The organism is Campylobacter sp. CNRCH_2014_0184h (assembly GCF_025772985.1).
GTDB lineage: Bacteria > Campylobacterota > Campylobacteria > Campylobacterales > Campylobacteraceae > Campylobacter_D.
On sequence record NZ_JAKMTB010000003.1, the window covers coordinates 1 to 56128 of the forward strand.

Here is a 56128-nt window from a genome sequence, read left to right on the forward strand (position 1 = left end):
GGTTTTAGTGCAAACGGTGATGGTTCAAGCCAGTTTGCTGCATTTATTGCAACTGGAGCTAATAGTCAAATAGCAGCTAAAGATCAAGCGCCTGGTGTTACTACACTTAAAGGTGCAATGGCTATGATGGATATAGTTGAAACTGCTACAGCAAATCTTGATGCTATCAGAGCTGATATCGGTGCAGTGCAAAATCAAATCACAGCTACACTTAATAATATCAGTGTAACTCAAGTAAATATCAAATCAGCTGAATCAAATATCAGAGATGTAGACTTTGCAGCAGAAAGTGCAAACTTTTCTAAGTATAACATCCTAGCTCAAAGTGGATCTTATGCTATGAGTCAGGCTAATGCCGTACAGCAAAATGTTCTAAAACTTTTACAATAAATCCAAAGTGGGTTTTTTACCCACTTTATATTAAATTTCTTTTTTCTAAGATATCTTGCAAAGGCATGATAGCAATTTTTAAAGCTTTTTCTTGTACCAAGGTTAATTCTGCTATATCTTCAAGCCAAGTTTTGTGCGCTAATATCCAAGCTGTAAGTTTGTTTTGTTTATCACTTTCATTGTGTATAGGAGAAACATAAATTTTAGAAATAGTGCTTTCTAGATGAAATAAAGAAGGAGAGATAACTTCTCTTAAAAAAATATATTTTTGACTCTCTAGTGTTGTCTTAAGAGTGTCTATCTGAGCATTTAATTCTTGAGGGGTATAACGGACTTTACTTTGATTATTGAGTGCCTTATGTAATCTTTTACATTCTTTAAAAAATTTATCACTTGCTTTGATGTGTTGTTTGATTTTCTTATAAGCTTGTAACATAAGCTCGTTGCTATCTTTAAGTTTTGGTTTTTGCAATTTTGGAAAAGGCTTTTTGATTTCATTAGTAAGTAAATTTTTGCAAAGTTCTTTAAAAGGTTTTTCTATGGTTCCTTCTATTCTAGCTCCACCTTCTGTAGCATTGTAAATTTTTACTTTTGTTTGCTTGTGAAATAAATTTTCAAAAATTTGTTTAAAAATAAGCCATATTTCAGAACTTTGCACAAGACCTTTTCCGCCATATGCTAGGGCTTCATATTTACCATTATCGCGCTCAAAATCTCCTTTATGATAACTTTCATGTAAAAAGCCATCGCTGTGTGTTTTACCATCATTAGCATAGGCTAAGTCTTGTCCTATTAAAATAATGTTTTTATGCCCTAATAGTTGGGCTAATTCGTAATTTAAATGAGCAACGCTCATACCTCCACTAACATAACCAAAATCATGCAATCCCAAAGAATAGGCAAATGCATAAGCCCTAGAAACTAAAATATACTTTCTTTTATTTTTCTCTAAAAATTTAATACTATCTTGATAGACCAAAGAAACTAAAATAAATGTTATATCTTTATCAAAATCACCAAAATCATTATCAAAACATTTGGCTACTATATCATCTCTTTCTAGCATACAAACATAATCAGGTTTTATACCTGCTTTTGCCAAGATAGGATAAGCGCTATCAGCACAAAAGATAGTTGCTTTGTTTGCGTATTTTTTAAGTAAAGGAAGTTGTTTTTGTAGAGATGGTCCAGTTGCTACTAATATAGCATTTTTACTTTTATTGCTTCTTTTTTGTTTTAACTCTTTAAAGCTTGGATGTGTGAGCATTTTGGGTAAATTTAGAATAAATTGCTCTACCCCTTGCATAGCATCTACTGGGTCATTTCCTTTTCGCAAAGCAATATTTTTAATCACTTTGGAATTTAAGGTATTGATGTGTTGAATTTCTTTTTTTTGTTCTTCATAAAAATGTGAATGAATGTGTAAATCATAAGTTCTTAAAAATAAACCCAACAAGCCGCAGATTAATTCTGCTTTAACGGGGTTCACTTCTTTGGTATGAACGACAATTAATCTTCCTTCTGAAAGTTCTTTAGAAAAATCAATCATGTTAAAAACTAAAAATATAAGTTCTATGTCTTTTTCATAAACAACAACCCTTTCATGTGTTTTATTAGCTAATAAATTTTTATAAAAAATTCCATTACCTAAACCATAAAAAAATAACACAGGATATCTTAGATATTTTTTATTAAAAATTTCTATTTGTTCTCGCAATTCCTTTAGCGGGTCTTTATATATATTTTTTAGATTTTTATAACAAATATTGCAGTTTAAAGGATCTTTATCAAAAACATAAGTGTAATCTTTTGCTTCTTTGATTTTTCCTAATTTTCTTTTTAAGTTTTGGTGCTCACTTCCTTTTAAAGCTTTGATATTTTTTTTAAAAATTTCTGTTTTCATATTACCCTTTCACTTAAGGAAAATCGTCATTTTTTCAAATAAAAATAGTGTAGTTTTTTGTTTAGAAAATAAAAATTTAAATATGTTGGTTATTTATCAAGATTTTCCTTAATAGTCTCATTATATTTTTCTAGGTATAAAATGATCTCTTCAAAAAAGTCAATTTGCTGAGCTAGGAAAAATTCTAAATCTTTGACTTTCGTAACTTTGTGTTTTAAAACTTCACATTCGTTTTGAAAACACCTAGCTTGTACGATATCTGAAAAAAAATCACTTTTTGGTAGCTTTAATCTCAGTTTTTCCAGTTTTTCTAAGTTTTTTTCTTTAATAGCTTTTTTACATTCATTAATAAATATTTCACATTGTTTTGTTTGCTTGATAAGTTTTTCTTTGCATTGTTTGATTTTTTTTTGAGGGTTTTTTGGTTTTGTTAAGGCGATGTTTTTGTTGATTTTTTCTTTTAGTATTTCTTCGCAAAGTTCTTTAAAAGGTTTTTCTATGGTTCCTTCTATCCTAGCTCCACCCTCTGTAGCATTGTATGTTTTTATATTTAGGATATTTTTTGCAAGAGCAATATCTTTTTCAAAACTTTTTAAAAATAAATACCAAGTAAGTTGTGTTTTTACTTTTCCATTGCCTCCATAAGCAGTGATTTCTTTGTAAATTACTTCCTTATCTCCTTGCTCACCATATAAGTGTTCTTTTGGATGTGATTTGCCATCATTGCTATAAGCTAGATCTTGTCCTATTAAAATGATATTTTCAAATCTTAAAGCACCAGCAAGTTCATAAGCCATATTAGCAACACTCATGGCATTTCCCAAAAAACCATATTCGTTCAATCCAAGTTTGCTTTCAAAAAATAAAGGTCTTAAAACAAGCATATAATTTCTATTATTTTTTTCTAAATACTCTATGGTTTTAGGATGAGTTAAAGAAGCAATGATAAATAATATATCTTTATCAAAATCTCCAAAATCATTATTAAAAAATTCACTTGTAAGATTTATTCTTTCTAGTGAAAAAACATAATCAGGCTTGATTCCTTCTTTTGCTAGGATAACATAAGAGCTATCAGCGCTAAAAATAACAGCATTTTCTTGGTGTTTTTTTAAAAGAGGGAGTTGTTTGATTAAAGAAGGACCTGTTGAAACTATTATAGCATTTTTTGCTTTTGCTTTCCTGTCTTTTATTAGGCTTTTAAAAGGAGTATGAGTGATGATTTTTTCCAGGTTTATAACATTATGTTTTATTCCTATTAAAGCATCTTTTGGATCATTTCCTCTAGTGAGCATGAGTGTTTTGATTGTATTTAGCATAGTTTGCATTATATCTTGGGCATTAGATGAGTAAAAATTGGTATAAAATTCATTGTAAAAGTGAAAATTAAAAATTTTTAATGTATGTTTGATATTTGGATAATCAAATAAAACTTTGATTTGAGCAGTGTTGATATTTGGTGTAAAAAACAAAATAAGTTTTTCTTTTCTAAGAAGTGTGGTAAAGTCAATCATATGAAAAGCTAAATATAAAATTTCTAACTCTTCTTCAAAAATAATAATATGTTTTAAATGCTGATTTTTTAAAAGTTCTAAGAAAAATTTCCCATCACCAAAGCCGTAAAAAAACAATACTGGATATAATTCAAATTTATCATAATCAAAAGAGTGATTTTCGTCTAAAAACATCTGATTGTGTGTATCAAAAATTTTGTTTTCTATAAGTTGAAATCTTTGAGTATCAGTTAATTTTCTTAATTCATAAGCTAATATTTGATCAACTTCAAAAAGAGCTTGAGTGTTTTTTAAAAATAATTCTTTATTCATTGTAAAATCCAAATTTTTGTTTTATTATAGCAAAAAGTATGGTTTAATTAACAAAATATCTAAAATTGCTTATTTTAAGATCCATATGAGTTAAAAACTGTATTTAAATTATTGAAAATACTGTTCCTTTAATGCTGCGCCAAATTCTATATCACAGCTTGCTTTTTTGCCAAGTATGATAGGTAAAAATTTAGGATGTAAGCCCAGGTTTGGTCTTATGCTTTTTACATTTTCTTGTGTAAAAATTTCACCTTTTTTTATATCTTTACTAGCGTATAAGCTTCTTGCAAAATGGCGATTTTTTAAAGTTTTTTCATCTATTGTTAAGCTAGATTTGCCTAGCGCCTGCTCGCTTAAACGTACCATAGAACACATTTGCTTAAACTCGTCAAAATCAAGACTAAATTTAGCATCAGCACTATTTAAAGTTTTATCTAATATAAAATGTTTTTCTATGACTCTTGCGCCAAGAGCTACTGCTAAAGTAGGTGCTAAAAATCCCTCGCTATGATCGCTTAAGCCTACCATGGTTTTGAATTTTTCTTGTAAAGTTTTGATAGCATTTAAATTTAAATCACAAATTTGTGAAGGATAAGCTGAAGTACATTTAAGCAAAATTAGATTTGGGTTGTTTTCTTCTTGGAAAATTTTAACAACCATTTCAAGTTCTTCTTCATAAGCTATGCCTGTAGAAACCAAAGTAGGTTTATTTTCTTTTGCCACATAACGCACAAAATCATAATCATTTACCTCAAAAGAAGCAATTTTATAAGCTGGGGGATTAAATTGTCTTAAAAAATTTACATCTTCTTTAGAGAAAGGACTAGAAAAACAAATTAAACCTTCGTTGTTGGCACATTCAAAAAGTTTTTCATGCCATTCATAAGGCGTTTTAGCTTCTTTGTATAGTTCATATAATTTGCGTCCATGCCACAAACCACCTTCGATAATAAAATCTTTTTTATTAGAATTTAGTGTTAAGCTATCTGGGGTGTAGGTTTGAATTTTTATAGCATCAGCTCCTGCTTTTTTAGCTGCTTGTATGGTTTTTAAAGCCACTTCAAGGCTGTTTGCGTGATTTGCTGAAAGCTCGGCAATGATGAAAACTTTTTCATTTAAATTGAAATTTTCTATAAACATTAAAAACCTTTTTTTAATTTAAATAAAAATTTACTATATTTTATATTTTAATTATTAATTATGATTAAAGGTTTATTTAGTAAAATAAATTTAATTAAGTTATCTAAGGAAAAAGCTATGACTAAAACACTTGAATATTCGATTTATCATTTTTGTGAACACATTTTAAAACTTAAAATTGCACCAACAAGTGTAATCAGAGGTGAGCTTTATGGAGCTTCTATACCTTTATATTTTAAAGATGAGGAATATAGCTTTTATTTATTTTTTCAAAAAAAAGCTTTAAATGAAATTGCGTTGTTTTTATTGCATGAAGAATTAAAAGAAGATGGTTTGGCAGATCTAGTTAAAGAAGTGGCTAATCAAATCATAGGTTATGCTAAAAAATTACTTAATGATACTAATGGAAAAGATGAATACCGTTTAGGGGTTCCTGAGTATTTAGGGCGTATTGATGGATTTTCAAAAATCAAGCTCAAAGAAAAATTTACCTATGAGATGAAAAATGCTCGTTTTAGAATAGGTTATAAAAAATTATGATAGAAGATCATTTAGGATTGTTGCAATCTTATGAAGATATTTTAGATATTAGTGTTGATTTTGTTAGTGAGCTTGGCACAACTAATATGAGCGTGAGAGATCTTTTAAAATTAGAAGTTGGTTCTGTGATAGATCTTGAAAAGCCAGCAGGTGAGAGTGTGGAGCTTTACTTAAATAAAAGAATTTTTGGCAAAGGTGAGGTAATGGTGTATGAAAAAAACCTTGCCATAAGAATTAATGAGATTTTAGATTCTAAATCAGTATTGCAGTATTTTAAAAAAGAATTGCAATGAAATTTATTTGGATTTTACTACTTGCTTTGCCTCTTTTTGGGGCAAAAATTCTTGATTATAATATCTATCCAAGAGAAGATAGGGTGGATATTACTTTTTCATTTGATGTTCCTTATAAAGAAGGTATTAGTCAAAAGAGAAAAGATAATATTATAATTTTTACTTTAAATGCTCAAAGTGTTAAAGAAGAAGATAAGACATTAAATTCTAATATTGTTAAAAAAATAAAAATCTTTTCAGAAGGTAAAAAAACTTTCATAGCTTTAAGTACTGGCGATAAGATACAAATTAATGCAGATACAATTGGTGAGTATGGTTTAAGACTACGTGCGCAAAAAGAGGGTGTAAATTTAACTACAAAAAAAAGCTTAAATGAAAAAGATAAGGAAATAAAAATGCAAGAGTATGATTTTACAAATTATATTTTAGTTGTAAGTGTTTTGATACTTTTGCTTATTGGACTTTGGTTTTTAAAAATGTATTTAAGGCAAAAACATCCTTTAGATAGAAATTTTACTTTGATTTTTCAAAGACCGCTTGATAGACATAATCAACTTGTAGTTTTTGAGTATGGTTTAAAACGTTATACTATGATCATAGGAAATTCTAATGCGGTATTAGAAACAAGTGAAGCTATGATGAAAAATGAGGAACAAAACAAAACATCCCAAAAATCAAAAGAAAAAGACTTTGATTCTTATTTTGAAGAAAATAAACAAAGATTGCAAAATTTACTTTTAAAACAAAATGCTTAATTAGATTGATTAAAAGCTAAAACAATAAGTTTTGGCTTTGAAATTTTTTTGATTTCTTCTCTTGAAAAATAAATTTGTTTTTTTGTTGAATAAATATATAAGGTATGATTTTTTAATGTAAAATCAAGATTTTCATCACTATCTTTAGCAAGTTTTTTTGCTAGTGCTAGAATAAAATTAAGCCAAGCTAATATATGGTTATTTGGTAATAATTCTTTAACATGTTCTATGGCAAGGGGGTTTATTTTTTTACCATTGGCTTTTAAAAGAGTTGCAATAAGCAAAATTTCTTTGTGTGAAAAGCCAAAGTTTAAGCCACTCATTGCCATATAGGCGCTATGTTCATTAGCAAAATAAAAATTAATTTTTTCACCTATATGGGCTAATTTAGCAGCGCTTAAAAGATCTTTTTTAAAATCTGAACTTATTTTGTGAATAGGTGAAAGCACATCAAATAATTTACTTGCAAAATAAGCACTTTTATCTTTATAATCAACACCAAAGCGATCTTGTAAGGATTTTAAACTTGGGTTGAAATTTGGCGGAAATTTGGCATTAAATTGCGAAAAGTCATTAGTGTCGTTTTTTATTTTGGCGTATTTTTGAAAAAGATTAGATAAAAACACGCCTTCTCTGACACCTACTGCTGAAGTGATGATATTTTTAGCTTTGAGTTTTTTAGCTAAGGCTAAAAATATGACACAACCTTCTTTTATAGTATCAAAACGATCTTTTTTGATATCAAAATCTGTTAAATTTTTTGCATTTTGAATTTTTTCTATATAATTTTTTTCTTTTTCAAAGATATAGCTGAAATTATGGATTATTTTTAAAGGATAGGAATTTTTTTTCATTATAGAATTTGACAATGCTCTTAAGCTTCCACCTATAGCAATAATATTTTCACTTTGAAAATGTTTTGGAACTTGCATTAGAGCTTCTTGTATGAATTGATCTAGAGCATTTAATCTTTTAGTATCATAAAAAATTTCTTTTAATCTTACAGTTCCTAGATCAAGCGAAATACAATCTATAATTTTACCCTCTTTAATCAAGCAAAGCTCGGTTGATCCTCCACCTATGTCTATGGTGGTGGCATTTTGAATATTTGATAGTAAATTTAACGCAGCAAGACCACCTAAAAATGATTCTGTTTTACCATTAATGCATTTTATATTTAAACCCACATTCTTTGATATTCTAGTAATAAATTCTTTTGCATTTGGTGCATCTCTTAGCGCAGAAGTTCCAACAGCAATAATTTTCCTGCATTTTTCTTTTACAGCTTTTTCTTTAAAATAAGCTAGTGCCTTCTCGGCCTTAAACATGGCTTCTTCTTGAAGGATTTTATTGTTATTATAAGCATTTTCTCCAAGTCTTACTTTCTTTTTGTGTTCACTGCAAATAAAAAAACCATATCTTGAGGTTCTTTCAAAAACAACCATACGAACGGAGTTAGAGCCAAGATCAATTACTGCTGTTTTTTTAGCCATTAAATATCTTTATTTTTATGTTTTAAGCGAAGCTCATCAATACTTTCTACATTATCAGGATCAGGTATGATACAATCTACTGGACAGGCCACTATACAGGCTGGTTCTGAAAATTCATTCACACATTCAGTACATAAATCAGGATCTATGACATAGATTGGATCATTATCATAAATTGCTTCATCTGGACATTCTTCTCTGCATGCATCACAGGATATACATTCTCTAGTGATTAAAAGTGACATACTTTTCCTTTTATTGATAATAAAGCAAACTTATACTATATAAAAACTTATAGCTAATTTAAAAAGAGATAAAAATATTTAATTTTTAGAATGATCAAATCATTCTAAAAATTTTTTAGTTAGTTTTTTTAGGAAAACAAAAGCGATATCCTCTGCGGCGCACAGTTTCTATAGTGGAAATATTAAGAGGTTTATCCATTTTTTGTCTTATTTGATTGATCGCAACTTCTATAACATTTGGAGTTACAAGTTCAGGTTCTTCCCAAATAGCATCTAAAAGTTGTTCTTTTGATACGATTTGATCAGAGTGTCTAGCAAGGTGAGTTAAAACTTCAAAAGGCTTTCCTTTTAACTCTATGTCTTTTCCTTGATAAGTGATTTTTTCTTCATCAGGATCAATCACTAAATCATCAATCTTAATCACATTTGTCCCGCCAAATCTAAGTCTAGCTTCGATTCTTGCCATTAAAATTTCAAAATCCAAAGGTTTTTTTATATAATCATCTGCTCCAGCTTTTAAAGCTTTGATTTCATTTTCTTTATCTGCTTTTGTACACATTGTTACTATAGCAGTTCTTGGAGATTTTTGTTTGATAGCATTGATCAAATCGCTTGCATCATTATTGCCTATAGTCCAATTTGATAATACTAAATCATAATGTCTAATACCTATAAAATACTCAGCGTCTTTAAAATTTTCTGAAGTGTCACTTTGATAGCCAAACTCATTTAAAGTGTTTGATAAAGTTTTATTAAGCGATGCTTCATCTTCTACAACTAAAATACGCATTTTATTCCTTTGAAGATAGTTTTAGTGCAAAAGTATAACACAAATTAAGCAAATGTTCAAAATTCTTTAAAAAATTTTTAATATTTTTTGCTTAAACTAGCTCCAACGCACGCATTTTTGATGATATCGGGCTTATAACAAGTAATATTTATAAATTGGAGTTTTTTATGATGTTTTTTAATATCTTTGCATATATATTTTAAAGATTTTTCTATAGTCTTAAATTTTTTCTTTTTATAGATTTTTTCTATTCTAGTGCATAATTTTGCATAATCTAAAAATTTCTTACTTTTAGCTTCTAATTCTATTAGGACTTTTTGCTCTTGAATTCTTTCAAAATCCAAAAGCCCTATAATACATTTAAATTCTAAGCTAACTTTTATATGACTTTGCATTCTTGTTTTCCAATAAGCCTTAAAATATTTGGTATGTGTTTATAAACTACTATAAAAGCGATGATAAATATCGGCGCATGGGTATTAATCGCAGGCATATCATAATGAAATATAAAAGAAGTTGTAATTAAAACAATTAAAGCTCCAAGTGAGGCTAAGCTTGAAATTTTAAATACCTTACCTATAATAAACCAAGCCAAAAGTGCACATATAATCTCAAAAGGTAAAAATACTGCTAAAACCCCAGCTCCAGTAGCTACTCCTTTGCCACCTTCAAATTTTAAATAAGGAGAAAAACAATGGCCAAATACTGCTAAAACCGCCATAGTCCATAAGATATTTTCATCATAGCCTAAAATTTTTGCTACTAATATAGGTACAATTCCTTTAAGTGCATCTAAGACAATTGTTGCAACAGCAAGTGTTTTGGCAAGCTTAGGATCGCTTTCTTTTACTACTCTTAAAACATTGGTAGCACCTATGCTTTTACTGCCTGCATTTTTGATATTTGTTTTGGCAAAAATTTGAGCTAGCAAAAGACCAAAAGGTATAGCACCTATAAGATAAGCTAAAAGATAAATTATTAAATTTTCCATTTACTTTCTATCCTAATTCTATAAAGATTTATAATAATGATAGCAAAAAACTCTGAAATAAATATTTAAGAGATATTTTATCCTATAATAATTTTTATTTTTAAATAGAAATTTTTTATTTTATTTAAAGAAAATTATAGATATATTTTCAATAAGTTTATTTTAAATAGGCTTTATTTTATCTTATTTAGGAGTGAATAATGAAAAAAATTTCATTATTAGTTGCATCATCATTATTAGTTGCATCAACTGCTTTTGCTAACGATAAAGCTTTGCTTGATGAAGCAAAAGCAGCAGGTTTAGCACCTTTGCCAAAGGATCAAGCAGGCGTTGAAAAACTATTAAAAGAAATGGGCGTTAAAGCTAGCAAGTTTTCTAAAGAAAAAGCTAATCTTGGTAAAAAGCTGTATTTTGAACCAAGACTTTCTAAAAGTGGTTTGATTTCTTGTAATACCTGTCACAATTTAGGTATGGGTGGTGCTGATGGTATAGCAGCGGCTGTAGGACACAAATGGACTGCTAATCCTCATCATTTAAATTCGCCAACAGTTTATAATTCTGTTTTAAATTCAACTCAATTTTGGGATGGTAGAGCAGGTACTTTAGCAGATCAAGCAAAAGGACCAATCGAGGCAGAACCTGAAATGGCAACTCCTGCTAAGTTAGCAGTAGAAAAAATTTCTTCTATGCCAGAATATGTTAAAGAATTTAAAAAAATATATGGTAATGATGGGGTAACTTTTGATAATATAGCAGATGCTATTGCTACATTTGAAAGAACACTTTTAACTCCATCTAAATTTGATAAATTCTTAGAAGGTGATACAAAAGCTTTAAGCAAAAAAGAAAAAGAAGGTTTAAAAACTTTCATCGATAAAGGCTGTACAGCTTGTCATACAGGAGTAAATTTAGGTGGTAGTATGCAAGCTTTCCAAGTGGCAGCTAAATATAAATTTGCAAATGTAGGTGATTTTAAAGGTGATGCAAATGGTTTAGTTAAAACTCCAACTTTAAGAAATATTGCCGAAACAGCTCCATACTTCCATAATGGCGCTATTTGGTCTTTACAAGATGCGATTAAAGAAATGGGTAGTGTGCAACTTGGCATAGAAATTTCTGACAAAGAAGCAGCTTCTATAGAAACTTTCTTACATGCTCTAACAGGTAAAAAACCAAGCATTACTTATCCTCAACTTCCAAAAGCTACTGAAAAAACTCCAAAACCAGAGCTTTAATCAAATTTTCCCTAAAGATATTTCTTTAGGGAATGTTGTTTTTTGTTTATTTTTTATATATAATACATTCTTAATTTTTAATTAGGAATTGGCTTATGAAAAATAAAATTTTATTTAGTGTGATTGCATTAACAGCTATTTTATTTAGTGCGTGTGCTAATCATGCAAAAGTAAACAATGAATTAGAGCAAAAGTTAACCCAAAAGATATGTTCTGATGAATTTTTTACTCAAGAAATGACTAAGGTAGATAAAAAAGATGATCCAGTATATGTAGGATTAAATGCAGGTTTAATCGCAAAAAATTGTGGATATTTTAATCTTAGTAATGAATTTTTTGATAAGGTTGAGGAATCTTATCAAGTTGATGTGGATTTAAGAAGTGGCGCTCAAAAAATTGCTAAAACAGCTGTAACTACATTAATAAATGATTCTATATTAGACTATGATGGCTCTTTATATGAAAGAATAATGGTAAATACATATAAGGGTTTAAATTTTATGAGTGAGGGTGATTATAATAATGCAAGAGTGGAGTTTAAAAGAGCTTTATTGCGTCAAGATAGAGCAAAAGATTATTTTAAAGCTCAAATTGCTAAAAATAAAGCAGAATTAGAAAAGGCCAAAAAAGAAGATCCAAATTTTAATAAAAATTTTAGTGAATCAGCAAAACAAATAAATGCTCAATATGAAGTTTTGTTTGAAGAATTTTCAACAAGTAAAAATTTTACCAATCCTTATGCAACTTACTTAGCTTCGATTTTTTATTATATGAGCAAAGATTATACTTTGGCTAAAGATTTATTTAAAGAAATAAAGATTTTAAACCCAAAAAATAAAGAAATTAATAAAGAGTGGAAAGCAATTAGCAACGCTAAATCAAAAAATAAATATGTTTTTATTGTTTATGAGAATGGTTTTGGTGTGGTAAAGGATGAGTTTAAATTAACTCTGCCTTTGATTTTAAATGACACTCTTACGACAACTTCTATTGCTCTACCTAAGCTAAAAAAAAGAAGTCAGTCTTTTGAGTATTTAAGTGTAAATGATACTAATACTACAAAATTAGTTGATTTGGATAATGTTGTAGCAAGCGAGTTTAAGTTCGAGCAACCATCAATAGTTACAAAAGCAATAGTTTCAACTATCTTAAAAACTACTATCAATGCAGCAGTAGCTAATAATGACTCAACAGGAGGTTTTTTAAGCCTTGCTAGTGGTATCATGAATGCAGCAACTACTCAAGCTGATGTTAGATCTTGGAGAGGATTGCCACAAAGCATAGGAGTTGTTATGATTAAAAATACAGGTAAAATTATTATTAAAACTCCAAGTGATGATGTGCTATTTGAAAGACAGATTAATCCAAAGAAAAATGTATTGGTTGTAGTGCGTTCTTTTGTACCTAGTATTGCTCCAAGTATAAATATCATAGAAAAATGAAAAAGTTAATTTTTTTATTATTATTAAATTATATGTTTTTGGTTTCGCAAGATACTTTTGATGCAAATTTTAAACATACAAATGTAAAAAGTATAAAAGAAAGAATAAATAATGCAGGATTATTAGAAGTGCAGATTATTTTTTATAGTTCTGTTGATAAAAAGCTTTCTTATAAAATAGAATGGTTTGATAAGGATGGATTTGTTATAAAAAATACTATTGATAAAAACTATAAAAATATAAGATTATTAGCTAAACAAGAGTATATTATACAAAATATAGCTAGTAATAAGGAAGCAAAAAAATATAAAATATATATTAAATAAAAAAGGATAAATAATGAAAAAAATTAAAATTTTAACAAGTGTAGTGGCTATAGGTGTTTTATTTAGTGCGTGCATGCAACAACCTATTTATGTAGATGGAACTGCGGCAAAAGTAAAACAAGGCGATTCTTTAAGCATGGCTTTAACTGGTGAAGATTTTGACAATACAGCTAAAGAGATGTTAAATAGTTTGTTTAATTCAAGTTATGTTGTGAATAAAATAGGAAATTCAGGTAAGGCTATTGTGGCAGTTTATGATGTGGTAAATGATACGGCTTTAAGAATAGATACTAGAAATTTGACTGATTTGATGGTAGAAGAACTTATAAATTCAGGTAAATTTGCAGCTTCAGCTACTCAGGGCAATGATAGTGCTACTCAAAATAATATGGATGATGTAATGAGCGATAAAGATGATGATAGATATGATAAAGCTACAGTATCTAAAAACCATACGCAAATTAGTGCATCTTTGACTTTACAGGGAAGAATTGGTCAGCAAAATATAAAATTAAGTAATGGTAAAACCCAAGTTGAATACTTTTTTGTTATGAAATTAGCTGAAAAGGGCAGTGGTTTAGTAGTATGGCAAAAAACTAATAGAATCAATAAACTAGGATCTAGTAAAACTGTAAGCTGGTAATATAAAACAACAAGGAAAGATATGATGAAAAAAAGATTTGTTATTGGATCATTATTGGTAGCGAGTTTTCTTTATGCTCAAGCAACTCCACAAGTTGAAATTACTCAAGAAGATATTAAAATTCAAAATGAAATGTCAGATGCTAGCTCTAAAGATATTACTCCAAAATCTTTAGATGATTTTTTTGAAGAATTTGCAGATAATTTTGGTATAGAATATGGTATTACAAAAGATGGAAAAACCTTTTATACGGGTAGAAGTGTAGTTGCGCTAAGCGATAGCGATCCTCAATTTGCTCAAGCTTTGCAAAATGCTTACCAAAAAGCTATGCTTAATTTACAGTCTGATTTTATTGAAGATGCCTTTGGAAGAATGGCAGTGAGTAAAATTCAAAATTACGAAGCTGATAATTCTACTAATGCAAAAGAATTTGAAGAACTACCAAAAGGAAGTGTTGTAGGGCAAATTTTTGATAAACTGGTTCAATTAAGTGGTGCAAAATTAGATAAAGCTTTGAGAGATTTGGGCATTAATGTAGAAGGTTTAACAGAGGAAAGAAAAAAGATTTTATTAAAAGAAGAGTTTCTTAATAAAACAATTACTAGTGCAGTTGGTTCAATGAGCGGTTTAATTCCTGTGCAAACTATAGTTACGCAAAGAAGAGGGCAATATGATATTGGTGTAATTGCAGTTGTTTCTAAAAAAACTCGTCAACTTGCTAAAGATATGTCTTTAGCGCGTCAAAGTAACATCAAAGGTAAAGGAAAAAATATCAACAAGTATTTACCAAAAGACAATAAAGGCTTTCTTAATGAATATGGTATTCGCTTAGTTTATGATGAAAAAGGTTCACCGGTTATTTTAAGCTATGGAAATTGGGGTTATATTGCTGATGCAAATAATGCCAAGAAGACAAATATATTAGAAGATAGGGCTAAAGATACAGCTTCAACTATGGCTGATGCAGCTATAATTGAATTTATCAATACAAATTTAAGTTTAAAAGATGAAAAAACTACAGGTGAAAGTTATGAAGAAATCATCAAACAAAGCTTAAATATCAATGACAACACTACTCAAGAACAAATTCAAGATTTCACAAATATTGTAGAAAAAATCAATACAAAAATAAAAGCAAGTGCTGGCGGAAAAATCAAAGGCATAGGAACACTTAAAAGATGGAATTATACAAGCGAAAATGGTATAGAACATGTAGGTGTTGTAAGATTTTATTCTTATGATAATGTGGCAAATATTAACGAAGCTTTAAAATCAAATTCAAACACTAGTGTCCCAAAAACTGAACCTAAAAAGTCTTCTAATATACAAAGAAGTTCTAATGTTGTAAATGATATAGATGATTTTTAGGAAAAATTTATGAAGATATTACAAATTTGTATTTTGATTTTATGTTTTCATTTGAGTTTATATGCCAAAATAATCACCACAAGTACTACCAATTCAAGTACGGGCGAGGGTATAGGAGCTAGCAGAGAAGAGGCAATAAATAATGCCATAATAGAAGCTATTGGTAAATTAAATGGTGTTAATATTGACTCAACCAAGCAGTCTTTTGTCGGGGTAAATTCAAATAATAAAAAGACTAATATAGAAGATAGCTATAAAGAGCAAATCATAAAAGCTACAAAAGGCAGAGTTGATGCATATGAAATTGATAGTGTGGTTCAAGAAAACGATAAATACATAGCAAATGTAACCATTTTTAAAACTACTACTCATAAAAAATATCAAATACCAGGTTATAAGCCAGATAGTAGAAGAAGTATTACGGTATTTAATACCTCTTCTAAATACCAAGAGCTTGGAAATATTTTACAGCAAAAAATTATCACAGATTTACTTCAAAGTAGGAAATTTAATGTTTTAGATAGAGATTCTAAAGGTTATTATGAAATGGAGAAAGCTTTGATAAATTCATCTAATACGCATAAAGATGAAATTTACAAACTTAAGAATGTTTTAGCTACTGATTATATTTTGTTATTTCATGTAGGTGGAGTAGATCTTAAAACCAAAGGAAATAAAAATAAAATAGATGTTGTGGTGGATTATCGCGTGCTTTTATTTGCCACCAGACAAATTAAATTTTCAAATACTTTAACCATGTCAGCCTTTGTTAAAGGTGATTCTTTAGTAGCTAGTGAAAAGCTAAGTGAAAAAATTGCAAAGAAAATTTCAGATGATATTTTAAATGCTATTTATCCTTTAAAAGTTGCACAAGTTAGTAATAATGAAGTAGTCTTCTCGCAAACTTTGAGTAATGATGAAATCTATGAGTGTTATTCTTTGGGTGAAGTGATAAAGGATGCTTATACTAAAGAAAATACAGCAAGAATAGAAACAAAAAGTGGAAAGGTTCAAATTATCCGCTCAACACCAAAACTATCATATGCTAAAATTCTTGAAGGAAGTGTTAAAAAAGATGATATTTGTAGACCTTTAGATGATAGCGGTGTTGGAATGGAAAAACAACATAGTGTAAATCCAAATGGTACAGTAAATTTAGGTTGGTAATTAACCTAAATTTAAAATTATTTTGAGTATAATCTCAAGTTTCAACCACTAAAGCTTTTTAAATTTATGTTTTATACATAATGCTTTATGGTGCTACCAAAATATTTTAAGAAAGGATAGCTGTATGTATGCTATTATAAAACACAGTGGAAAACAATACAGAGTAAGCCAAGGTGATGAGCTTAAACTAGATCGTTTTGAAGCTGAAGCAAAATCAAGCGTAGAAGTAAGTGAAGTTCTTGCTGTATGCGATAAAGAATTAAAGGTAGGTGCGCCGTTTGTTGCGGGTGCAAAAGTTGTTTTAGAAGTGATTGCTCATGGAAAAGACAAAAAAGTTGTGATTTATAAAAAAAGACGTAGAAAAGACTCAAAATTAAAACGTGGTTTTAGAAGACAATTTACTCGCGTTAGAGTAGTAGATATTAAAGCTTAAGGAGTAAAGAATGGCACACAAGAAAGGTCAAGGTTCAACTCAGAATAATCGTGATTCTATAGGTCGTCGTCTAGGTGTTAAAAAATTTGGTGGAGAATTTGTTCGCGCTGGTAACATCATCATTCGCCAAAGAGGAACAGCAACTCATGCAGGTAATAACGTAGGCATGGGAAAAGATCATACAATTTTTGCTTTAATTGATGGTTTTGTAAAATTTGAAAGAAAAGATAAAAATAGAAAAAAAGTTTCTGTTTATCCTGCATAATTTAAAGGCTACTTTGTAGCCTTTTTCTTCTTTTTAATCTTAATATATTAAAAAAAATATAATATCATTTTAAAAATTTATACTTTGGTGATTGTATGTTTATAGATAATGTAAAATTAGTTTTAAGTTCAGGTAATGGTGGTAAAGGTGCTGTGAGTTTTCGCCGTGAAAAACATGTTCCACTTGGTGGACCTGATGGTGGCGATGGTGGAAATGGTGGCGATGTGTATTTTATATGTGATAACAATACCCATACCCTAGCGCACTTTAAAGGTAAAAAAGAACTTAAAGCACAAAATGGCCAGCCGGGTTTGGGCCGTAATAAAAATGGTAAAAGAGGGGAAAGTTTAGAGTTGATTGTCCCTCAAGGTACCCAAGTAATTGATGCACAAAGTGGGGAAGTTTTACTTGATATGCTAGTAGAAGGTCAAAAAGAACTCTTTTTAAAAGGTGGTAAAGGTGGTCTTGGCAATACTCACTTTAAAAACTCTACTAATCAGCGCCCAGATTATGCTCAACCAGGTGTGACAGGAAAAACCTTAAGTGTGTGCTTAGAGTTAAAACTCATAGCAGATGTTGGACTTGTAGGCTTTCCAAATGTAGGAAAATCCACTCTTATAAGCGTAGTATCTAATGCAAGACCTGAAATAGCTAATTATGAATTTACTACTTTAACTCCAAAACTTGGTATGGTTGAAGTAGATGATTATAATTCTTTTGTAATGGCAGACATTCCAGGTATTATAGAAGGTGCAAGCGATGGTAGGGGTTTGGGACTTGAGTTTTTAAGACATATAGAAAGAACTTCTTTTTTGCTTTTTGTGCTTGATCCATTAAGAGATATGAGTTTAAAAGAGCAATTTTGCATTTTAAGAAAAGAATTAGAAAAATTTTCAAGCAAACTTTATGCAAGAAATTTTGGCTTAATGCTTTCAAAAAGTGATAGTGTAAATTTGGGTGAGGAATTTGCACAAAAAATGGAAGATGATTATAATGAGTTAAAAGCTTATTTACAAAGTCAAAATAATCCACAAAGCTTTTTTGTTAAAGTATCAAGCCTTGAAAAAACAGGTTTAAAAGAGCTTAAATTTATGCTTTTAGAAGAAGTTAAAAAAATTAGAAGTCAAAATAATCTTTGATGAGTGAAAATTTAACTATAGATTTTATCCAAGAATATATCAAGTCCAATTTTAAAGGTTTGGTATATAAATTTACCTATAAAGAACATAGCTTTTTTTATAATCCCGATAAGGTTTTAAAAAACGGAGTTTATTTTTGTACTATTAAAGAAAATGATGGCATAAATGATAAAGCTTCGAATTTAAATAGAGAAGGTGTGTTTCGTCTAAGTTGTTCTCTTTGTGATCAAGATTACCAAAATCTTTTTGGTCAAAAACCTAAAAAAGCTTTAAAGGGTGAGATTGTTAGTTTAAATTATGATTTTTCTATGCTTGATCTTATCATGCCTCATCCAATTTATGCTTATATGGGATATATTTGTATTAACAATCCTTCAAGAAAAAATTTTGAAATTTTTAAAGATTATCTTGAGCTTTCATATCAAAAAGCTATAAAAACTTATCAAAAAAGGATAGCGGCACTATGAAAAATATCATTTTTATGGGAACTCCCTCTTATGCAACATGTATTTTAAAAGAGCTTGTCGATAAAGGATTTAATGTTCAAGTCTTATTTACCCAGCCTGATAAACCTGTGGGAAGAAAACAAATTTTAACTCCAAGTGATACTAAAAAATTTGTTTTGGAAAATAATTTAAATATAGAAATTTTCACTCCAAAAAGCTTAAAAGATGAAAACATAGTCAATGGAATAAAAAGCCTAAAACCTGATTTTATAGTTGTTGCTGCTTATGGGAAGATTTTACCAAAAGAAATTTTAGATATTGCTCCCTGTATCAATTTGCATGCTTCCTTACTTCCTAAATATCGTGGCGCTTCACCTATACAAAGCGCTATTTTAAATGGGGATAAAATAAGCGGGGTTTGCACTATGCTTATGGAAGAAGGGCTTGATAGTGGTGCTATTTTAGAAAACATAGAATGTGATATAGAAGGTAAAAATTCAGCTGAAGTTTTTATTATGCTTTCCAATTTAGCAGCTAAGCTTACTATTTCTACACTTTTGAATTTTGAAAAAATTGTCCCAAAAAAGCAAGATGAAAGTTTAGTTACACATTGTAAAAAAATTAAAAAAGAAGATGGCTTGATTGCTTTAAATAATGCAAGTGAAATTTATCAAAAATTTCTAGCTTTTGCACCTTGGCCTGGAATTTTTTTAGAAAATGGTTTGAAATTTTTAGACATAGAGCTAATTGATAGTGAAAAAACTCAAAAACCAGGTGTGATTTTACAAATAGAAAAGGAAAGCTTTTTGCTTTCATGTACAAAAGGTATTTTAAGGATTAAAACTTTACAAGAAAGTGGAAAAAAAGTTTTAGACGCTAAGACTTATTTAAATGGAAAAAGGTTAAAACTTGGAGATAGTTTATTTTGATGAACTTGAATCAACTCAAGTTTATTTAAGTGAAAAAATTCGCAGTGGAGAGATTACTAACAATACAGCCATTTGTGCTTTTATCCAAAGTGCTGGTATAGGTAGTAGAGATAATACTTGGCAAAGTAAGCAAGGAAATTTGCATGTATCTTTTTGCATAAAAACTCAAGAATTAACACAAGATCTTCCTTTGGCTTCTGCTAGTATATACTTTGCATTTTTAATGAAAGAAGTATTGCAAAGACAAAATTCAAAAGTATGGATTAAATGGCCTAATGATTTTTATATAGAAGATAAAAAAATAGGCGGATTGATGAGTTCTAAAATCAATGATTTTTTGGTTGTAGGAATGGGGATTAATCTTAAATACGCCCCATTTAATGCTGAAATTTTAGACATAGAAGTAGATATAGCAAAACTTTTAAATGAGTATTTTTTTTATGTAGATGAGAAAATTTTATGGAAGAATATTTTTAGCAAGTATATGCTAGAATTTGAAAAATCAAGAAATTTTTTTATACATAATGAAGGTAAGATTTTATCTTTAAAAGATGCTTTGTTGTATAAAGATGGTTCTATATTGTTAGATAATAAAAGGATATATAGTTTAAGATGAGTGAGATAATAACTATTGCAAATCAAAAAGGTGGGGTAGGTAAAACTACTACCGCTATTAATCTAGCGGCTTCTTTGGCAGTAGCTGAAAAAAAGGTTCTTTTAATAGATATTGATCCACAAGCTAATGCTACAACAGGACTTGGTTTTAATAGAAGTAATTATGAATATAATATTTACCATGTTTTTATAGGTAGGAAAAAACTTTCTGAAATCATTTTAAAAACTGAGCTTCCACAATTATATTTAGCTCCATCAAATATTTCTTTGGTTGGAATTGAGCAAGAAGTAGTAAAAGAAAGCGGAGAATATAGAACGATTTTAAGGGAAAAAATCAAAGAAATTGCTAAAGATTATGATTTTATTATCATTGACTCACCACCTGCACTTGGAAGCATTACGGTAAATGCTTTTGCAGCAAGTGATAGTGTTATTATCCCTATACAATGTGAGTTTTATGCGCTTGAGGGTGTTGCGATGGTTTTAAACACTATTAAATTTGTGAAAAAAACTATCAATCCAAAACTAAAAATAAAAGGCTTTTTGCCAACTATGTATAGCTCACAAAATAATCTTTCAAAAGATACTGTGGAAGATTTAAAGCAAAATTTCAAACAAAAGTTATTTAGAACAGGTGATAATGAAGATGATTTCATCATCATACCAAGAAATGTAAAACTTGCTGAAAGTCCAAGCTATGGAAAGCCTATTATACTTTATGATATAAAATCTCCAGGTTCAGTGGCATATCAAAATTTAGCACATTCTATATTAGGATAAAAAATGGCAAAAAAAAGTGCATTAGGAAGAGGTTTAAGTAGTATTTTGGCTGATATTGATGAGGTTTATGAAAAAGAATTAGGCTCTAATGAAGGCAGAATAGAAGAAATTGATATAGATTTAATTAGTCCAAACCCTTATCAGCCAAGAAAAAATTTTGATACCCAAGCTCTAGAAGAACTTGCAGGTTCTATCAAAGAATATGGTTTGATTCAGCCTGTTGTGGTTTTTAAAAAAGATGAATTTGATTATATTTTAATAGCAGGTGAGAGAAGATTTAGAGCATGTAAGCTTTTAGAAAAAGAACAAATTAAAGCTGTAGTTTTAAATGTAGATGATATAAAATTACGTGAGCTTGCTTTAATAGAAAATATTCAAAGAGAAAATTTAAACCCTATAGAATTAGCACATTCTTATAAAGAGTTATTAGAAATTCATGATATCACTCAAGAAAAATTAGCCGATCTTATTCACAAATCAAGACCTCAAATTGCTAATACTTTAAGACTTTTAAATTTAAACGAGCAAACGCAAAATTTCATTATAGAAGGTAAAATCTCACAAGGACATGCAAAAGTTTTAGTGGGACTTGAAAAAGAAGAAGAAAAAATGATAGTTGATACTATCATAGGGCAAAAACTCAATGTAAGAGATACCGAAAAGTTAATTAAAAATTTTAAAAACACAAACCAATTAGAAAAAAACGCAACTTCAAACAAACAATATCAATCTATAATAAATTTAAAAGAAAAAATTGAATCTTTAGGCTTAAAAGTAAATGCAAAAGATTTAAAAATTACTATAAATTTTGAAAATGAAGATGAGGTTAGGGAATTTCTAAAGATATTAAATTAAATATGTTTTTAGGTATGTTTTGCTATAATTTCGCGTTTTATTTAGATTTATTTAGGAGTATTAATGTTTAATGATGTACATTTTTCCATCATGATAGCCACCGGTGTCATTTTTTTGCTTATGATAGCGATTTTAAATTCTATGCTCTATAAACCTTTGATTAAATTTATGGATTCTAGGGATTTAACTATAAAAAATGATGAAGAAAAAATGAAAAAAAATTCTGATGATGTTTCAAATGTAGAAAGTGAATTAGAAAAAATTCATATCCAAACAAGAGATGAAATCAATCAAATCAAAGCAAAAGCAATAGAAGAAGCTAAAATAAAACAAGAAAAAGAATTATCAACAAGAAAAAGAGAATTAGAAGATCAAATGCTTGTTTTTCTTAAAAGTCTAAGAGAAAAAGAAAAAGAATTAAAAGAAGAAATGCGTTTAAAAATGCCAGAATTTAAACAAAGCTTTAAAAATAGCTTGAGTAAAATTTAAGGAAGATAAATGTTGAAAAAAATTACATTATTATCAATACTTCCTTTTTATGCTTTTGCAGCAGGTAATGGAAGTGGTGAGTATGATATTATTCCAAGAGCGGTTAATTTTGTTTTATTTGCTGCTATTTTGTATTATTTCATAGCAACACCTTTGAAAAATTTCTACAATGGTAGAATTGCAAAGATTGCATCTAGAATGAATGAAATTCAAGAAAAACTTATTGCAAGTAAAAATCATAAATTAGAAATGATGAAAAAATTAGATTTAGCCAAACAAGAAGCTGTTAATGCAGTTGCTCTTGCAAAAAAAGAGGCAGAAATTATTACTGAAAAAATCGAGAATGAAACAAAAATGGAAATTAAAGCTCTAGAAAAAACTTACGAAGAGCACAAAGAATATGAAATAAGAAAAATGGAAAAAGAAGTTGTGCAAGCAGTTTTAGAAGAAATTTTTGAAGATCAAAATTTACAGCTACAACAAAAAGAAATTTTAAATATCATGATGAAAAAGGTGTCTTGATGGAAAAAGTAATTGCTAAAACATATGCAAAGGCAATATTAGAAAGAAATGATTTTGAAAATTTTTATTCTAATTTGTTAGAGTTAAGCTCAGCTTTTGCATCTAATAAATTTATAGATATTTTAAATTCATACGAAATAAAACAAGACAAAAAACTAGAGTTAATACTTTCATTATTGAATAATCCAAGTGATGCTTTTAAAAATTTTATAAATTTGATTGTGGATAATAAAAGAGAAATGTTAATTCCAGAAATCACTAAAGAGTTAAGTGAACAAAAAGCATCAAAAGAAAATACATTTTTAGGACAAGTTTACTCAAAAGAAAAATTAAGCGAAGAAGAAATTAAAAATTTAGAGGAAAAACTTAGTCTTAAATTTAATGCAAAAATTAGATTAGATAGTAAAATAAGTGATAATGACAGTGTAAAAATTAGCTTAGACGGACTTGGGTATGAAATTTCATTTTCAATGCAAAGCTTAAAAGCTAAGATGAATGAATATATATTAAAAGCAATTTAAGGAGATTTGATGAAATTTAAAGCAGATGAAATTAGTTCTATTATAAAAGAAAGAATTGAAAAATTTGACTTTAATCTTGAAATAGAAGAAACCGGTAAAATTATTTCAGTTGCCGATGGTGTTGCTAAGGTATATGGCCTTAAAAATGCTATGGCTGGAGAGATGGTTGAATTTGAAAATGGCGAAAAAGGAATGGTTCTTAACCTTGAAGAATCAAGTGTTGGTATTGTTATCTTAGGTAAAGGACTTGGACTTAAAGAAGGAAGTTCTGTAAAAAGATTAAAAAAACTTTTAAAAGTTCCAGTTGGAGATGCATTAATAGGACGTGTTGTAAATGCTTTAGGAGAGCCAATTGATGCTAAAGGCGTAATTGAAGCGAGCGAATATCGTTTTGTAGAAGAAAAAGCAAAAGGTATTATGGCTAGAAAAAGCGTTCATGAACCATTACATACGGGTATTAAAGCTATTGATGCTTTAGTTCCAATTGGTAGAGGACAAAGAGAATTAATCATCGGTGATAGACAAACAGGTAAAACAACTGTAGCAATTGATACAATTATTAGTCAAAAAGGTAAAGATGTTATTTGTATTTATGTTGCAATTGGCCAAAAACAAAGTACTGTAGCTCAAGTAGTTAAAAAGCTTGAAGAATATGGCGCAATGGATTATACTATAGTGGTGAATGCGGGTGCATCAGATCCTGCTGCGTTACAGTATCTTGCGCCATATGCTGGGGTAACTATGGGTGAATATTTTAGAGATAATTCAAGACATGCATTGATCGTTTATGATGATTTAAGTAAACATGCTGTTGCATACCGTGAAATGTCTTTGATTTTACGTCGTCCTCCAGGTCGTGAGGCTTATCCTGGTGATGTGTTCTATCTACATTCAAGATTGCTTGAAAGAGCAAGTAAGTTAAGCGATGAGCTTGGCGCGGGAAGCTTGACTGCACTTCCTATTATTGAAACTCAAGCAGGGGATGTTTCAGCTTATATTCCAACCAATGTTATTTCAATTACAGATGGTCAAATTTTCTTAGAAACAGATTTATTTAACTCAGGTATTCGTCCTGCGATTAATGTTGGTTTATCTGTATCTCGTGTTGGTGGTGCTGCGCAAATTAAAGCAACAAAACAAGTTTCAGGTACATTAAGACTTGATTTAGCTCAGTATAGAGAATTGCAAGCTTTTGCACAATTTGCAAGTGATTTGGATGAAGCTAGTAGAAAACAACTTGAGCGTGGACAAAGAATGGTTGAAGTTTTAAAGCAACCTCCATATTCTCCACTTTCACCAGAAAATCAAGTTGTGATTATTTTTGCAGGCACTAAAGGTTATTTAGATGATGTTGCGGTTTCGAAAATTGGAGAATTTGAAGCAGCTTTATATCCATTTATTGAGGCTAAGTATCCAGAAATTTTTGAGCAAATTAGAACTAAAAAAGCTTTAGATAAAGATTTAGAAGAAAAACTAGCTAAAGCATTGAGTGAGTTTAAAGCAAACCATATATAAGGTTTTTAAATGTCTAATTTAAAAGAAATTAAAAGAAAAATAAAAAGTGTTCACAATACACAAAAGACAACCAATGCGATGAAGCTTGTCTCTACTGCTAAACTAAGAAAAGCAGAAGAGGCAGCTAAAAAATCAAAGGTTTTTGCTCAAAAAATCGATGAAGTTTTATCAGAAATTGCGTTCAAGATCAATCAATACGATGGGCTTGATGACAAACTTCCATTTTTTAGAAAAAAAGATAATATAGAAAAAATGGATATTATTTTTGTCACAGCCGATAAGGGTTTGTGTGGTGGATTTAATATTAAAACCATTAAAGCCGTAAATGAAATGCTTGAAGATTGCAAAACAAAAAAAATCAAGGTAAGATTAAGAGCTATTGGTAAAACAGGTATAGAATATTTTAATTTTCAAAATATAGAAATTTTGGAAAAATATTTAGATACAAGTTCAAGTCCAGATTATGATAAGGCTTGTGCTATTATCCAAAAAGCTGTTGATGATTTTGTAAATGGCGTGACAGATAAAATTGTAATCATTCACAATGGTTATAAAAATATGATTTCTCAAGAAATTCGTATTAATGAGTTGTTGCCAGTAGAAGCTATTGTTGGTAAAGAAGAACAAAAGTCTGAATCTTTAATGGACTTAGAACCAGAAGATGAAGAAATTTTAAACGATTTGTTAAAAACTTATTTTGAATATAACATGTACTTTTCTTTAGTTGATTCTTTGGCAGCTGAACATAGTGCTAGAATGCAAGCCATGGATAATGCAACCAATAATGCAAAAGCTAGAGTTAAGCAGCTTAATCTAGCTTATAATAAAGCAAGACAAGAATCTATTACCACCGAGTTGATAGAAATCATCAGCGGTGTTGAGTCAATGAAATAAATTTAGGAGTGATGATGCAAGGTTTTATTTCTCAAGTTTTAGGACCAGTGGTTGATGTTGAATTTAAAGACTATCTTCCACAAATTAATGAAGCTATTATTGTTAATTATGAATTAGAAGGAAAAGAATGCAAGCTAGTTCTTGAAGTAGCTGCGCATTTAGGCGATAATAAAGTAAGAACCATCGCTATGGATATGACGGATGGTCTTGTTAGAGGTTTAACAGCTGTCGCAACTGGAAATCCAATTAGCGTTCCAGTAGGCGAAAAAGTTCTTGGAAGAATTTTTAATGTAACGGGTGATTTGATTGATGAGGGTGAAGAAATCAATTTTGATAAACACTGGTCAATTCATAGAGATCCGCCTCCATTTGAAGAGCAAAGTACAAAAAGTGAAATCTTTGAAACAGGTATAAAGGTTGTTGATTTGCTAGCTCCTTATGCTAAGGGTGGTAAAGTTGGTCTTTTTGGTGGTGCAGGTGTTGGTAAAACCGTTATTATTATGGAATTAATTCACAACGTTGCATTTAAACACAGCGGATATTCGGTTTTTGCAGGTGTTGGCGAAAGAACTCGTGAGGGTAATGACCTTTATAATGAAATGAAAGAAAGTAACGTATTGGATAAAGTTGCATTGTGCTATGGTCAAATGAATGAACCACCAGGAGCAAGAAATCGTATTGCGTTAACAGGTCTTACTATGGCTGAGTATTTTAGAGATGAAATGGGACTTGATGTTTTAATGTTTATTGATAATATTTTTAGATTTTCTCAATCAGGTTCAGAAATGTCAGCGCTTTTAGGAAGAATTCCTTCAGCTGTTGGTTATCAACCAACCCTAGCTAGCGAAATGGGTAAGTTCCAAGAAAGAATTACTTCAACCAAAAAAGGATCTATTACTTCAGTTCAAGCAGTTTATGTACCAGCAGATGACTTAACAGACCCTGCGCCAGCAACAGTTTTTGCACACTTGGATGCAACAACAGTTTTAAATAGATCAATTGCTGAAAAAGGTATTTATCCAGCTGTTGATCCACTTGATTCTACTTCAAGAATGCTTGATCCGCAAATTATTGGTGAAGAGCACTATAAAGTAGCACGTGGAGTACAATCAGTATTACAAAAATATAAAGATTTGCAAGATATTATTGCTATTTTGGGTATGGATGAGTTAAGCGAAGAAGATAAATTGATTGTTGAAAGAGCAAGAAAAATTGAAAAATTCCTATCTCAACCATTCTTCGTTGCTGAAGTTTTCACAGGTAGCCCTGGAAAATATATCAGCTTAGAAGATACAATTGCAGGATTTAAAGGTATTTTAGAAGGTAAATATGATGATTTACCAGAAAATGCTTTTTATATGGTTGGTAATATAGATGAAGCTATAGCAAAAGCTGAAACACTTAAAGAAGTTAGCAGAAAAGACGTTTGTTTAGATAATTGTAAAGTGGATAAGGCTAAAAAAGGTTAATTTATGCAAGATTTAATATCTTTAGAAATCATTACACCTCTTGGTATGATTTATCAAGGGGATGCAAGATTGGTAGTTCTTCCTGGAAGCGAGGGTGAATTTGGTGTTTTAAAAGGACATGCATCTTTAATCTCTTCTTTAAAAGCAGGAATTATAGATATAGAAAAATCAGATTCAACTCATGAATTAGTTGCTATTGATTCAGGTCATGCAAAAGTTTCTGAAACTAAAGTGAGTGTTTTAGCAAAAGGCGCTGTATGGGTTGGAGGAAATAGTGATAGTGAAATAGCAAAAAGATTAGAAGAAGCAAAAGATTTAATTAAATCTATGAGCAGTGATAGTATTGCACTTGCTTCTACTTTTGCTAAAATGGATAATAATGTAAGGCAAAAATAGTGGATTTTCAAGCAATTTTTCATTTTTTTGAAAATACAAGCTTAATCACTTATATAGTATTAGCTTGGCTTTCGGTGTATTTTATACTTAGTTTTAGTATATTATTTTCAAGGTTGATGCTTATTAATAAATGGACTCAAAATGAAAGCCAGGCTTTAGAAGCTTTAATGAGAGGCGAAAAAGATTTAAGTCAAAGTGCATCAATTTTAAAAAAATGTGTTGAAGTTGATGAAACAAAGATGAATATTTATAAAAATTCTGTAGAAAAAAAAGCCACAATAGGATTAACTTGGCTTAGCATTATCGCTTCAACCTCTCCTTTTATAGGTCTTTTTGGTACGGTTATTTCTATACTTGAAACTTTTGGTGGCTTAGAGATGCAAAATTCTTTAAGCATTATAGCTCCTAAAATCAGTGAAGCTTTAGTGGCTACAGGTTGTGGAATTTTAGTAGCGATTCCTGCATACAGTTTTCATTTGATTATTAAACGTAAAGCCTATGAATTGATTAATATCTTAGATAGTGAAATCAAGGTGCTGGTAAGTTCTATAAAGGCTTAATTTATGTTTTTAGAAGAAAAACCTGAACTCAATATTACACCTTTGGTAGATATTATGCTTGTGTTGCTTGCTATTTTAATGGTAACAGCACCAAGCATCACATATGAAGAAAAAGTTCAACTTCCTCAAGGTTCGCAAAAAACTTCAAGTGCGCCAAATATTAAAAGTTTGATTATAACAATTAATGCAAAAAAAGAAATTTTTATAGGAAAAGATAAATTTGATTTTATAAGTTTTGCGGATAATATGAATGCTTTAAAAGTTCAGTATAATACTCAAGAGACAGTTTTTATCAGAGCGGATAAGAATCTAAAATATGATGATGTAATGAGTGTTTTAAGAACAATGAAACATTTAGGTTTCCAAAAAGTTGCTTTGCAAACTGAGTAAAAAATGGAAGAAAATTCTACACATAATCTTAAAGCTTTTATTTATGCAACTTTAGTTTATTTTTTTGTTGTTTTTTTGGTATTTTTTAAGTTGGTTGAGTATAAACCAAAAGCCATTGAATATACTGATGATCCTAATGGTTTTATCAATATAGAACTTGGAGATAGCATAAATCAAAATCAAGTAAATATGATACAAGAATTACAAAAAGAAAATCTACAAAGTTTATTTGAAGAAAATCTTTTACAAAAATACACTACCAATAAAAGCGTTAACACCCAAAATATAGAACAACAAGCAAGTGTTTTTAATGAGTTGTTTGGTAAAATAGAAGACTATCAAGAAGAAAAAACGACTAAAGTGCAATCTTCTATGCCTTCAAAAAAACCTACTTTTGCCCAAAGAGAAAAAATCAATGATTTTTCTAAGCAACTCAATGAAAATTTAAAAATAAATCAAGAATTAGGTCAATCTGTCATGGAGCAAAAAGTAGGGGTTTATGATCAATTCTTAGGCGCTGTTAGAAAATATCTTGAAGATAGATGGAGAATTTATAATCCTAGTGGTAATTTAAGTATAGAAGTAGAATTTGTAATTGATAATAATGGTTATTTTTACCTGTTAAACACTACTAGTGCACATAGTGATAATTTTGATAAAAAAGCAAAAGAATTTTTACAAAATTTAGAAGGAAAATACATAACTTTACCTCCAAATGGTAAAATAAGAAAAATTAAAATGCAACTTAGTGATATAATTGAGTTTAAAACGGAGAAACAATGAAAAAAATACTAGTATTTTTATTTTTTTGTTCAGTATTATTTGGACAAGATGCAACAATATCTGTTGTTAATAAAGGTATGCAATTGCCAAAAATTTATATTAAAGATCAGTCTAAATTGAATGATTTAGATCTTAAAAAAAGTTTTTATAACATGCTTGTTAATGATATAAAAGTAAGTTCAAATTTTGAGATAACTCAAGATGAAAAACAAGGTGATTATATTTTTTCTTATATATTAAATAAAAACGGTAAACTTTTAGATATTGATGTTGAAATTTTAGCTGCAAATGAAACTAAAACAAGATTTTACGAACAAATTCTTTCCATCGAAGAGTATCCATTTTTAGCACATAGAAGTGTTGCCCAAATGAATAAAAAGTTAGGTTTTGCTCCGGTTGATTGGATGGATCATAAAATTTTAATAGCTAGAACACAAGGTAGTAAGCAAAGTGATATTTTATTAGCAGATTATACTTTAACTTACCAAAAAGTATTGATTTCAAAAGGTTTAAATTTGTTTCCTAAATGGGCAAATAAAGAACAAAATGCATTTTATTTTACTGCCTATGAAGATGAGATTCCAACTCTTTATAAATATAATATGAAAAATAAAAATATAACAAAAATTATTGCTAGCAAAGGTATGATGGTTGCTTCTGATGTGAGTGATGATGGTAAAAAAATTTTACTTACCATGGCTCCAAAAGACCAACCTGATGTATACTTGTATGATGTAGATTCAAAAAATCTGACACAAATTACAAACTATATGGGTATTGATGTAAATGGCAATTTTGTTGATGGTGATAAAAAAATTGTATTTGTGTCTGATCGCTTAGGCTATCCAAATATTTTTATGCAAAATTTAGATTCAAATTTAACAGAACAAGTTGTTTTTCATGGTAAAAATAATTCTTCGGTTTCTACCTATAAACACTACATGGTTTATTCTAGCAGAGAAGTAAATCAAAGCGGAGTTTTTAATCTTTACTTGATGTCAACTCAAAGTGATTACATAAGACAACTCACCGCAAATGGTAAAAATCTTTTTCCAAGATTTTCAAGTGATGGAGAAAGTGTTGTGTTTATTAAGTACTTAGGCTCTCAAAGTGCTTTAGGTGTTATTCGAATTAATGCAAATAAAGCTTTTCATTATGGCTTAAAAGTGGGTAAAATTCAATCAATTGATTGGTAAAATACTAAAATCATATTTTTTTTGTTATAATTAAATTATGATTTTTAAATAAACAAAAGGGGAAATCAATGAAAAAAATCATTTTTGCTTCAATTACTGCATTTGCTGTTATTGTAAGTGGTTGTGCTACTAAAAACACTAGCGTTAGTAGTTCAAGTAGTGTAGATGGCTCAAAAGGTAGCGGTGGATCTGATAGATTTGAAAATCTTGAATCTTTAAATTCTGTAGCAAATGTATATTTTGATTTTGATAAATTTAATGTTAGATCAGATATGCAAAAGGTTATTGCAAATAATGCTGAAATCTTTAATAAAGAAGCTGCTAATGCTGCAATAGTAGTTGAAGGAAACTGCGATGAGTGGGGAACTGATGAGTATAATCAAGCTTTAGGTTTAAAAAGAGCTAAAGCGGTAAAAGAATCTTTAGTAGCTCAAGGTGTTAGCGCGGATAGAATTAGCGTTAAAAGCTATGGAGAAACTAATCCTGTATGTACTGAAAGAACAAAAACTTGCGATGCTCAAAATCGCCGTGCAGAATTTAAATTATCAAAATAAGTTTTAAATAAATGAAATTAAAATTATTATCAGTAGCTCTTTTAGGAGCTACTTTTTTACACGCTGAAATTTCAGCTTTTGATGCAGGAAAAGTAGATACAAAAACACCTTATGGTTTAACTCAAAATGAAAAATTACAATATGAAAATCAAGAACGCCTAAGGGCATTGAATGAATATTATACAAATTTAACAAGTAAAATAAATACAGCAGTAGAGAATATAGAAGGATTGCAAAGTGTAACAGAGGGTTTGAATGCTCAATATTCAAAAGCTAACACAAAATTGCTTTCATTAGAAGAAACTTATCAAAATTTTGACGCAAACATAACTCAAGAAATTCAAAATTTAAGAGCTTATGTGGAGGAAAATAGGCAAATTCAAGAAAAAAATCATCAAGAAATTCAAAAAGTTTTAAGTGAAATTACAACTTTGATTAATAAAATCAATGATGATTATATTTCAAAAGAAGATATGAATAAAACCATAACCTTTTTTCAGTCTGAAATAGCTAGAGTGCAAAATCAAACAAAAATTACTCCAGTTGTTCCTGTTGTAAGTGATGATAATAAAACCGAAGAAATCATTCAAGATGTAAATGAAACTCAAGATGAAGTGATTGAAGCAAAAGATGATAGTTGGAAAAAATTGCAATCTAGTGAAATTTTGAAAAAAGCGATAGAAGAAACTAATAAAAATCAATTTGAGGATGCAAAAGAAAAATTTGAACATCTAATAAGTATTCACTACAAACCTGCTAGATCTACTTTTTGGCTTGGAGAGATAAGATATAAACAGCAAGATTACGCAGGTGCTTTGGGATTTTATAAGAAAAGTTCTGCTATAAGCACTAAAGGCGATTATGTACCAAAATTACTTTATCATACAGCTATTAGCTTAGATAAGGTTGGGGATCCAAAAAGTGCAAATAAATTTTATAAAGCTTTAAAGACGGCTTATCCTGATAGTCCTGAAGCAAAAGTTTCACCAGATAGAAAATAACAAAGGAGATAAAATGGCTATAGAAAAAAATAGTGTAGTTTCAATGTTTTATGAATTAAAAGATGCAAATACTAATGAAGTTTTAGAATCAAATATTTATGCTGAACCTATTTCTTTTATTTTAGGTAAGGGTCAAATTTTAGAAGGATTAGAAGAAGAAATTCAAAAGCTTAATGCTCCTTGTAATGCTGATATTGTGATAAAAAAAGAAAATGCTTTGGGCGAATATGATGCCAATGCATTACAAACTTTACCAAAAGAGCAGTTTGCAGGGATTGATTTGCAAGTTGGTATGGAGCTTTTTGGCGAAGGTGAAGATGGTAATACGGTAAGAGTAATTGTTAGAGAAATTACCGAAAATGAAGTTACTATTGATTACAATCATGCTTATGCAGGAAAAGACCTGTTGTTTTCAATCAATATTGTAGATGTTAGAGCTGCAAGCGAAGATGAAATTTTAACAGGAATTATTGTAGGTAGTAGAAGTTGTGGATGTGGTGGTGGAGGACATCATCATGATCATCATCACGGACATGGCGGCGGTGGATGTTGTGGTGGCCACGGACATGGCGGTGGCGGTTGCTGCGGTGGCCATTAATGAATAGCGCATTTATTTTCCCAGGTCAAGGTTCTCAAAGTGTTGGCATGGGTTTGAGTTTTTATGATAATTCTAAAAAAGCAAAAGAATTATTAGATAATGCTAGTGATTTTTGTAAAATTGATTTTAAAAATTTGCTTTTTAAGGAAAATGAAAATTTAAATAAAAGCGAATTTACACAAATGGCCATAGTATTAAACTCACTAATGGCTTATGAAGCTTTAAAAGAGCAAGTTGATATAGAAGCTAAGTACAGCCTAGGTCATTCGCTAGGAGAATTTAGTGCTTTAGCAACCCAAAATGCATTTAGCTTTTTGGATGTTATAGCACTTGTTAATAAACGCGGTAAGTTTATGCAAGAAGATTGCTCTAAAATAGAAGCTGGTATGATGGTGATTTTAGGGCTTGAAGATAAAGTGGTAGAAGAACTTTGTCAAAAAGCATTGAGTGAGAAAAAAAACATTTTTGCGGCTAATTATAATTGTGATGGACAAATTGTAGTAGCAGGTTTAAAGCCTGATTTAGCTTCTTATGAGAGTGAGTTTAAAAATGCAGGAGCTAAAAGAGCTATGCTTTTGAACATGAGTGTTGCAAGCCATTGTCCATTATTAAAAAATGCGTCTTTGAAACTTACAAAAGAATTAGAACCTATTTTAAAAGAGAGCTTTAAAAGCGTAGTGTCAAATGTTAATGCAAAAGTGTATAATGATAAAAATCAAGCTCTAATGCTTTTAAGCGAGCAACTCATCAGGCCTGTTCTTTATAAACAAAGTATTAAAGTAATAGATGAAGAAGTAGATTTTTATATAGAATTTGGTGCAAGTGTGTTAAAGGGATTAAATAAAAAAATCACTCAAAAAGAAACTTATACTTTAAGTAAAATAGAAGACATTGATGAAATTTTAAAGGTAATTAAATGAAAATAGCTATTTTAGGAGCTATGCCTGAAGAGGTTACTCCTTTACTAGAAACATTAAAAGAGTATCAAACAATAGAATATGCAAATAATACTTATTATCTTGCAAAATATAAAAATCATGAATTAATTATTGCTTATTCTAAGATAGGGAAAGTAAATTCCACTCTTAGTGCGACTATTATGATAGAAAAATTTAAAGCTGAGCTTTTACTCTTTACAGGTGTGGCTGGTGCTTTTAATCCTAGTTTAGAAATAGGGGATTTAATTTATGCTACAAAATTAGCTCAATATGATTTAGATATCACAGCTTTTGGACATCCGCTTGGCTATGTTCCTGGTAATGAAATTTTTATAAAAACAGATGATAAGCTAAATAATCTTGCCATAGAAGTTGCTAAAGAACTTGGTGTTAAATTACAATCAGGCGTTATCGCTACGGGTGATGAGTTTATTTGTGATGAGAATAAAAAAGCAAAAATTAGAGAAATTTTTAATGCAGATGCTTGTGAAATGGAAGGAGCTAGTGTGGCTTTGGTGTGTGATGCTTTAAAAATTCCATGTTTGATTTTAAGATCTATGAGTGATAAAGCAGGTGAGAAAGCTGAATTTGACTTTGATGAGTTTGTAGAAAAATCAGCCAAAAATTCAGCTAATTTTGTTCTAAAAATTTGTGAGAAATTATGATAAATCTTAGTAAAAAACTAATCAGAGAAGTAGCTAAAGCTAATGCTAAATTTTCTTTAATAGGAGACAATGATAAAGTTTTATTAGGGCTTAGCGGTGGGAAAGATTCGCTTGCCTTAGCACATCTTTTAAAGCGTATGCAAGCACATGCGCCTTTTAAATTTGAACTTAAAGCAGTAACTTTAAGCTATGGCATGGGTGAAGATTATACCAAACTCCATAATCACTGCAAAGAACATGGTATTGATCATGAAGTGATTGATTCTAATATTTATGAAATTTCAGGTGATACGATTAGAAAAAATTCAAGTTTTTGTAGCTATTTTTCAAGAATGAGGCGTGGTGCTTTATATACTTATGCTTTGGAAAATGGTTTTAATAAATTAGCTATAGCTCACCATTTAGATGATGCGGTAGAGAGTTTTTTTATGAATTTTATTTATAATGGTTCTCTTAGGAGTCTAGTTCCCAAGTATAAAAGCAAAAGAGGTGTAGAGGTTATTCGTCCTTTGATTTTTGTAAGAGAAAGACAATTAAGAGAAAATGCTATTAATAATGAATTAGAAGTAATTGGTAATGAATTTTGTCCTGGCATGAAATTAAGTGAAAAAAATGTAAAATTTCCTCATGCAAGAGAAGAAGCTAAGCAGCTTTTAGCAAATTTAGAAAAAGAAAATCCAAAATTATTTACAAGTTTAAAAACTGCATTTGAAAATATCCACACAGATAGCTTTTTTATGGTCAAGGATAATGGCTAATCTTTTAGTTGTTGTTGATTATCAAAATGATTTTATCGATGGTAGCTTGGGTTTTGAAGAAGCTACCAAGATAAAAGATAATATTCTTGCTCTTTTAAAAAATCATCAAGGTGATATTGTTTTTACTTTTGATACGCATGATGAAAATTATTTAAAAACTCAAGAAGGAAAAAATTTACCTACTTATCATTGCATTAGAGATACTTTAGGTTGGCAAATGCCAGGTGATTTTGATGTGTATTTAAAAAATGCAAAAAAAATATTTTATAAGAATGCTTTTGGTAGCTTAGAATTAGCCAATTTTTTAAAACAAAATTATTATGAAAGTATAGAATTTTGTGGTCTTGTTTCACATATTTGTGTATTTAGTAATATTATTTTAGCTCAAAGCGCTAGCATTAACTCAAAAATTATATTACATAAAAATGCAACAGCGAGTTTTAGTAAGTCTTTGGAAAATAGTGCATATGAAATTTTGCAAGCTTATGGCATAGAACTTTTATAAAATGCAAGGGTATATTTTACACACTCAGAGTGTAAAAGATGAGGATTTAATCGTTTATCTTTTAAGTACTAAAAAAGTTATTAAAAGTTATAGATTTTATGGCATGCGTCATTCTAATATACTAAGTGGGTATAAGATTGATTTTGAGCTTGAAGAAAGTTCGAGATTTTTACCACGTTTAAAAGATGTTTTACATATTGGTTTTTCTTGGATTTTAGATAGAGAGAGAATGTTTTTTTGGCAGGAATTTATTAGACTTTTTTATTTACATTTAAAAGATGTTGAAGAAATTGATAGTTTTTACTTTGAACTTTTAGAAGACTGTGCTAAGCGTTTTGAAAAGCAAGATTGCAAACGTGTTATAGTGGATGCTTATTTAAAAATTTTAGATTTTGAAGGGCGTTTGCATAAAAGTTTTGTATGTTTTTATTGTGATGAGTATATTCAAAAAAATGTTGTACTAGTAAGAGCTTTTTTGCCCGCTCATAAAAAATGTGCTTTTGGTTATGAGTTTAATGCTAAAGATCTTGTAAAATTATATAGGAGTTTTAATTCATCGCATTTTAGCGATGAATATATTGATAATTTATATAAAATTATCAAAGAGGGTTTTTAAGGGTAATATCATACATCATAATGACTTCTTGTCTTAATCTTGCAATGATATTTGCACTATCTTTGTGTATATTTTTTGTGATAGTATCTTGGCTATTTTTAATATTTTCAAGCAAATTTTCAAGTTCTTTTTGAGAATTTTGTAAACAAGTTTTTATACATTTTGGTTGGGTTTGTTGTAAAACTTGCTCGAAATTTAAACTTTGATTATTAAGCTTTGAAGCATGTGCTGCTAAATTATTCGCACTTGTTCTAATGCCACCTAATGCTTTGTAAATCCCTTTTGAATTGATATGAGCTGCCATGAACCTTCCTTGTTTTATGGTATCTCTTCATTCATATTGCTTGATAATTTACAAGCAAAAATCATTCCTTATCGAAAAATTCTTGAATATATTTTCGCATAATTTCTGCATCATTAATGCGATTAACACAATCTCTAAAATTAGAAGCATCATCATAGCCCTTAGAATACTCATGTAAGTGTTTTCTAAAGATGCTTATACCTTGTTCTTTATAATGCTTTAACATTTCTTCAAAATGTGTACAAATGATTTTATTTTTCATAGCCTTTTCGATTTTTTTACCAGTTTTTATTTCATAAAATATCCAAGGTTTTCCTACGCTTGCACGCCCTATCATCAAAGCATCACAATTTGTTATTTTAAATACTTCTTTGGCATTATCTTCACTAATATCACCATTTGCAACTAAAGGAATTTTGATATTTTCTTTGGCTAAAGCTATGGCTTCATAATCAGCATTTCCACTATACATTTGTTTTCTAGTGCGACCATGCATACTGATAAAATCTACTCCAGCATTTTCACACGCTTTAGCGATGGCGACGGGATCTTTTTTATCAAATCCTAATCTTACTTTGACACTAGTTAATTTTTTGTTACTTGTTTTTTTGATAAGTTCTAAAATTCTTTGTAATTTATCAAGATCTTGTAAAAGAGCACTACCTGCACATTGTTTTATAACCTTATTTACAGGACAACCACAATTAAAATCAATCCCATCTATAAAATCAAAACGATTTAAAATTTCTACTGCTTTGCAAATTACACTTTCATCTGAGCCTGCAATTTGAACTATGTAAGGATTTTCAAGTTCGGCTTTTTCTAGCATTTTAAGAGTTTTTGAGCTCTCATAAACTAAGGCATTAGAACTTATCATTTCACTAATGGTTACATCAGCCCCAAATTGTTTAACTAAATTTCTCAAAGGCAAGTCTGAAAAACCTGCCATAGGAGCTAAAAATAAAGGCTTTTTACTAAAATCTATCATTGTATTAATTTTTCAAGTTCTATTTTTTTATTATGTTCTCTTAAAAAGAGTAAGAGTCTAAAGTCTTTATGTTCATTTTGATCATTTCCTAATTCATTAAGCAATTCATCATACATACCAAATTCTGCCAAAGTATAAAGATAAGCTCTTAAAGCTTGAGAATAATTATCTTTTAACTTTTTAAATAAAGTAATTAATACTTGAGGTTCTATTTTTTTACAAAGTATTTTAGCACAGCGTAAATATGACTTATCATCTAAAGTATTCATACTAAGTAAAACTTCGATTTCAGCGTGATTTAATTCTAAGTTTTCTTTTTCAAATCTATCCAAAAGCAATAAAATATCATCTTGGTTTTTTTGAACTTTTAGTGTTTTAATCTGACTATAAGGCGCATTTTCTAATACCATTTTATAAGCAAAAATTTCTAGCTCACTAGCTAAGGTATCTTTGTTTTTGATAAAAGAAAAAGCATAATTGCTATCATTTTGAAAGCGATTTTTTTCATTTAAAATGAAAATTTCATTATTTGAATCTAATTTATATTTTTTTAATTCCACAAATTCTTTTTTATCTAAGTGTTCAAAAATATCAATAATTTCATCTATTTTGGGATTTTGAATTTTTTCTTTAAAACAAAGAGCTTGCGTATCTTTTGCTATATTTTGAAATTCTTGAGTTTTAAATTTAACCTTGCTTGCTTTTTTTAAAAAAATATCAATAATAAAATTTTCATAATTTTTACTATCTTTAATTAGATTTTTATATTGTAAATGTTTTAAAAAGCCATAAAAACTCATATGTGCTAAAGCTAGTATCATCAAAAGTAAAGCAGGCAAAACAACCCATAAGCTAATAGGCAAATTTAATTCAAAAGTGGAAATTGTAAAAGTATAATTTCCTAAATTTAGATTATAAACTAAGGCTGCGATGATTAGAAGATAAACTAAACTTGCAAAGAAAAATAACCTAATTTTCATAGCTCTTTCCTTTTTTCTAAATTTTCACGACAATTTATGCAATATTTTGCGTGAGGTTTAACCTTAAGTCTTTCAGGATGAATATCATCTTCACAATACTCACAAATACCATAAGTATTGTTATCTATTTTGCTTAATGAATGTTTAATTTCTTCTAGCTCAGCTTTTAAATTTTCATTGATTTTAAGGTCGATATGAGAGCTATTGTCAATTTGTTGTAAATCAACTTCATCTCTAGGTTCACTATCTTGTAGATTATGGATATTGTCTATATTGCCTTGAAGTTCTTGTAAAATTTCTTTTTGTCTTTGAAGTAATATATTTTTAAATTCTTCAAGATTTAATTCTTGCATAAACGCTCCTATTTGTGATATGGGTGATTTGTATTAATGCAAAATGCACGATAAATTTGCTCTAAAAGCATAGTTTTAGCAAATTTATGTACCAAGGTCATTTTGCTAAGAGCTATACTTGTATGCATTTGTGCAATAAATTCTTGCTCAAATCCATAAGCACCGCCTATAAAAAATGTAATTTCATTTTTATCTTGCAATAATTTTGCAAATTCTACACTTGTAAATTCTTTACCCTTTTCGTCTAATGCTATGCAAAAACCTTTTTTGTAAGGACTTAGTGCATTTGTATAAGATTTTTTTGCTTCTATGGCGTTAGTATTTTGTGCTTGATTAATTTTGTTATTAAAAACACATATATCATTAAAACTACAAAATTTCTTAATAAGCTTAGTATAATGCTCATCTATCTTGTTAAATTCATCATTATTATTTTTTTGAATGCTTAAAAGATTAATTTGCATTTTTAGTTTTTAGAAAAAAATCTTAAAAAGTCTGCTATAAATTTTTTATGTTCATTTCTTTCTACAATCGCATCAATCAACCCATGTTCAAGTAAAAATTCAGCCTTTTGAAAGCCTTCTGGTAAATCAGCTCCTATGGTTTGTTTAATAACCCTAGCTCCTGCAAAGCCTACTAAAGCACCGGGTTCAGCTATGATGATATCTCCAAGCCAAGCAAAAGATGCGCTTACACCGCCCATAGTTGGATCAGTTAAGACTGAAATATAAGGAAGTTTTTCTTCTGCTAATAGTTTTAACGCTGCACTTGTTTTGCTCATTTGCATTAAAGAATAAGTGCTTTCTTGCATTCTAGCTCCACCGCTTGCACTCACTATAACAACAGGAGTTTTTTTCTCAATAGCTCTTTCAATAGCTCTAAGAATTTTTTCACCTTCTACTGAGCCTAAACTTCCACCCATGAAAGAAAAATCAAAAACAACTAATTGAGTTTTTATCCCATCTATGGTGCATTCCCCGCTTATTATGGCGCTTTTTCTACCTGTTTTTTCTTCATTTTCTGCTAATCTTTTTTTATACGATTTGCTATCTACAAATTTAAGTGGATCGATTGCATGTAAGTCTTTATCCATTTCCACAAAAGAGCCTTCATCGCTAAGTAATTCAATGCGTTTTAGAGGGTTTAATCTCATATGAAAATTACATTTAGGACAAACATTATAACAAGTTTCTATTTCTTTATAATACATTAACGCATGGCAAGAATTGCATTTTACCCAGTGATTTGGAGCTTCACTTGGAGTGGCTTGCTTGCGTCTTATACTAGAAAAAATATCTAAAAAATTCATTATCTCTACCTAAAATAAAATTTCAAAATTATAGCAAGATTTTATTGCTTTTAAAATCTTGCACCCAACATAAACTCAAATTTGCTCAAATCGTCTTTTGAGCTAGTATTAAATGGTTTAGCAAAAACTAAATTTAAAGCACCTAGTGGGGTTAACCACTCAAAGCCAACACCTGTGCTCCATCTTTGAATTTGACTTAAAGAACTCTCTCCGATAGCGCCATAATCAAAAAATACACTACCTCTAAGTTTGATTCTATCAAAGATTGGAAAGCTAAGTTCTACAGAATTTGCAAAAGCCACTGTACCACCTGTTTCATCACCCCATTCATTTTTAGGACTCACACTTCTTCTATCAAAACCTCTAATAGTTCCTATACCACCAAGATATAATTTTTCATTGATAGGTAAATAGCCTTGATCCCATACTTTATAAAAACTCGCTTTATAACGATAAATCAAATCCCAACCTATAAACTCTTCCAAGCCTTGATAATAATTAAATTTAGTAGTAGAACTTATGAATTCTTGATCCCCGCCTAAGCCTGCATATTCAAGCGAAGTTGAGGCGATAAAACCTGATCTTGGTAAATAATAATCATCTGTATTGTTAAACACTATCGAAGGAGTGATAGAACTTTTATAAGTTTTACCAAGTTTATATCCTTGAGCAATTAAGCGATCACTTAAATGATAAATATCACTTTGTTCAAGATTATAAGTTAAATCTATGCTTGTATATCTTCCTAAAGTTTTACCAACGCTTATGTCAAAACCATAGTTTCTCTCATCATAGCTATCCCATTCTAAACGATCTGAATATAATGATCCTCCAAGAGAATAATCACTATCATTTACTCTAGGATTTCTTAAAGATACTCTACCAGAAAGTGTATCATCGCCTTTGTCTATACTCACACTTCCTTTCATACCAGAGCCTAAGATATTTGCATCAGATAATGAAGCGCTAAGTAAAATTCCATCACTAGTTCCATAGCCAATACCACCTGAAATGGCTCCAGTTGAAGCTTCCTTGACTTCTACTATCAAATCAATATGCGTATCATCTACTCTTTGTTCTTTAATATCTACATTTTCAAAATACGCAGTTCTTCTTAAGGCATTTCTTGAGTCTATTAAATCAGTTCTATTGTAAAGATTACCTTCTGTTAGGTAAAGCTCTCTACGAATAACTCTATCAACTGTTTTGGTATTGCCTGAAATTTCAACATTTCTAACATATACTTTTTCATTAGGTATGACTTTAAAAATAATCATAGCTTCATGATTTTCTTTATCTTTTTGTATATCAGGTATAACTTGTACAAAAGCATAACCTAAATCTGCTGTTTTAGTTTCTATAGTCTTTATATCTTCTCTTAGTTTTTCTATATTAACTATTTTTCCAACACTTAATTTTAAATCATTTGCTAAAGCTTCATTTTCTTCATCACTAAAAATTGGATTAAAAATTTTAATCCCTTTAACTTTATAAACCTCACCCTCGTTGATAAAATAAGTCAAATCAGCTTGATAAGTATCTGTGTAAGTATTTAAAAAAGCAGGAGATACGCTTACATCAAGATAACCTTCTTTTAAATATACATCTGAAATTCTTGAGCTATCATTCGCTAAATCAAAGATTTTAAGCTTACCATCATTAAAGCCCCACATCCAGCCTAGGGCTTCTCTTTGTTTATTTGCTACCGCAGGTTCAATATCTGAATAGCTTAAATTTTTTGCACCACTTAAATGTACTTTTTCTATGATGATATTTTCCCCACGATTTACAACAAAAGTAAGTTTTAATGAGCTTGAATTACTTAATTTTTCATCTTTGATTTCTACAACAGTATCATAAAAACCTTTGGCTTGATAAAAAAGTTTGATTTTTTCGGCTGCATCTTTGGCTGAATTTTCATCATATAAAATTCCAGGTTTTAAGCCAACAAGGCTTTCTATTTGTTTTCTATCATTACTTGCTATACCTTGAATATCTATTTTTCCAATGGAAGGTTTTTCTACTACTTTAAAAATCAGCACTCCATTTTTTTCTTCTACTACTATGTCTTTAAAATAATTTCTATCAAAAAGATTTTTAATCGCTGTATCTATACTAGCAGGATCAATTTTTTGTCCTATTTTTAATTTAGAAATCGCAATAGCGCTTTCTTTAGAAAGTTGCGATAAGCCTTCAAATTTTATATCTTTAATCGTAGCTGCACATAAAGAACTTGAGAGTGCAAAGAAAACAAACCATTTTTTCATCAAATCTACCTAAATTTTTATATACAAAATCGTTATAATACCAAAATATTTTTAACTAATGCTTTTTAAGGAAAATTTATGAAAGTAGGTATAATCGGACTTGGCTTAATAGGTGGATCTTTGGGTCTTAGTTTAAGAGAGAATAAGTTAATAGATTTAGTTTGCGGATATGATATAAACAAAGAATTTGAACAAATTGCACTAGAGCGAAAATTAATAGATAAAATTGTTTCTTTTGAAGAATTAAAAAAATGTGATGTGATTTTTTTAGCTATTCCTGTAAGAGCTATTGTAAAAATCTTAAAAGAATTTCAAGGCATTTCTAAAGATTGTACTATCATCGAGCTTGGAAGCACAAAAGAAGAAATTATTAAAAATTTACCTTCTTATTTGAAAAGTCAATTTATCGCAGCTCATCCTATGGCAGGAACTGAAAATAGTGGTCCAAATGCAGCTATAAAAGATTTATATAAAAGTGCAGTTTGTGTTTTGTGTGATGTGCAAAATGCTGATCATATCCATCAAAAAAGGGCTATAGAAATTTTTTCAGATTTAGGAATGAAGCTTGTATTTATGGATAGTATTGCGCATGATCATCATGCTTCTATCATTTCACACTTACCGCATGTGATTAGTTTTTCTTTGGCAAATTTTGTGATGAAAGAAGAAAATAAAAAAAATATAGCTCACCTAGGAGGCCCTTCTTTTAAAGATATGTGCAGGATTGCTAAGTCAAACCCTCAAATGTGGAGTGGTATTTTTGAACAAAACAAACAAAATTTATTAAATTCTATTGATTTGTTTCAAAAAGAATTACAAGAATGTAAAAAAATGATAGAAAAATGTGATATAAATGAGCTTGAGACTTGGATTAAAAGTGCAAATAAATTAAGAGAAATTCTATAAAATTTTTTATAATTTACTCTTAATTTGCTAAAGAATAATATATTTTTAAAAAATATAGATTGAAAGTGAAAATATGGTTTTTGCGCGTAAAAGATCAAATAAAAAATGGATTTTTGTAGTTTTTTTAATACTTTTAGCCTTTGTGGTGTTTGTTTTAAATACAAAGTTGTTTGAAAAAAATCCTCCGTTGATTCAAACAAAATCAGATGTAATTTATAGTAATCTAACAGATCCTGTATCTATAGAAATAAGCGATGAAAGTGCTTTAAAAGATGTTAAAGTCACACTATTTAAGGCAAATGAGTTAAATGGTGAAATACTTGTTAATGAACATGTTAAAGGCAATAAAAAAAGCATTCATTTTGATTTAAAATTACCAAAACCAGCTTATAAAGAAAAAGTCGATTCATATAAACTTGCAATAGAAGCAAGTGATAGTAGTTTTTGGAATTTCTTTTTAGGAAATCAAGCGCTTAAAGAAGTAAAAGTTATCATTGATACCAAAAAACCACTTGTAGAAATTTTAGATAATTCTTACCAAATCGAACAAGGTGGAGTAGGTAGTGTGGTATTTAAAGCAAGTGATGAGAATTTACAAGAAGTTTATATCACAACCGATAAAGATAAAATTTTTAAAGCAACTCCTTATGTGAAAGAAGGATATTATGCTGCTTTGATTCCTTGGGAGGCGACTGATGAGCACTTTAGAGCTTATGTGGTGGCAGTAGATAAAGCAGGTAATGTAAACAAACAAAGAATTAGATATTATTTTACTAATAAAAAATACCGTGTATCAAATATAAAAGTAAGTGATAGATTTTTAGATGGCAAGATTGAATTTTTAGCACAAAAATATGCTCCAAAAGATAGAGAATTAAGCAGGCTTGAAAAATTTAAATTTGTGAATGAAGATTTAAGAGCTTCTAATGAAGTTATCATTCATGATATTACAAGTAAAGTTCCTGATACTATGATTAATAATTTTAAAGTTAATCTTTTCAAGCCTTTAAAAAATGGCCAAAAAGTAGCTGATTATGCTGATCATAGATTTTATTCTTATAATAATCAAGCATTTAGTAGCTCTTATCATATGGGGCTTGATTTAGCAAGTATAAAAGAAGCACCTATTGTTAGCAATAACGATGGTGAAGTGGTATTTGTGCAAGAAAATGGAATTTATGGATTAAATATTATCATCTATCATGGCTTTGGTATTTATACTCTTTATGGACACTGCACTAATGTGGATGTAAATGTAGGAGATAGAGTTAGAGCAGGTGATGTTATAGGTACTACAGGCACTACAGGTTTAGCACTTGGAGATCATGTGCATTTTGGTGTTTTAGTACAAGGAGTTGAAGTGCGTCCTGAGCAATGGCAAGATGCAAAATGGATAAAAGAAAATATCTATAATGTATTAGAATCAAGCAAAAAAAGAATTTTGAGTGAATAAAAATGAATCAAACAACAATAGCAAAAGAAGTTAAAGGTGTTGGCATAGGTTTACACAAGGGTGAGCCTATTAGTATAAAATTAGAGCCATTAGAAGCTGGCAGTGGTATAGTATTTTATAGAAGCGATCTGGGAATTTCTTATGAGGCAAGGCCTGAAAATGTCATCGATACGCAAATGGCTACTGTAATAGGCGATCATAGAGGTTATGTTTCTACTATAGAGCATTTAATGAGTGCGATTAATGCTTATGGTATTGACAATGTGCGCATAGTTTTAGATGCTAATGAAGCTCCTGTAATGGATGGTAGTAGCATAGGCTTTTGTATGATGCTTGAAGAAGCAGGCATAAAAGAGCTTGACGTGGCTAAAAAAATTTTAGTGATTAAAAAAAGTGTAGAGGTGAAAGAAGGTAATAAATTTGTGCGTTTAAGTCCTACGGATATGCCTATTATAAACTATACAATCGAATTTGATAATCCTATTATAGGTAAGCAAAATTATTGTTTTGAATTTAGTAAACAAAACTACATAGAGCAAATAGCAAGAGCAAGAACCTTTGGGTTTTTAAAGGATGTTCAAGCTTTAAGAGCTATGAATTTAGGTCTTGGTGGAAGCTTAGAAAATGCTGTTGTGATTGATGATAATCGTATTTTAAACCCTGAAGGTTTGCGTTTTAAAGACGAATTTGTGCGCCATAAAATTTTAGATGCTATCGGGGATTTAACCTTGCTTGGATGTAGAGTTTTTGGAGACTATACTTCTTATGCAGGTTCGCACAAACTTAATCATCTTCTAACCAAAGAACTTTTAAAAGATCCTAGTGTTTATGAAGTGGTAAGTTTAGAAAAAAGTGCATATAAAGTTTATGAAAAGGTTTTTGCATAAAAAAGGTTACTTTACTTTTAAATGCCATAGCAAAACCTTTAATGCTTGGTATTTATGAAAATGATGTATTGATAAAAACCATTGAGAATGATTTAAAAGTTAGTGAAGTTTTGCCAAAAATACTGCAAGATTTACTTTCACAATATGAGTTTGAAAAGCTTATTTATGTGCATGGACCAGGCTCTTACATGGGTATAAAAATTTCTTATGTTTCTTTTAAAACCCTAGCCATAGTTAAAAATATACCTTTAAAAACTATTAGCGCTTTTGAGCTAAATAATAACGCTCCTATAGCTGCTAATAAGCATTTGTGTTTTGTAAAAAAAGATGATGAGATTGTTTTAGAAAAGACACAAGCGGGAAGTTTTTTTATGCCCCAGAGTTTAAAAGGTTTAAATTTCAGTAAAGAAAATACACCTTTTTATGTTTTAGATGCGATTAATTAAGGTAAAAAATGAAGATTTTAGTTCCTGCTACAAGTGCAAATTTAGGTCCTGGTTTTGATTGTTTGGGTTTGAGTTTAAAATATTTTAATCAAACCATAGTTGAAAAATCTAAATTTTTTAGCATTAGCATACACGGAGAAGGTGAAAATAATATCTATCTTAAAAAAAACAATAGTTTTGTCAATATTTTTTATGAAATTTATCAAAGACTTAGTGGTAAAAAAGATAATTTCCGCTTTGTTTTCCAAAATAATATCCCTTTAGCTAGAGGCATGGGAAGTTCTTCTGCTGTAATAGTTGGAGCTATTGCTTGTGCTTATGAATTAAGTGGGTTTAAAGCGGATAAAAATACCATTTTAAATGAAGCTTTAAAATATGAAAACCATCCAGATAACATAGCTCCAGCAACACTTGGGGGTTTTGTGTGTGCATTAACTCATAATGAAAAAGTTTTAGCTATAAAAAAAGAAGTGGATAAAGACCTACAAGCTGTTATAACCATACCAAATGTAGCGATGAATACTCAAAAATTAAGAGCAGTTTTAGCCAAAAAAATCAACCTAGAAGATGGTGTTTTTAATCTTTGCCATGCTTCATTTTTAACCGCTTGCTTTTTAGAGAAAAAATATGATTTATTAAAATATGCAAGTTTGGATAAACTTCATCAAAATCAAAGAATGAAACTTTTGCCAGAACTTTTTGAAGTGCAAAAACTAGCTTTAGATAATAATGCTCTCATGAGTACGCTTTCAGGCTCAGGCTCGAGTTTTTTTACTCTAGCTTATAAAGATGATGCTAAACAAATCAAAGAAAAAATCAAAAATAAATTTGCTAAATTTAGAGTTGAGCTTTTAGAATTTGATGATGAGGGCTTTAAAATTTGCTAAAAATTCCAAAAAAAAGATATAATTTTGAAAAATCATATACCCATTAGAATGTGCATTGTTTGCAAAGGTCGTTATGAAAAGCAAAGTTTGCATCAATTCCAAATAAAAAATTCTCAAATTATCACTAAAGTGAAATTTGGTAGGAGTTTGTATATTTGTAATTCATGTTTTGATAAAGATGAAAAAACATTGCAAAGGGCTTTTATGAGAGCTTGCAAAGGCAATTTTCATGGTAATATAAATCAGCAGGATTTAAAGGAGATATTTTTTAATGGCAGATGTAAAGATTAGCGAGATCGCTCAAGAGTTAGGATATACAAGTAAAGAAATTATAGAAAAAGCCAATGAAATGGGCTTAGAAGATATCAAATCCCCTAACAAAAAAGTATCTTCTGAAATTGCAGAGGCGATTTATCAATACGTTCAATCTGGTGAAATACTAGATGTGGTAAAAAAAGTAGCCAAACCTAAAAAAGAAAGTGCAGCAAAAAAAACTACTAAAAAAGAAGAAAGCAAAAAAGAAGAGAAAAAAACTACTATTAAAAAAGAAAGTAAAAGCCCTACTAAAGCAGTAAGTGAAAAAAAAGATGAAATAAAAAAAGAAGAAAAACAACCTGAAAATCCTATAAAAAATGAAGTATTAGAAGAAAAAAAAGAAGAAATTAAACTCGATGAAAAGCTAGGTTCTAATTTAAATTTAGCTAAAAGAAGAGGCTTAGTCATCGTTAAAAAGAAAAAAGAAGAAAGCAAAGAAACTCAAATAAATAAAGAAGAAAAAGCTAGCACACAAACTACTCAAGGTCTAAGCCTTAGTATGATTTTTTCAAATTCAGATGAGAATTTAAAAAGAAAGAAAAAAGAAAAGAAAAATCATCCTGTAGCAAGCAAAAAAGAAAGCACTACTAAAATGGATCTTTTAGGAGATAAAGACTTTGCTGATATTTCTTTAGAAGATGATGATATGGTGGTTTTACCTGATTTTAGTGTAAAAGAAAATAAACCAGCACAACCAGCAAACAAAAAACAACCAAATATTTTAAAGCAATCTTTAAATAATTCTATCAATCCATTTGGCGAGGGTGGTATACAAAGAAGAAGTCGTAAAAAACCACCTAAAAAGGTAGAGAAAAAAGAAAGTGAAGCAATCACAAGTGTAAGTATACCTAAAGAAATTCGTGTGTATGAATTTGCTGAAAAACTTGGTAAAAACACCGGAGAAGTTATCTCTAAACTTTTCATGCTTGGTATGATGACGACTAAAAATGACTTTTTAGATGAGGATGCTATAGAAATTCTTGCAGCTGAATTTGGCGTGGAGATTAATATCATTGATGAAGCTGATGAGTTTGATTATGTAAAAGATTATGATGAAAATCAAACAGAAGAAAATTTAAGCCAAAGAGCTCCGGTTATCACTATCATGGGACATGTGGATCATGGTAAGACTTCTTTGCTTGATTATATAAGAAAATCACGCATTGCAAGTGGTGAAGCAGGTGGGATTACTCAGCATGTGGGCGCTTATATGGTGGAAAAAAATGGTAGAAAAATCACTTTTATCGATACTCCAGGCCATGAGGCATTTACTGCTATGCGTGCAAGGGGAGCTAGTATAACGGATATTGTTATTATCGTAGTAGCTGCAGATGATGGGGTAAAACCACAAACTAAAGAAGCGATCAATCATGCAAAAGCAGCTAATGTACCTATCATCATTGCTATTAATAAAATGGATAAAGAAAACGCAAATCCTGACATGGTAAAAACCCAGCTAGCAGAAATGGATATCATGCCAGTAGAATGGGGTGGAAGTCATGAATTTGTGCCAGTTTCAGCTAAAAAGGGTGATGGTATAGAGGATTTACTTGAAATTGTATTATTGCAAGCTGATATTTTAGAGCTTAAAGCAAATCCAAAAGCCCATGCTAAAGCAAGTATTATAGAATCTTCGGTGCAAAAAGGTAGAGGTCCTGTGGCTACTATCATCGTACAAAATGGTACTTTAAGAGTGGGAAATACAGTCGTAGCAGGGGAAGCTTATGGTAAAGTGCGTGCTATGAGTGATGATCAAGGCAAAGCTTTAAAAGAAATAGGCCCAGGTGAATGTGGGGTGATCATAGGTCTTAGTGAAGTAGCTGATGCAGGAGAAACGCTAATAGCTGTAGATAGCGATAAACAAGCAAGAGAATATGCTAATAAACGCCATGAATACAACCGCCAAAAAGAATTAAGCAAATCCACCAAAGTAAGCATAGATGAACTTGGTGCAAAAATCAAAGAAGGTAATTTAAAAGCTCTTCCTGTGATCTTAAAAGCAGATGTGCAAGGTTCGCTTGAAGCGATTAAGGCTAGTTTGGAAAAACTTAAAAACGATGAGATTAAAGTTAATATCATCCATAGTGGGGTAGGTGGTATTACTCAAAGTGATATAGAGCTTGCAAGTGCTAGTGAAAACTCTATCGTTTTAGGCTTTAATATACGCCCAACTGGTGAGATCAAAGAACGCGCTAAAGATAAGGGCGTGGAGATAAAAACTTATAATGTTATTTATAACTTGCTTGATGATGTAAAAGCCTTACTAGGTGGTATGATGAGTCCTATCATCTCTGAAGAACAACTTGGTCAAGCTGAAATTCGCCAAGTGATCAATGTACCAAAACTAGGACAAATCGCAGGTTGTATGGTAACAGAAGGCACGATCAATCGTGGCGCGAAAATCAGGCTCATTAGAGATGGAGTTGTGGTATTTGAAGGTAATGTAAGCTCACTTAAACGCTTTAAAGATGATGTAAGAGAAGTTGCAAAAGGCTATGAATGCGGTGTGGGCATAGAAGGTTGTAACGATATGAGAGTGGGAGATTATATAGAAAGTTACAAAGAAGTTGAGGAACAAGTAAGCCTATGAACCCAGCTGAAATCAAAAAGCTACGCACAGAAAGCATTTTAAAAGAACTTATACCAGAAGCTTTAGCAAATTTAGACAACGAAGCTTTAAAAAATTTGTGCGTAGTGGATGTAGAGTGCAAAAAAGGCAGATATGATGCTTTTGTGTATTTAGATAAAATGTTTTTTAATACCCAAGAGCAAGAAATCATACTCAATCAACTTAAAAAAGCCGCCCGTGCTTTGCAAAATTACTGCATGAGTGAGCAAGGGTGGTATAGGTGTCCGAATTTTCACTTTAAATTTGATGATAGATTAGAGTATCAAAACCATATGGATGCTTTATTTGAAAAAATCAAAAAGGAACAAAATGAATCTTGAAGCACTTTGTAAAGAAGCAGGGCTTAGCTTTTATGATGATGAGCTAGTAAGTGAAAATGGTAGAAAGATTTATAGAATTTATGTACAAAAAGAAGGTGGGGTAAATCTTGATGACTGTGCTAGGCTTAGTGAGATTTTATCGCCTATTTTTGATGTAGAACCACCTGTGGGTGGGGAGTATTTTTTAGAAGTATCAAGCTGTGGGCTTGAAAGAAAACTTAGTAAAATCGAGCATTTTGCAAAAAGCATTAATGAGCTTGTAAAAATCACAACTAGTGAAAAAGAAAAAATTGAAGCAAAAATCATCGCCGTAGATGATGAAAATATCACTTTAGAAAATTTAGAAACTCAAGAAAAAACTACTATAAATTTTAGCGACATAAGAAAAGCTAAAACTTTCATACAATGGTAAAAATTTAGAAATCTAAATTTTTACTCATCTTTTGTATAATTGAATTTAAACATAAGAATAAAAAAGGCGTATAATGCTTGAAAATAAATATGATTATAAAATCAGTAAAGCAGATAAAAATGGTAATGTGTATTATCATTTTCCAAAAGATGAAGATGAATTTAAAGAAGCAGTTGTAAAAAATGGTGGCATGAGTGTGTATGTTTATCAAGATGATAAATTAATAGATGAATTTCATACAAAAAGTCAAGGCTATAAATGGACTTCACCTATTTTTACCTATTTAAGAACTATGAACAAAAACGGGGAAAGATTTTATAGATATTATAAAAATTGCAAGTTATTTGCGGTTGTGGATTAAAAGGAAATAGTATGAATGTTGTTGAATTTCACTTTTCAAATGAAAATAAAATACAAGCACAAATAGAAAACTCAAACGAAAAAATTTTTAGAATATTTTTGGAAAAAAGATTAAAGACTGTTAATCAATATATCAATACAGCAAAATATGCAATTAAAGAATGCAAAAGATTAAATATTGTTAATAGAGATGATTTTGATACATTTCAAATAAACTCTATGGAAGTTTTAACAAATTTGTCATTTGAACTGAAAGATGGATTATTGCAAGAATATAATTTTAAGAGCGGAAAAGGTTGTCCGCATGCTTGCATTAATTCTCATTATTTGGAATTTGTAAAATATGTCAATGCTTATAAAAATTATGTTTCAAAAGATATGGTTAAGTATTTGAAAACAAGAGGCGGCGAGAAAGAATTTAAAGTAGAAATAAAAAATCAAAAGATAGAAGTTATAACGAGTGCTGATGCTGTTGAGCTATATTCTTTAAATAGGTTTTTAGAATATAGTGTTTTAAGTAAAAATGAAGATGATTTATATGCTAAACCATTATTTGAAGATATATTAAGTAGCTCAAATCTTAGTGCAATTAAGCAAAGTGAAAATGAAAAATTTTACAAAGAACAATATTTTGAAAATGAAAAATTACCAAATGAAAATCAAAATCTACCTTTAAATCAAATTCTTTATGGGCCTCCAGGGACAGGAAAAACTTATCATACTATAGATAAGGCCTTAGAAATTATATCAAAAGAAGAAAAAATACAAATTCCAAGCAAAGATGATAGGATAAATAGAAAAAAATTATTCGATGAGTATGTAAAAAATGGACAAATAGTTTTTACTACCTTTCATCAAAGCTACGGATATGAAGAATTTGTAGAAGGTATCAAACCTGAATTTGATAAAAAAGAACTAAAATATAAAGTAAAACCAGGTATTTTTAAGAAAATTTGCAATAAAGCTTTAGATAAAGAAATAAAAATAGCAACTAATGAAGATATATATATAGATAGAAATTCAAAAGTTTGGAAAATTTCTTTAGGGGCTAATGCTTCATTAAGAAGTGAGTGTTTTGAAAAAAATAAAATTTGTATAGGTTGGAGTGATATTCCAAAAAATAAAGATGAGCGCTTTTTAAATTTAGGTTCAAATGATAAAAATAGCATAATAAGTTTTGTAGAATACATGCAAATAGGGGATTTAGTATGTGTTTTTAATACTTCAACAACTATAAAAGGTATTGGAGTTATTACAAGCGATGTTGAATATAGTGAAGATGAAGAATATCAAACTTATAGAGAAGTTAAATGGATTTCCAAAGATAATGAAATAAATATTCTTGATTTAAATAGTGATAAAATTTTAGTACAAAAAACTGTTTATGAGTTATATAGAATTAATCCTAATGATTTATTAGAAAAGATAAAGTCAAGCAATCTTAATGATTTAAAGATTGTAGAAGATAATACAAAAAAGAATTTTATAATCATCATAGACGAGATTAATCGTGGTAATGTAAGTAAGATTTTTGGTGAGCTTATAACCTTAATAGAACCTAGCAAAAGAATAGGTGCTGAAGAAGAGTTAAAAGTAACTTTGCCTTATAGTAAAGATGAATTTGGAGTACCTAAAAATGTTTATATCATAGGCACTATGAATACAGCTGATAGAAGTATAACTTCACTTGATACAGCATTAAGAAGACGTTTTGAATTTGTCGAGATGATGCCTAAACTTAATGTTTTGTCTGATAATTGCAAAGGTGTAAATTTGCAAAAATTACTAGAATTTATCAATACGCGTATAGAATACTTACTAGATAGAGAAAAGACTATAGGACACGCATTTTTTATAGGCGTTGATAGTTTAGAGAAATTAAAAAATGTTTTTCAAAATAAAATCATCCCACTATTGCAAGAGTATTTTTATAATGATTATGCTTTGATTGACGCGGTTTTAAACAAAAATGGTATGTTAGAAAAACAAGATATAAATAGTGATTATTTGAAAAATATGACAGATTTTATAGAAAGTGATAAGGTTATTTATAAGTTTAGTGATAGTCAAAAATGGGATGAAGCTACTTTTAAAAAAATATATGAATAATGAAAACAATTAACACCTTTTCTATCATTGAACACCAAGCTTTTTCTAAAGAAGATTTAAAAGAAATTTTCAAAGAAAAAGCTGAAATATTTTATAAAGAGCTAGAAGACTTCGCAAAAAACAATGAAAGTCTTCTAGGCTTTAAAAGTAAAAACACCTTAAAAGCTAAAAATTATGTCGGCATTATACAGACTAAAAGTGGTGTTTTAGAAATCTTGCCAAAATGCATGGCAGAAGATAAACTATCAAGTGAATGTAAAGAAAAATCAAAAGAAGATACTAATTCAAAATACGATAAAGAAAAATTAAAAAAATGTTATAAACTAGATAATATCTTTAAAAATGATGATTTTAGCAAAGAAGATCTTAAAAATGATCCTAGTATTCTTTTAATCAATATGCTAAAAACCTTAAAAAATTCTCCCTTTAAAAAGTCTCAAATTTCATCTTTACAAATTGCTAAAATGCCTTTGTTTGAAGTATTTATCACGATGTTTTTAGATGAATTTGATAGTGTGTATAAAAAAGGTTTGATGAGATCTTATGTAAGTAGTGAAGAAAATAGAACTTTTTTAAAAGGAAAATTACTTTTTAATGAGCATATAAAATCAAATTTAATACACAAAGAAAGATTTTTTACAAGTAGCGATGAGTTTGTTTTAGACATAGCTCCAAATCGTTTGATAAAATCAACGTTAAATTTTTTAAAATCCAAAACAAGCTCGAATAAATTTAAAATCATCAAAGCTATGCAAATGCTTGATGAGGTAGAATTTTCTAAAAATTATGAAAAAGATTTTAGTTTTAAAATTTCAAGACATTTTGATTATTATGAAAATATACTTTCTTGGTGTAAGGTATTTCTACAAAATCAAAGCTTTGCTCCATATAAAGGTAAAAAAGAAGCCTTTGCTTTGCTTTTTCCTATGGAAAAACTTTTTGAAAACTATGTAGCTTATATGTTTAAACTTGCTAATCCTAGTGAAAATATAAAAACCCAAAGCAGTGGAAAGTATCTAATCTCAAAAAATGATGAAAAGTGTTTTATGTTAAAGCCTGATTTATATATAGAAAATAAAATGATCTTAGATACCAAATGGAAAATTCCAGATGATAGTGAAGATGAGAAAAAACATGGTATATCACAAAGTGATTTATATCAAATGTTTGCTTATGCAAATAAATACGAGATAAAGGAAATTTATCTTATTTATCCTTTATGTGAGAGAACTTTTGACTTAAGAGAGAAGTTAAGAACTAAAGATATTAAGTTTTTAGCACAAGGTTTTTTAAAAGCTTGCGATGAACATGCAAAGCTTAAGGTATTTTTCGCACCTTTACCTTTTTAGGAAGTAACATGAATCACGAATTTTATATGAATTTAGCCATAGATGAAGCTTGGAAATATCAGCTTTTAACCTACCCCAATCCAGCCGTAGGTTGTGTGATTTTAGATAAAAATGGTAAAATTTTAAGCATAGAAGCACACAAAGAAGCAGGCAAGGCTCATGCAGAACTTGAGGCAGTGAGTAAAGCCTTAAAAGCACTTAATCCAAATTTAGATTTACCACATAATGCAAATGATTTGCATGAGTTTATTTGTCAAAATCATCAGGGGTTGTTAAAAGGCGCTAGTGCTTATGTGAGTTTAGAACCTTGTAATCATCAGGGTAAAACCCCACCTTGTGCGAAACTTTTTAGCACGCTTGGTTTTAGTGAAGTTTTTATTGCTACTAAAGATGAGCACAAGCTCGCAAGCGGTGGAGCAGAGTTTTTAAAAGATCAAGGCATAAAAGTTCACATGGGAATTTGCGAGCAAAGAGCCAAAGAGCTTTTAAAGCCTTTTTTAAAATGGCAAAAGTCAAGTTTTAAATTTTTTAAACTAGCTCTTTCTTTAAATGGCTCTGCTTATGGTAAAATCGTAAGTTCTAAAGCAAGTAGAACTTACGCTCACACATTACGCTCAAAGCTTGATTTACTTGTAGTAGGTGGAGAAACTATAAGGCATGATAGGCCTATTTTAGATGCAAGGCTAGCTCAAGCTAAAGCGCCAAATTTATGCATACTAAGCCATCAAAATTTAGAAAGTTTTGATCCAAACATTCCTTTATTTAGCGTAGCTGAAAGAGAAATTTTTACAAGCATTCCTAGTGAAGCCAAGTTTATCATGTATGAGGGTGGGGAGAATTTTTTAAAAGCCTTTAAAGATGAGCTAGATATGCTTTTGATTTTTTCAAACTCGAATTTAAACACCCTTGAAAATGTTAAGTTAGATTTAAAGCTAAAGCCTTTATACAAAGGCTTTTTAGAAAATGATACTTATGGATTTTATGAGATTATTAAATCTTAATAAATTTTTTGTGAGCTTACTTGTGTGAAAAATTGTGTCAAAGTGTTAGCAAAAAAGCTAGCACTTTGCTCTTCTAAACGTTTTAAAAACTTATCTATAGCATCTTCTTTTTGCCAGATAGGGTTTTGTACTTTGGCTAGTTTTTCTACTTCTTTTTTGGCTTGCTCGTAATTGCCTATTTTATCAATGAGTTTTAATTTTAAAGCCTCGTTTGCTAAAAACACTTTTGCATCGGCCCATGAGTTTGTTTGATTTAAGTCTAATTTACGATTTTTAGCGACAAATTGTGTGAAAAGCTCATAGCTTTGATTAGCTAAATTTTGTAAAAAGTCTTTTTCATCTTCGCTCCATTTACGCATGAAAGTTCCTGCTTCTTTATAACTTCCTGCTTTGATAGTTTGCTCATTTATACCAAGTTTTTGTGCAAGCTCACTTACTTCAAAGCCTTGCATGATTACCCCAATAGATCCTACA

Annotated in this window: 66 protein-coding genes (1 of these 66 cut by a window edge); 50 read left to right on the forward strand and 16 right to left on the reverse strand. The window is 29.7% G+C overall.

Features of this window, described 5'->3' with window-relative positions; all coding sequences use genetic code 11:
• Positions 1-390 (forward strand): flagellin (locus L8X36_RS03445; protein ID WP_263682523.1); only part of this gene is annotated, 390 nt, incomplete at its 5' end.
• 25 nt (positions 391-415) lie between these two features.
• Here the strand turns inward: L8X36_RS03445 and L8X36_RS03450 are convergent.
• The 3 genes from L8X36_RS03450 to pseI all read right to left on the reverse strand — a co-directional run bounded on the left by L8X36_RS03450 (position 416) and on the right by pseI (position 5259).
• The gene (locus L8X36_RS03450) at positions 416-2293 is read right to left on the reverse strand and encodes a motility associated factor glycosyltransferase family protein (RefSeq protein WP_263682525.1); all 1878 of its coding nucleotides are present in this window, start codon (positions 2291-2293) and stop codon (positions 416-418) included.
• An 89-nt stretch (positions 2294-2382) separates the two neighbouring features.
• Entirely contained in the window at positions 2383-4119 is a 1737-nt protein-coding gene (locus L8X36_RS03455; RefSeq protein WP_263682527.1) for a motility associated factor glycosyltransferase family protein, read from the reverse strand.
• 108 nt (positions 4120-4227) lie between these two features.
• Entirely contained in the window at positions 4228-5259 is a 1032-nt protein-coding gene (pseI, locus tag L8X36_RS03460) for a pseudaminic acid synthase (protein WP_263682529.1), read from the reverse strand.
• A 117-nt stretch (positions 5260-5376) separates the two neighbouring features.
• On the opposite strand from pseI, the gene L8X36_RS03465 reads away from it, so the two are divergent.
• The 3 genes from L8X36_RS03465 to L8X36_RS03475 are packed head-to-tail and all read left to right on the forward strand — an operon-like array spanning position 5377 to position 6847.
• Positions 5377-5799 (forward strand): hypothetical protein, encoded by a 423-nt coding sequence (locus L8X36_RS03465; protein ID WP_087699344.1) that lies wholly within the window; start codon positions 5377-5379, stop codon positions 5797-5799.
• A complete protein-coding gene (gene fliN / locus L8X36_RS03470) occupies positions 5796-6092 on the forward strand; it encodes a flagellar motor switch protein FliN (RefSeq protein WP_039617302.1) in 297 nt (98 codons plus the stop codon). Before L8X36_RS03465 ends, fliN begins: the two co-directional genes overlap by 4 nt.
• Positions 6089-6847: a hypothetical protein gene (locus L8X36_RS03475; RefSeq protein WP_263682531.1), complete on the forward strand. Its 759-nt coding sequence runs from the start codon at positions 6089-6091 to the stop codon at positions 6845-6847. Before fliN ends, L8X36_RS03475 begins: the two co-directional genes overlap by 4 nt.
• On the opposite strand, the gene L8X36_RS03480 is transcribed toward L8X36_RS03475, so the two are convergent.
• From L8X36_RS03480 to plsY, 5 genes are all read right to left on the reverse strand, one after another.
• The gene (locus L8X36_RS03480) at positions 6844-8340 is read right to left on the reverse strand and encodes a Ppx/GppA phosphatase family protein (protein ID WP_263682533.1); all 1497 of its coding nucleotides are present in this window, start codon (positions 8338-8340) and stop codon (positions 6844-6846) included. The genes L8X36_RS03475 and L8X36_RS03480 overlap by 4 nt on opposite strands.
• Positions 8340-8585 carry a YfhL family 4Fe-4S dicluster ferredoxin gene (locus L8X36_RS03485; RefSeq protein WP_012660922.1) on the reverse strand — a complete coding sequence of 82 codons (246 nt, stop codon included), beginning with the start codon at positions 8583-8585 and terminating at the stop codon, positions 8340-8342. Before L8X36_RS03485 ends, L8X36_RS03480 begins: the two co-directional genes overlap by 1 nt.
• 115 nt (positions 8586-8700) lie before the next feature.
• A complete protein-coding gene (gene hsrA / locus L8X36_RS03490) occupies positions 8701-9375 on the reverse strand; it encodes a homeostatic response regulator transcription factor HsrA (protein WP_039667907.1) in 675 nt (224 codons plus the stop codon).
• A 77-nt stretch (positions 9376-9452) separates the two neighbouring features.
• Positions 9453-9770: a dihydroneopterin aldolase gene (locus tag L8X36_RS03495; protein WP_173787072.1), complete on the reverse strand. Its 318-nt coding sequence runs from the start codon at positions 9768-9770 to the stop codon at positions 9453-9455.
• The gene (gene plsY / locus L8X36_RS03500; protein ID WP_173787073.1) at positions 9755-10366 is read right to left on the reverse strand and encodes a glycerol-3-phosphate 1-O-acyltransferase PlsY; all 612 of its coding nucleotides are present in this window, start codon (positions 10364-10366) and stop codon (positions 9755-9757) included. The genes L8X36_RS03495 and plsY overlap by 16 nt, the downstream gene beginning before the upstream one ends.
• 200 nt (positions 10367-10566) lie before the next feature.
• Between plsY and L8X36_RS03505 the strand changes: the two genes are divergently transcribed.
• The 33 genes from L8X36_RS03505 (at position 10567) to recO (ending at position 36379) form a co-directional block, all read left to right on the forward strand.
• Positions 10567-11601 carry a cytochrome-c peroxidase gene (locus L8X36_RS03505; RefSeq protein ID WP_173787074.1) on the forward strand — a complete coding sequence of 345 codons (1035 nt, stop codon included), beginning with the start codon at positions 10567-10569 and terminating at the stop codon, positions 11599-11601.
• A 95-nt stretch (positions 11602-11696) separates the two neighbouring features.
• Positions 11697-13043 (forward strand): COG3014 family protein, encoded by a 1347-nt coding sequence (locus tag L8X36_RS03510; protein ID WP_263682535.1) that lies wholly within the window; start codon positions 11697-11699, stop codon positions 13041-13043.
• On the forward strand, positions 13040-13369 hold the full coding sequence (locus tag L8X36_RS03515) for a YcfL family protein (RefSeq protein ID WP_173787076.1): 330 nt from the start codon (positions 13040-13042) through the stop codon (positions 13367-13369). The genes L8X36_RS03510 and L8X36_RS03515 overlap by 4 nt, the downstream gene beginning before the upstream one ends.
• Before the next feature lie 13 nt (positions 13370-13382).
• Positions 13383-14012, forward strand: a complete 630-nt coding sequence (gene lpoB, locus L8X36_RS03520) for a penicillin-binding protein activator LpoB (protein ID WP_263682537.1) — start codon at positions 13383-13385, stop codon at positions 14010-14012.
• Between the two features lie 24 nt (positions 14013-14036).
• Complete coding sequence (locus L8X36_RS03525) at positions 14037-15380, forward strand: DUF6844 domain-containing protein (RefSeq protein ID WP_263682539.1); 1344 nt, start codon at positions 14037-14039, stop codon at positions 15378-15380.
• A 9-nt stretch (positions 15381-15389) separates the two neighbouring features.
• Entirely contained in the window at positions 15390-16547 is a 1158-nt protein-coding gene (locus tag L8X36_RS03530) for an LPP20 family lipoprotein (protein ID WP_263682541.1), read from the forward strand.
• Between the two features lie 124 nt (positions 16548-16671).
• The gene (rplU, locus tag L8X36_RS03535) at positions 16672-16980 is read left to right on the forward strand and encodes a 50S ribosomal protein L21 (protein ID WP_039617324.1); all 309 of its coding nucleotides are present in this window, start codon (positions 16672-16674) and stop codon (positions 16978-16980) included.
• 10 nt (positions 16981-16990) lie between these two features.
• Positions 16991-17245 carry a 50S ribosomal protein L27 gene (gene rpmA / locus L8X36_RS03540; RefSeq protein WP_002862355.1) on the forward strand — a complete coding sequence of 85 codons (255 nt, stop codon included), beginning with the start codon at positions 16991-16993 and terminating at the stop codon, positions 17243-17245.
• A 95-nt stretch (positions 17246-17340) separates the two neighbouring features.
• Positions 17341-18384 carry a GTPase ObgE gene (gene obgE / locus L8X36_RS03545; RefSeq protein WP_263682543.1) on the forward strand — a complete coding sequence of 348 codons (1044 nt, stop codon included), beginning with the start codon at positions 17341-17343 and terminating at the stop codon, positions 18382-18384.
• Positions 18384-18851, forward strand: coding sequence for a DUF6194 family protein (locus tag L8X36_RS03550; protein ID WP_039627800.1), 468 nt, complete (start codon positions 18384-18386; stop codon positions 18849-18851). Before obgE ends, L8X36_RS03550 begins: the two co-directional genes overlap by 1 nt.
• The gene (gene fmt, locus L8X36_RS03555) at positions 18848-19759 is read left to right on the forward strand and encodes a methionyl-tRNA formyltransferase (RefSeq protein ID WP_263682545.1); all 912 of its coding nucleotides are present in this window, start codon (positions 18848-18850) and stop codon (positions 19757-19759) included. Before L8X36_RS03550 ends, fmt begins: the two co-directional genes overlap by 4 nt.
• Positions 19740-20375 carry a biotin--[acetyl-CoA-carboxylase] ligase gene (locus L8X36_RS03560; protein ID WP_263682547.1) on the forward strand — a complete coding sequence of 212 codons (636 nt, stop codon included), beginning with the start codon at positions 19740-19742 and terminating at the stop codon, positions 20373-20375. Before fmt ends, L8X36_RS03560 begins: the two co-directional genes overlap by 20 nt.
• Positions 20372-21154 (forward strand): ParA family protein, encoded by a 783-nt coding sequence (locus L8X36_RS03565; protein WP_012660935.1) that lies wholly within the window; start codon positions 20372-20374, stop codon positions 21152-21154. Before L8X36_RS03560 ends, L8X36_RS03565 begins: the two co-directional genes overlap by 4 nt.
• Before the next feature lie 3 nt (positions 21155-21157).
• Positions 21158-22009 carry a ParB/RepB/Spo0J family partition protein gene (locus tag L8X36_RS03570; RefSeq protein WP_263682549.1) on the forward strand — a complete coding sequence of 284 codons (852 nt, stop codon included), beginning with the start codon at positions 21158-21160 and terminating at the stop codon, positions 22007-22009.
• A 63-nt stretch (positions 22010-22072) separates the two neighbouring features.
• On the forward strand, positions 22073-22498 hold the full coding sequence (locus tag L8X36_RS03575) for a FoF1 ATP synthase subunit B' (RefSeq protein ID WP_039627807.1): 426 nt from the start codon (positions 22073-22075) through the stop codon (positions 22496-22498).
• Positions 22499-22507: 9 nt separating this feature from the next.
• Positions 22508-23020, forward strand: a complete 513-nt coding sequence (locus L8X36_RS03580; RefSeq protein WP_263663540.1) for a F0F1 ATP synthase subunit B — start codon at positions 22508-22510, stop codon at positions 23018-23020.
• Positions 23020-23541, forward strand: a complete 522-nt coding sequence (locus tag L8X36_RS03585; RefSeq protein ID WP_263682551.1) for a F0F1 ATP synthase subunit delta — start codon at positions 23020-23022, stop codon at positions 23539-23541. Before L8X36_RS03580 ends, L8X36_RS03585 begins: the two co-directional genes overlap by 1 nt.
• A gap of 9 nt (positions 23542-23550) precedes the next feature.
• The gene (atpA, locus tag L8X36_RS03590; RefSeq protein ID WP_012660940.1) at positions 23551-25056 is read left to right on the forward strand and encodes a F0F1 ATP synthase subunit alpha; all 1506 of its coding nucleotides are present in this window, start codon (positions 23551-23553) and stop codon (positions 25054-25056) included.
• 9 nt (positions 25057-25065) lie between these two features.
• Positions 25066-25950 carry an ATP synthase F1 subunit gamma gene (gene atpG, locus L8X36_RS03595; protein ID WP_263663543.1) on the forward strand — a complete coding sequence of 295 codons (885 nt, stop codon included), beginning with the start codon at positions 25066-25068 and terminating at the stop codon, positions 25948-25950.
• Positions 25951-25964: 14 nt separating this feature from the next.
• Entirely contained in the window at positions 25965-27419 is a 1455-nt protein-coding gene (gene atpD, locus L8X36_RS03600) for a F0F1 ATP synthase subunit beta (RefSeq protein ID WP_039667925.1), read from the forward strand.
• A gap of 3 nt (positions 27420-27422) precedes the next feature.
• Positions 27423-27815, forward strand: coding sequence for an ATP synthase F1 subunit epsilon (gene atpC, locus L8X36_RS03605; RefSeq protein ID WP_012660943.1), 393 nt, complete (start codon positions 27423-27425; stop codon positions 27813-27815).
• Positions 27815-28375 (forward strand): MotA/TolQ/ExbB proton channel family protein, encoded by a 561-nt coding sequence (locus L8X36_RS03610; protein ID WP_263682553.1) that lies wholly within the window; start codon positions 27815-27817, stop codon positions 28373-28375. The genes atpC and L8X36_RS03610 overlap by 1 nt, the downstream gene beginning before the upstream one ends.
• Before the next feature lie 3 nt (positions 28376-28378).
• On the forward strand, positions 28379-28765 hold the full coding sequence (locus L8X36_RS03615; RefSeq protein WP_012660945.1) for an ExbD/TolR family protein: 387 nt from the start codon (positions 28379-28381) through the stop codon (positions 28763-28765).
• A 3-nt stretch (positions 28766-28768) separates the two neighbouring features.
• Positions 28769-29548: a TonB C-terminal domain-containing protein gene (locus L8X36_RS03620; RefSeq protein WP_263682555.1), complete on the forward strand. Its 780-nt coding sequence runs from the start codon at positions 28769-28771 to the stop codon at positions 29546-29548.
• Positions 29545-30744 carry a Tol-Pal system protein TolB gene (gene tolB / locus L8X36_RS03625; protein WP_173787091.1) on the forward strand — a complete coding sequence of 400 codons (1200 nt, stop codon included), beginning with the start codon at positions 29545-29547 and terminating at the stop codon, positions 30742-30744. The genes L8X36_RS03620 and tolB overlap by 4 nt, the downstream gene beginning before the upstream one ends.
• Before the next feature lie 68 nt (positions 30745-30812).
• Positions 30813-31298 (forward strand): peptidoglycan-associated lipoprotein Pal, encoded by a 486-nt coding sequence (gene pal, locus L8X36_RS03630; protein WP_263678394.1) that lies wholly within the window; start codon positions 30813-30815, stop codon positions 31296-31298.
• 11 nt (positions 31299-31309) lie between these two features.
• Positions 31310-32299 (forward strand): tetratricopeptide repeat protein, encoded by a 990-nt coding sequence (locus L8X36_RS03635; RefSeq protein WP_263663550.1) that lies wholly within the window; start codon positions 31310-31312, stop codon positions 32297-32299.
• A gap of 13 nt (positions 32300-32312) precedes the next feature.
• On the forward strand, positions 32313-32897 hold the full coding sequence (locus L8X36_RS03640; protein ID WP_263663551.1) for an FKBP-type peptidyl-prolyl cis-trans isomerase: 585 nt from the start codon (positions 32313-32315) through the stop codon (positions 32895-32897).
• Complete coding sequence (gene fabD / locus L8X36_RS03645) at positions 32897-33817, forward strand: ACP S-malonyltransferase (RefSeq protein WP_263682557.1); 921 nt, start codon at positions 32897-32899, stop codon at positions 33815-33817. Before L8X36_RS03640 ends, fabD begins: the two co-directional genes overlap by 1 nt.
• Entirely contained in the window at positions 33814-34500 is a 687-nt protein-coding gene (locus L8X36_RS03650; RefSeq protein WP_263682559.1) for a 5'-methylthioadenosine/adenosylhomocysteine nucleosidase, read from the forward strand. Before fabD ends, L8X36_RS03650 begins: the two co-directional genes overlap by 4 nt.
• Positions 34497-35258, forward strand: coding sequence for an ATP-binding protein (locus L8X36_RS03655; protein WP_263682561.1), 762 nt, complete (start codon positions 34497-34499; stop codon positions 35256-35258). The genes L8X36_RS03650 and L8X36_RS03655 overlap by 4 nt, the downstream gene beginning before the upstream one ends.
• Positions 35251-35763 carry a cysteine hydrolase family protein gene (locus L8X36_RS03660; RefSeq protein ID WP_263678400.1) on the forward strand — a complete coding sequence of 171 codons (513 nt, stop codon included), beginning with the start codon at positions 35251-35253 and terminating at the stop codon, positions 35761-35763. The genes L8X36_RS03655 and L8X36_RS03660 overlap by 8 nt, the downstream gene beginning before the upstream one ends.
• Before the next feature lies 1 nt (position 35764).
• Entirely contained in the window at positions 35765-36379 is a 615-nt protein-coding gene (recO, locus tag L8X36_RS03665; RefSeq protein WP_263682563.1) for a recombination protein RecO, read from the forward strand.
• On the opposite strand, the gene L8X36_RS03670 is transcribed toward recO, so the two are convergent.
• The 7 genes from L8X36_RS03670 to bamA all read right to left on the reverse strand — a co-directional run bounded on the left by L8X36_RS03670 (position 36363) and on the right by bamA (position 42580).
• On the reverse strand, positions 36363-36683 hold the full coding sequence (locus tag L8X36_RS03670; protein ID WP_070256278.1) for a hypothetical protein: 321 nt from the start codon (positions 36681-36683) through the stop codon (positions 36363-36365). The two genes, recO and L8X36_RS03670, sit on opposite strands and share 17 nt — an antisense overlap.
• Positions 36684-36744: 61 nt before the next feature.
• Positions 36745-37671, reverse strand: a complete 927-nt coding sequence (locus L8X36_RS03675; RefSeq protein ID WP_263682565.1) for a tRNA dihydrouridine synthase — start codon at positions 37669-37671, stop codon at positions 36745-36747.
• A complete protein-coding gene (locus L8X36_RS03680; RefSeq protein ID WP_263682567.1) occupies positions 37668-38651 on the reverse strand; it encodes a hypothetical protein in 984 nt (327 codons plus the stop codon). Before L8X36_RS03680 ends, L8X36_RS03675 begins: the two co-directional genes overlap by 4 nt.
• Positions 38648-39004, reverse strand: coding sequence for an RNA polymerase-binding protein DksA (dksA, locus tag L8X36_RS03685; protein WP_263663560.1), 357 nt, complete (start codon positions 39002-39004; stop codon positions 38648-38650). The genes L8X36_RS03680 and dksA overlap by 4 nt, the downstream gene beginning before the upstream one ends.
• A gap of 8 nt (positions 39005-39012) precedes the next feature.
• Positions 39013-39468: a 23S rRNA (pseudouridine(1915)-N(3))-methyltransferase RlmH gene (locus L8X36_RS03690; protein WP_263663561.1), complete on the reverse strand. Its 456-nt coding sequence runs from the start codon at positions 39466-39468 to the stop codon at positions 39013-39015.
• Between the two features lie 2 nt (positions 39469-39470).
• Positions 39471-40313, reverse strand: coding sequence for an acetyl-CoA carboxylase, carboxyltransferase subunit beta (accD, locus tag L8X36_RS03695; RefSeq protein WP_263682569.1), 843 nt, complete (start codon positions 40311-40313; stop codon positions 39471-39473).
• A gap of 50 nt (positions 40314-40363) precedes the next feature.
• Positions 40364-42580, reverse strand: coding sequence for an outer membrane protein assembly factor BamA (gene bamA / locus L8X36_RS03700; RefSeq protein WP_263682570.1), 2217 nt, complete (start codon positions 42578-42580; stop codon positions 40364-40366).
• A gap of 78 nt (positions 42581-42658) precedes the next feature.
• Here bamA and L8X36_RS03705 point away from each other — a divergent pair, with 78 nt between their 5' ends.
• The 13 genes from L8X36_RS03705 (at position 42659) to ribD (ending at position 55654) form a co-directional block, all read left to right on the forward strand.
• A complete protein-coding gene (locus tag L8X36_RS03705) occupies positions 42659-43486 on the forward strand; it encodes a prephenate dehydrogenase (RefSeq protein WP_263678412.1) in 828 nt (275 codons plus the stop codon).
• Positions 43487-43559: 73 nt separating this feature from the next.
• Positions 43560-44939 (forward strand): M23 family metallopeptidase, encoded by a 1380-nt coding sequence (locus L8X36_RS03710; protein ID WP_263682572.1) that lies wholly within the window; start codon positions 43560-43562, stop codon positions 44937-44939.
• A gap of 2 nt (positions 44940-44941) precedes the next feature.
• A complete protein-coding gene (gene lpxC / locus L8X36_RS03715; RefSeq protein ID WP_263682574.1) occupies positions 44942-45826 on the forward strand; it encodes a UDP-3-O-acyl-N-acetylglucosamine deacetylase in 885 nt (294 codons plus the stop codon).
• Positions 45827-45867: 41 nt separating this feature from the next.
• The gene (locus tag L8X36_RS03720) at positions 45868-46272 is read left to right on the forward strand and encodes a tRNA threonylcarbamoyladenosine biosynthesis protein TsaB (protein WP_263682576.1); all 405 of its coding nucleotides are present in this window, start codon (positions 45868-45870) and stop codon (positions 46270-46272) included.
• A gap of 8 nt (positions 46273-46280) precedes the next feature.
• Positions 46281-47159, forward strand: coding sequence for a homoserine kinase (gene thrB / locus L8X36_RS03725; RefSeq protein ID WP_263682578.1), 879 nt, complete (start codon positions 46281-46283; stop codon positions 47157-47159).
• A gap of 24 nt (positions 47160-47183) precedes the next feature.
• A complete protein-coding gene (locus tag L8X36_RS03730; RefSeq protein WP_263682580.1) occupies positions 47184-47450 on the forward strand; it encodes a DUF448 domain-containing protein in 267 nt (88 codons plus the stop codon).
• Positions 47431-50064 (forward strand): translation initiation factor IF-2, encoded by a 2634-nt coding sequence (gene infB / locus L8X36_RS03735; protein WP_263682582.1) that lies wholly within the window; start codon positions 47431-47433, stop codon positions 50062-50064. Before L8X36_RS03730 ends, infB begins: the two co-directional genes overlap by 20 nt.
• On the forward strand, positions 50061-50423 hold the full coding sequence (rbfA, locus tag L8X36_RS03740) for a 30S ribosome-binding factor RbfA (protein WP_039617407.1): 363 nt from the start codon (positions 50061-50063) through the stop codon (positions 50421-50423). Before infB ends, rbfA begins: the two co-directional genes overlap by 4 nt.
• Positions 50413-50835 carry a ribosome maturation factor RimP gene (gene rimP / locus L8X36_RS03745; protein ID WP_261529616.1) on the forward strand — a complete coding sequence of 141 codons (423 nt, stop codon included), beginning with the start codon at positions 50413-50415 and terminating at the stop codon, positions 50833-50835. The genes rbfA and rimP overlap by 11 nt, the downstream gene beginning before the upstream one ends.
• Before the next feature lie 73 nt (positions 50836-50908).
• Complete coding sequence (locus L8X36_RS03750; protein WP_263682584.1) at positions 50909-51196, forward strand: hypothetical protein; 288 nt, start codon at positions 50909-50911, stop codon at positions 51194-51196.
• Between the two features lie 11 nt (positions 51197-51207).
• Positions 51208-53304 carry an AAA family ATPase gene (locus L8X36_RS03755; RefSeq protein WP_263682586.1) on the forward strand — a complete coding sequence of 699 codons (2097 nt, stop codon included), beginning with the start codon at positions 51208-51210 and terminating at the stop codon, positions 53302-53304.
• Entirely contained in the window at positions 53304-54653 is a 1350-nt protein-coding gene (locus L8X36_RS03760; protein ID WP_263682588.1) for an McrC family protein, read from the forward strand. The genes L8X36_RS03755 and L8X36_RS03760 overlap by 1 nt, the downstream gene beginning before the upstream one ends.
• 8 nt (positions 54654-54661) lie before the next feature.
• Positions 54662-55654 carry a bifunctional diaminohydroxyphosphoribosylaminopyrimidine deaminase/5-amino-6-(5-phosphoribosylamino)uracil reductase RibD gene (gene ribD / locus L8X36_RS03765; RefSeq protein WP_263682590.1) on the forward strand — a complete coding sequence of 331 codons (993 nt, stop codon included), beginning with the start codon at positions 54662-54664 and terminating at the stop codon, positions 55652-55654.
• Here the strand turns inward: ribD and sppA are convergent.
• A protein-coding gene (sppA, locus tag L8X36_RS03770; protein ID WP_263682592.1) for a signal peptide peptidase SppA crosses the window boundary here: on the reverse strand, positions 55651-56128 show its 3' portion. Its footprint extends 416 nt past the window's final position; 478 of the gene's 894 nt are visible here — the last part of the coding sequence; the start codon falls outside the window, past its right edge; the stop codon is at positions 55651-55653. The genes ribD and sppA overlap by 4 nt on opposite strands.

Coding starts and splice junctions, on each gene's coding strand:
- L8X36_RS03530 (WP_263682541.1), top strand. CDS start 15,390: ATGAAGATATTACAAATTTGTATTTTGATTTTATGTTTTCATTTGAGT.
- L8X36_RS03525 (WP_263682539.1), top strand. CDS start 14,037: ATGAAAAAAAGATTTGTTATTGGATCATTATTGGTAGCGAGTTTTCTT.
- lpoB (WP_263682537.1), top strand. CDS start 13,383: ATGAAAAAAATTAAAATTTTAACAAGTGTAGTGGCTATAGGTGTTTTA.
- L8X36_RS03515 (WP_173787076.1), top strand. CDS start 13,040: ATGAAAAAGTTAATTTTTTTATTATTATTAAATTATATGTTTTTGGTT.
- L8X36_RS03580 (WP_263663540.1), top strand. CDS start 22,508: ATGTTGAAAAAAATTACATTATTATCAATACTTCCTTTTTATGCTTTT.
- L8X36_RS03620 (WP_263682555.1), top strand. CDS start 28,769: ATGGAAGAAAATTCTACACATAATCTTAAAGCTTTTATTTATGCAACT.
- L8X36_RS03635 (WP_263663550.1), top strand. CDS start 31,310: ATGAAATTAAAATTATTATCAGTAGCTCTTTTAGGAGCTACTTTTTTA.
- atpC (WP_012660943.1), top strand. CDS start 27,423: ATGCAAGATTTAATATCTTTAGAAATCATTACACCTCTTGGTATGATT.
- L8X36_RS03485 (WP_012660922.1), bottom strand. CDS start 8,585: ATGTCACTTTTAATCACTAGAGAATGTATATCCTGTGATGCATGCAGA.
- L8X36_RS03480 (WP_263682533.1), bottom strand. CDS start 8,340: ATGGCTAAAAAAACAGCAGTAATTGATCTTGGCTCTAACTCCGTTCGT.
- L8X36_RS03495 (WP_173787072.1), bottom strand. CDS start 9,770: ATGCAAAGTCATATAAAAGTTAGCTTAGAATTTAAATGTATTATAGGG.
- accD (WP_263682569.1), bottom strand. CDS start 40,313: ATGAATTTTTTAGATATTTTTTCTAGTATAAGACGCAAGCAAGCCACT.
- L8X36_RS03690 (WP_263663561.1), bottom strand. CDS start 39,468: ATGCAAATTAATCTTTTAAGCATTCAAAAAAATAATAATGATGAATTT.
- fabD (WP_263682557.1), top strand. CDS start 32,897: ATGAATAGCGCATTTATTTTCCCAGGTCAAGGTTCTCAAAGTGTTGGC.
- L8X36_RS03575 (WP_039627807.1), top strand. CDS start 22,073: ATGTTTAATGATGTACATTTTTCCATCATGATAGCCACCGGTGTCATT.
- rplU (WP_039617324.1), top strand. CDS start 16,672: ATGTATGCTATTATAAAACACAGTGGAAAACAATACAGAGTAAGCCAA.
- L8X36_RS03455 (WP_263682527.1), bottom strand. CDS start 4,119: ATGAATAAAGAATTATTTTTAAAAAACACTCAAGCTCTTTTTGAAGTT.
- L8X36_RS03760 (WP_263682588.1), top strand. CDS start 53,304: ATGAAAACAATTAACACCTTTTCTATCATTGAACACCAAGCTTTTTCT.
- dksA (WP_263663560.1), bottom strand. CDS start 39,004: ATGCAAGAATTAAATCTTGAAGAATTTAAAAATATATTACTTCAAAGA.
- L8X36_RS03670 (WP_070256278.1), bottom strand. CDS start 36,683: ATGGCAGCTCATATCAATTCAAAAGGGATTTACAAAGCATTAGGTGGC.
- L8X36_RS03680 (WP_263682567.1), bottom strand. CDS start 38,651: ATGAAAATTAGGTTATTTTTCTTTGCAAGTTTAGTTTATCTTCTAATC.
- lpxC (WP_263682574.1), top strand. CDS start 44,942: ATGAATCAAACAACAATAGCAAAAGAAGTTAAAGGTGTTGGCATAGGT.
- atpA (WP_012660940.1), top strand. CDS start 23,551: ATGAAATTTAAAGCAGATGAAATTAGTTCTATTATAAAAGAAAGAATT.
- L8X36_RS03585 (WP_263682551.1), top strand. CDS start 23,020: ATGGAAAAAGTAATTGCTAAAACATATGCAAAGGCAATATTAGAAAGA.
- plsY (WP_173787073.1), bottom strand. CDS start 10,366: ATGGAAAATTTAATAATTTATCTTTTAGCTTATCTTATAGGTGCTATA.
- rimP (WP_261529616.1), top strand. CDS start 50,413: ATGAATCTTGAAGCACTTTGTAAAGAAGCAGGGCTTAGCTTTTATGAT.
- recO (WP_263682563.1), top strand. CDS start 35,765: ATGCAAGGGTATATTTTACACACTCAGAGTGTAAAAGATGAGGATTTA.
- L8X36_RS03755 (WP_263682586.1), top strand. CDS start 51,208: ATGAATGTTGTTGAATTTCACTTTTCAAATGAAAATAAAATACAAGCA.
- L8X36_RS03720 (WP_263682576.1), top strand. CDS start 45,868: ATGCTTGGTATTTATGAAAATGATGTATTGATAAAAACCATTGAGAAT.
- L8X36_RS03565 (WP_012660935.1), top strand. CDS start 20,372: ATGAGTGAGATAATAACTATTGCAAATCAAAAAGGTGGGGTAGGTAAA.
- ribD (WP_263682590.1), top strand. CDS start 54,662: ATGAATCACGAATTTTATATGAATTTAGCCATAGATGAAGCTTGGAAA.
- rbfA (WP_039617407.1), top strand. CDS start 50,061: ATGAACCCAGCTGAAATCAAAAAGCTACGCACAGAAAGCATTTTAAAA.
- L8X36_RS03550 (WP_039627800.1), top strand. CDS start 18,384: ATGAGTGAAAATTTAACTATAGATTTTATCCAAGAATATATCAAGTCC.
- bamA (WP_263682570.1), bottom strand. CDS start 42,580: ATGAAAAAATGGTTTGTTTTCTTTGCACTCTCAAGTTCTTTATGTGCA.
- hsrA (WP_039667907.1), bottom strand. CDS start 9,375: ATGCGTATTTTAGTTGTAGAAGATGAAGCATCGCTTAATAAAACTTTA.
- fliN (WP_039617302.1), top strand. CDS start 5,796: ATGATAGAAGATCATTTAGGATTGTTGCAATCTTATGAAGATATTTTA.
- L8X36_RS03710 (WP_263682572.1), top strand. CDS start 43,560: ATGGTTTTTGCGCGTAAAAGATCAAATAAAAAATGGATTTTTGTAGTT.
- L8X36_RS03475 (WP_263682531.1), top strand. CDS start 6,089: ATGAAATTTATTTGGATTTTACTACTTGCTTTGCCTCTTTTTGGGGCA.
- tolB (WP_173787091.1), top strand. CDS start 29,545: ATGAAAAAAATACTAGTATTTTTATTTTTTTGTTCAGTATTATTTGGA.
- thrB (WP_263682578.1), top strand. CDS start 46,281: ATGAAGATTTTAGTTCCTGCTACAAGTGCAAATTTAGGTCCTGGTTTT.
- L8X36_RS03675 (WP_263682565.1), bottom strand. CDS start 37,671: ATGATAGATTTTAGTAAAAAGCCTTTATTTTTAGCTCCTATGGCAGGT.
- atpG (WP_263663543.1), top strand. CDS start 25,066: ATGTCTAATTTAAAAGAAATTAAAAGAAAAATAAAAAGTGTTCACAAT.
- L8X36_RS03705 (WP_263678412.1), top strand. CDS start 42,659: ATGAAAGTAGGTATAATCGGACTTGGCTTAATAGGTGGATCTTTGGGT.
- L8X36_RS03570 (WP_263682549.1), top strand. CDS start 21,158: ATGGCAAAAAAAAGTGCATTAGGAAGAGGTTTAAGTAGTATTTTGGCT.
- L8X36_RS03640 (WP_263663551.1), top strand. CDS start 32,313: ATGGCTATAGAAAAAAATAGTGTAGTTTCAATGTTTTATGAATTAAAA.
- atpD (WP_039667925.1), top strand. CDS start 25,965: ATGCAAGGTTTTATTTCTCAAGTTTTAGGACCAGTGGTTGATGTTGAA.
- L8X36_RS03655 (WP_263682561.1), top strand. CDS start 34,497: ATGATAAATCTTAGTAAAAAACTAATCAGAGAAGTAGCTAAAGCTAAT.
- fmt (WP_263682545.1), top strand. CDS start 18,848: ATGAAAAATATCATTTTTATGGGAACTCCCTCTTATGCAACATGTATT.
- L8X36_RS03510 (WP_263682535.1), top strand. CDS start 11,697: ATGAAAAATAAAATTTTATTTAGTGTGATTGCATTAACAGCTATTTTA.
- obgE (WP_263682543.1), top strand. CDS start 17,341: ATGTTTATAGATAATGTAAAATTAGTTTTAAGTTCAGGTAATGGTGGT.
- L8X36_RS03465 (WP_087699344.1), top strand. CDS start 5,377: ATGACTAAAACACTTGAATATTCGATTTATCATTTTTGTGAACACATT.
- pseI (WP_263682529.1), bottom strand. CDS start 5,259: ATGTTTATAGAAAATTTCAATTTAAATGAAAAAGTTTTCATCATTGCC.
- L8X36_RS03650 (WP_263682559.1), top strand. CDS start 33,814: ATGAAAATAGCTATTTTAGGAGCTATGCCTGAAGAGGTTACTCCTTTA.
- L8X36_RS03505 (WP_173787074.1), top strand. CDS start 10,567: ATGAAAAAAATTTCATTATTAGTTGCATCATCATTATTAGTTGCATCA.
- L8X36_RS03450 (WP_263682525.1), bottom strand. CDS start 2,293: ATGAAAACAGAAATTTTTAAAAAAAATATCAAAGCTTTAAAAGGAAGT.
- L8X36_RS03615 (WP_012660945.1), top strand. CDS start 28,379: ATGTTTTTAGAAGAAAAACCTGAACTCAATATTACACCTTTGGTAGAT.
- pal (WP_263678394.1), top strand. CDS start 30,813: ATGAAAAAAATCATTTTTGCTTCAATTACTGCATTTGCTGTTATTGTA.
- rpmA (WP_002862355.1), top strand. CDS start 16,991: ATGGCACACAAGAAAGGTCAAGGTTCAACTCAGAATAATCGTGATTCT.
- infB (WP_263682582.1), top strand. CDS start 47,431: ATGGCAGATGTAAAGATTAGCGAGATCGCTCAAGAGTTAGGATATACA.
- L8X36_RS03750 (WP_263682584.1), top strand. CDS start 50,909: ATGCTTGAAAATAAATATGATTATAAAATCAGTAAAGCAGATAAAAAT.
- L8X36_RS03660 (WP_263678400.1), top strand. CDS start 35,251: ATGGCTAATCTTTTAGTTGTTGTTGATTATCAAAATGATTTTATCGAT.